The organism is Phycisphaerae bacterium, assembly GCA_019636475.1.
Classification (GTDB): domain Bacteria; phylum Planctomycetota; class Phycisphaerae; order UBA1845; family UTPLA1; genus JADJRI01.
This window is the reverse complement of record JAHBXN010000009.1, coordinates 57,672-114,222: the sequence shown is the minus strand read 5'-3', so window position 1 is coordinate 114,222 and position 56,551 is coordinate 57,672. Positions and strand designations below refer to the sequence as shown.

Here is a 56,551-nt window from a genome sequence, read left to right as displayed (position 1 = left end):
TTCGCCCGGCCGAGCTGGAACGAATCCGCCGGGGCTCCTACTTCGATTCTCCGGTCGCCGAGTCCCTTGAAGTGGTCTGACCGGGACGGGTGCAGATGGGCGAACGACTCGATATTCTCGAAGCAGACATGATACCCCTCCTTGAACGATTGTCACTGCGGACACTCGATGATTTTGTTTCAGGCGTCGTGGGGACGGTTGTCGCCGAGCGGGGATCGGCGCAGACACGGAAGATCACATTGGATGGCGCGGCAGGCGAGTGTTATCTGAAAGTCTATCGGGATCCGCGGCCGGGATGGCGTTCGATTGTCATGCGTGATCGTTGCCGTACTGAAGCGAGGAACTATTCGGTCTTGCGCGAGCGTTGCGGGGAAGTGGTGCCGCGTGTGATTGCAACGGGTCGGCGCCGGCGATCAGGCCGGCTTTGCGAGTGTTTCATTCTCACCCATGGCGTTCCGAATTCGGTTCCGCTGGACCAGTGGCTTGATCGTCTTGCGTCCGAGGGCGGCGTTGCAGCCGCGTCGAAGCGAAAATTGGCGCTGGCGAATCTGGCCGATCTGATCGCGCGGATGCACGCGGCGGGCTTCTTCCATGTTGATCTGCAATTGCGTAACGTGCTCGTGTCGGACTCGGGAGATGCGGCGCCGAGGTTTTATCTCATCGACTCGTCCCGTGGTGGACCGCGCGGCTGGCGTATCGGCCGCGAATACGGTCGATTTCGAGATCTGTCGAGCCTGCACAAGGGCGCGTCGGGTCGCGTGTCCGAGCGAGAGGAGCTGCGCTGGCTGCTGCGATATCGGGGTGCACGGCGATTGAGCGTTGCCGATCGCGCCCTGGTCACTGCGATCCTGGCGGACCGCCGCAAGAAAGATCACAAACCGGCCTGATGACAATTCGACTTGAAATTGAGCCGGCCTATCGTGACGCGCTCGCGACCGCGGGGTATCGCACATTTGACGATTTCATGAATGCGCCCGCGGGGCCGGCGGTCAGCCGCCATCGGCATCGCGAGACCGTTCCGCTGGAACTGGCGGTCAACGGACAGCGTGTCCGCTTCTATCTGAAGCGCGTGTTTTGCGTGCCGCCGTCGCATGTCATCAGGCCGATGTTGCGATTTCGAAGACCGGTGTCCCAGCCGATGCACGAGTGGGCGGTTTGTGATGAATGGCGCGCGGCCGGGCTGCCTGCGATGCAACGGGTGGCTGCTGGCGAACGCCGGCAATTCGGTGTTCCCGTGCAGGCTTTCCTTCTGGTGGAGTCATCGCCTGTTCGGACAACTTTGGAGGAGTGGATCGTTCCGGGGTTTCCTCGGCCGATGGAGTTGAACGCCGCGCATCGACAGGACCTGTTTCGCAGTCTGGGTGAACTGGTCCGCCGAATCGTGACCGCCGGCTACGACTGGCCGGACTTCGATCCGAAGCACATCTTCGCGGAGCCGGCGCACGGTTCGCAGACTGACGAGAGCGCGTGCGACTGGCGTTTTTGCCTGATCGACCTGGAGCGAGTCCGCCGGTTGCGCCCCGCGGGGGACGTTGCGGCATGGCAGCGGTCAGTGACGATGGCGACGCTTTGCACGTTGATCGATGGTGGCAGACCGATGGCACTGAATGGCGACGATCATCACACGATCTTCAAGGCGGCCGGCATCGATCCGGCTCAGGCGCCGTTGACCGACTTTCTGGTGCGGCGTCTGTTCGGCGGGCTCCCGCGGCTGCCGGACGGCTATGTGCATCCGCGCCGGGTTCACCATGCGCGGAACTGCAACATGACTGTTGACGAACGTTTCATCGATCGGATGTCGGCTGCGGCGCTGGATTCATTGGATGCCGTTTTCAGGCTCGACGCGGGACAGGCGCTTTCCAAGCCCGGCCTCGCAACGCATCGAGACCGCGTGCGGCTCTCGATGCCCGCGGCTGACGGCGCATTGCGAACGGTTTATTTGAAACGCTATCGTCATCCGCCCTTTGGCGAACAGCTTCGCCGGATTATCGAGACGCGCGGATTCAGGCGGAGTTCCGCCCGGCGCGAAGCGCGTTTCGCGCGGATTCTCCTGGGCCTGGGAATCCCGACGATGACGACCATCGCTGAGGGTCAGGAGATGCGCGGCGGCTTCGAACGTCGCAGTTTTCTCATTACGGACACGGTGCCGGGTCTTTCGCTTGAAAAACTGGCCGATAGTCTGAGGCCGGGTGGGGGTGGCCGAATCTCGCCGAAAGATCGATTTGAGATCATTCGCCAGTTGGCACTGGTCGTCAGCCGGCTGCATTTGAACAGGTTGTACCATCGTGACCTGTATCTGTGCCACGTATTCGTCGATCGCACCGGGCAAGGGGGCATCGTGCTCTATCTGATCGACCTGGCCCGAATGATTGAGCGACCCTTGATGGACGATCGGTGGGTCGTGAAGGACCTGGCGGCGATGGACTACAGCTCGCCGCCGGAAGTGGTCACTCGTGCCGACCGCGTGCGATTTCTGTATCATTACCTGACGGCGTCCGCCGTGCGGAACAGAGAATCCCGACGTGCGTTCGAGCGCCACGCGGCGTTGCGAACTGCCGTGGAGCGCCGGACGAGGCGGACGGCGCATCACGATGTTCGACGACAGGCGCGACATGCGCGTGCGTGAAGGACGGGCAGCACAGTCGCGGCCGCGAGTCGAATCGGAGCTGACGTGAAAATCGGCGTGGTCATCGAGCGAATGGAGGCATGGCGTGGCGGCGCGGAGACATCCACGCTGGAGCTTTGCCGATTGCTTCGTGAGCGCGACCATGATGTGCACGTCATTACGGCGACCAATGCGCAGTCGTCGCCTGACATTACGATCCACACGATCAACGCGCCGTCGCTGCTGGCATCCCGCCGGCCGATCGTTTTCGCAAAACGGGCCGCGGCTTATGTGCGTAAACACGGCTTTGACATCGTTCATGCGATCGCACCGATGCCGGAGGCCGACGTGTACCAGCCGCGCGGGGGCCTGCTGGTCGAGACGATGTCCCGGAACGTGTTCACGCGGCCGACGGCTTCGCGCCGTCTGCTGAAGCGCGCCCTGCTGGCGTTGAACGTGAAGCAGCGGACCATGCTCGAACTGGAGCGCCGGGTGTTTCGGGCGGGCGGGCCGTTGATCGCCTGCGTGTCCAACTACGTCGCGCGTCAGTGCGAGACGTATTACAACGTCCTGCCGCCGAGAGCGCGGGTGATATTCAACGGCGTTTGTCCCACCCTGCCCGATGATGCCGAGCGAGCGCGTCTGCGCGCGGAGGTTCGCGGCGAGCTGGGCGTTTCGGATGACACGCTGCTACTGCTCTTCCTTGCCCATAACTTCAGGCTCAAAGGTCTGTATCCGCTGATCGAGACGATGTCGCGGCTGCAGGTGGGGGGGCGGCACAACGTTCGCCTACTGGTCGTGGGACGGGACAACATCGTGCCTTTTCAACGCAGGATCGATGCCTGCGGCTTGCAGCAGTCGGTGACCTTTCTCGGACCGTCGCAGCGGGCGGCCGCACTTTTTTGCGCGAGCGATGTGTGCGTTCATCCGACCTATTACGATCCGTGCAGCCGCGTGGTGCTGGAGTCGCTGTATTTCGGCGTCCCCGCGATCACGACGGCCTTCAACGGCGCGTCGGAGGTGATTCGCGATGGATGCGAGGGATTCGTGATCCAGACGCCGGACGACACCGGGATGTGGGCGCGTCGAATCACCGATCTGATGTCGCCCGCTCTTCGTCAGCGCATGTCGGAGAGTGCGCTGCTGTTGCGGGAGCGCATTCACATGCGTCGGCATGTGTCAGAGTTGGAAGCGGTCTTTCAGGAAATTGTCAGTCAGAAACGATCGGCCGCGGCCCTGTCGTCGTGAGTCTGCAAATCGGCGTGGCCGGCGAGAGTGCGTTGTATCGTTTCGTTGTTCTTTCAGGAGTCCGTGGGATTGTTCGGGAAACTCTTCAGCCGGTTCAGGAAAAGCGCCGCTGAGGCGCCGGCCCACATCGAGTTGCCGATCGATCGCCCTACGATCGGCCTGTGCTTCAATTTTGAGCGCGGCCTGTTGTATGAGAGCGAATACCTGTTTGACGTCGGCATGCAGACCATCCTCAAGACGTTGAAGGACCTGAAAGTCCGCGCGACGTTCAACTGCCCGGCGAAACTTTGCGATGTCGCGCCGGATCATCTCGCGACGATCGCCGATGCCGGTCACGAGATTTCCGTGCTGGGATTCGCGGATGAATCGCCGAAAAGTCTGACTGACGATGCCGTGCGTCAGCTGGTGTTTTCGTGTCGCTCGGCCTTCACGAAGCGGGGCTATCGCCCGATCGGTTTTCGCGCGCCGCGATCTCATTGGGACATGCGTCTGTGCCAGGAGCTTGCGAGGCAGAATTTCAGATACAGCGCGGAGCACGACCACGCAAAGCGACCTTACCTGATCGTCAAAGGTCCGCCCGCGGTCGTGCGGATTCCGACTTACACCGACGATCGGGGCCTGCGCCGCAGCGATGAAACGCGCGACGCCGTGATCTCAAAGCACCTTCGCGTCCTGCGAAAGGCGATGCAGCAGAAACACTTCGCGTCGATCGTGTTCCATCCGTGGATTCTTGCCGAGGACATGGACCGGATGGAGCATTGGCAGACATGGGTGCGGGCGGCAGTCAACGACGGGGCCCGCGTGTGCGCATTGGAGGATGTCCTGCCGCAGCAATATCGGTGACACCTGTTCGGCATCGTGGGGTTTGTCAGGCCGCGCCGGCCATGAGCCGCATGAGATTTTCCTGCGTCGCATCCGCACGAGACAGTTCGCCCGCGATGCGCCCCCCGGTCAACACCAGGATCCGCGCGCTGAGCCGCAGCAGTTCCGGCAACTCGGAGCTGATCAGCAGTACCGCCATCCCGTTGGCTGCCAGTTCATCGATCATCGCGTGAATCTCCGCCTTCGCTCCGATGTCCACGCCGCGTGTCGGCTCATCAAGGATCAGTACGCCGCATCGCCGCGCTAGCCATCGGGCCAGCGCGATCTTCTGCTGGTTCCCGCCCGACAATCCGGCGATGGGTGAATCAATGTCCGGCGCTCTGACTCGCAGCGCTGAGAAGAAGTGAGTCGCCAGCGCGCGTTCGGCTCGGTGATTGATCAGCAGTCGGCCGCCGCCGAGGCACTCCAGCGACGGCAATGACATGTTTTGCTTGCAGGTCATCGACAACACGAGCGCTTGTCGCTTTCGGTCTTCGGGCAGAAGGCCGATGCCCGCGGAAACGGCCTGACGCGGTGAGTTGATGTCAACGGCTCGTCCGTTCAGCAAAATGCGACCGGCGCTGATCGGATCGATCCCGAAGATGGCGCGGGCGACCTCGGTGCGGCCGGCGCCCACCAGCCCCGCAAGACCGACGATCTCGCCTGCGCGCACCTCAAATGACACATCGCGAAACGCGCTGCCGGAAAGATGCTCCAGGCACAAACGGGCTTCTCCGGGCGGCTGCACGGCGTGCCGCGGGCAGTATGCGTCGAAGGGTCTGTCGATCATGTGACGCACGATATCATCGTCGCTTGTATCAGCGGTGCGCACGGTGGTGATGTATCGCCCGTCGCGAAGAATGGTGGCACGGCCGCAAAGCCGTTTGATCTCATCCATGCGGTGGGAGACGTAGAGCATGGTGGCCCCGGCGGACCGAAGGCGCTGCATCAGTTCAAATATGCGTTCGGCATCCGGCTGGGTGAGTGAGCTGGTGGGTTCGTCGAGGACGATGATTCTCGCACCGCGCCCGACAGCGGCCGCGATCTGGACGAGTTGCTCCTGTGCGGTGGATAGCCGATTCATCGGTGTCGTGGGATCGACATCGAGCCCGACCTCGGCGAGCAGTCTTTCGGTTGAGCGGTGCAGGTGTCTTCGCCGGAGCAGACCGCGACGCGCCGGAAGAGCGCCGAGAAAGAGGTTCTCCGCGATCGGCAGATTCGGGCACAACGCGAGTTCCTGATGAACGATGGCGATGCCTGCCGTTGCAGCCTCTCTTGGCGAGCGGAATCGAACCGGTCGGCCGTCAAGGAGAAGGCGGCCACCGTCGGCCGCGAGGATACCGCCGACGATCTTTCCGAGCGTGCTTTTCCCCGCACCGTTTTCGCCCATGATGGCGTGGCACTCGCCGGATTCAACGGCGAAAGAGACGCGGTCAAGCGCGGTGATGCCCGGAAATCGCTTCGTGATGTTGTCGAACTGAAGGAGCACGGGCGCCTCGGCCGTTGCGTGTTACTTCTCGAATCACATTCCGCGGAGTCTATTTGCGCAGCCATTTTCGCCAGTTCCGGGCGTACTCGTCGACATTCTCAAGCGTGACCGGCGTCAGTTGGCCGATGACACGCGTGGCGGGCGGGTCTTTTTTAAAATGCAGCTTGTCGATCAGAATCTCCACGCTCCGATATCCCCATTCGTAGACCTGCTGAGCGATCAGCGTCTGGGCGACGCCGCGGCGGACATATTCAAGTTCCTCCGGCAGCGCATCGACGGCGACAATTTTCACCCTGCCCGGCGGCCATTTCAGAAGCGAATCGGTGAACAGCGGCCATCCACCGACCATCGCCCACGCCGCGATGTCCGGTTGGACCGTCTGCACCTCCTCGACTTTGGCGGTTGCATCTTGCGGCGTCTCGGCGTGGTAATAGACATCGACGATTCGGATGTTCGGATGGTTCGCGGCCTCCTCGCGCACGCCGCGCACGCGGGCCTGAAGGTTCGGCGCTGTCTGATTGCCGGCAAGGACCGCGACCTTGCCGCCGGCCTCGCCCAGCAACTTAGCGGTCTCCTGCATGACGGTACGGCCGCACTCGACGTCGTCGATGCCGAAGTAGCAGAGCCTTTTGCTGGTCGGCGCGTCGGAGTCGAAGCACATGACGACGGTTCCACGATCGACGGCCCGATTGATTGCGAATGCCACGGTTGCGGCATCACTGCAACTGATGGCGATGCCGTCCACGCCCTGCAGTGCCAGTTGCTCGACGTATTCGGCCTGTTTCTGGGCGTCTTCCTCATTGGGCGTGCGCCAATCGATTGTGATCTTCATGCCCAGTTTTTCGCCGATCTCCACGGCCGCATCTTCCGCGCCGACACGGGCGGCCTGGAAAACCTGGTTCCCCTGGCTCTTGGCGATCAGGGCAATCTTGTAGGCGTTTTTTCGCCCGGTGGATGGGTCGCTTGTCGGTGCGGTGTTCTGTGGCTTTGAGTCGCAGGATAATACAGCGAAGGGAATCAGCCACGCGAAAAAATGGACTGGCATCTGTCTCGTATTCATCGAAGGTTCTCCCCGCTTGGTGACGTGCCGGCCTTTCATGCATTGCCGCGCGTCATGCGTCGTTCCATCATTCTTGCGCTGAAGCGGTCCAGCACCACCGCGCAGATTACCACCATGCCGATGATGATCCTGCTGTATTCCTGGTTGATCTGAAATATCACGATGGCCTTTTCGATCAGCTTGATCACCAGCGCACCGAGAAATGCGCCGAATGCGCTGCCGCGGCCGCCCGACAGGCTCGCGCCACCGACGACCGACGCGGCGATCACGTTGAGTTCATATCCAAAGCCGGTATTGGAATTTGCCGAACCATAGTCGCCCAGAAGAATCAGTGCCGCCAGGCCGCCGGTCAGTCCCGACACCGTGTAGACGCCGATCTTGACGCGCTTGACTCGGACGCCGGAATAGAGGCTGGCCAATTCGTTCCCGCCGACGGCATAGACGTGCCGCCCGGCAATGCTGTTGTTCATGAGAAACGCCGCCGCAAGGACGCACGCGATCATGATGAACGCGGGCACGGGGTACAGGCCGCCTATATTCATGCCGACAAAGCCGTGAGTGAGCGATTCGGGAAAATTGCGCAGCGTCTGGCCGCCCGTCATGACAAAGGCGATGCCGCGGTAAATCGCCATGGTGCCGAGCGTGATGATGAAGGGGTGAACGCCGAGTGCCGTGATCATGACTCCATTGGCAAGGCCGCAGACCGCGCCGGTGCCGAGGCAGATCAACACTCCGGCAGGCAGAACCCAGGCCGCCGATGCGCCTGCGGCTTCGCCCGACGGACCAACGGCCTGAAAAAACAGCCCCGCGGTGACGGCCGACAGGCAGTAAACGGATCCGATCGATAGATCGATTCCGCCTGAAATGATGACGAGCGTCGCGCCGATCGCCATGACGGCCCAATAGGCGGTCTCTTTGTAGAGCAGGTCTTGGCTGGCCAGTTGGAGAAACGTGTTAACCCGGACTCCGTCCCGCTCGACCGAACCACCGAAGGCCGCGAGCGCGACATAGAGAATAAAGACGACACACACCAGGCCGGCTTGTTGGGAACGAATCAGATTTTCAATTCGGTTCGCCGCCATGAGTGCTCTTGGTCGCCGCTGCCGGACGTTGACGCCGGCGGACGGATTGTGTCGAACAATTCGGCTCGTGTAAATGAAGTAAAACGTTTAATATGCCGGTTGTCTCTACTGCATCCGTCCATGACACGCTTCTGTTCGGAGGTCGCTCCATGCGCTCCCGGCTGCTCGCTGCGTTTGTAATGGTGATTCTACCGTGCGTCGCTGCCGCACAGGAGTCGGCTTCGCAGCCCGGCGCCGGCGCGATCGTCAACATCGGCCGCGCCCGGTTCACTGCGTTAACACCGTGCCTGATTCGATTGGAGTGGTCCGCGGACGGTCGTTTCGAGGATCGACCGTCGCTGGCATTCATCGACCGCACGCCGGCGGCCGCCTTCGAACACATCGTCGATCCTTCCGGCATGCACGTCCTGAAAACCTCAAGCGTGTCTGTTCGGTATCGCGACAACGGCAAACCCTTCGACAGGCACAATCTGTCGATCACTCAGGTGTTTGAATTCAACAAGCGACCGCACGTTTGGACGCCGGGCACGCCGGACACCGGCAACCTGCTGGGAACCTGTCGAACGCTTGATGGTGTCAATGGCGCGACGCCGCTTGAAAAGGGAATTCTCTCCCGGGACGGCTGGGCAATCGTCGATGATTCAGACAGGCCGGTCTTCGACAAGCTCGACGGCCGGCAATGGTTTGCCGAGCGCGCGGATGCAGCCGCGCTGGATTGGTACTACTTCGGCTATGGGCATGAATACAAAAAAGCGCTCGGCGATTTCACGAAGATCGCCGGGAAAATTCCACTGCCGCCGCGGTTTGTATTCGGAGCGTGGTGGTCGCGTTACTGGGCCTATCGCGATGCGGAACTGCGCGAGCTTGTTGCCGAATTTAAGGCCAATGGGGTGCCGCTCGACGTGCTCGTCATCGACATGGACTGGCACCTCGATGGATGGACCGGTTACACATGGAATTCGCAGTACTTTCCTGATCCGGAGGGCTTTCTCAAGTGGGCTCATCAGCAGGGCTTGAGGGTGACTCTGAATCTGCATCCCGCAGACGGGGTCGGCAAACATGAGAGGGCGTTCCCCGATGTCTGCAAGGCGATGGGCCTCGACCCACAAAAGATCGAGCGCGTGCTGTTCGATTGTACCGATCCGAAATACATGGACGCCTATTTCAAATATCTGCATCATCCCTTGGAGAAGATCGGCGTCGACTTCTGGTGGATGGATTGGCAGCAGGGCACACACACGAAGATCAGAAATCTCGATCCGCTGATCGCGCTGAATCATCTCCACTGGCAGGACATGGTTGACCGCGAAGGGGAAACCGGCAGGAGGCCGCTGATCTTCAGTCGGTGGGGCGGCCTGGGTAACCATCGCTATCAGATCGGCTTTTCCGGTGACACTTTCTGCAACTGGCCTTCGCTCGCATTCCAACCCTACTTCACCGCGACGGCCGGCAATGTGGGCTATGCCTATTGGAGTCACGACATCGGCGGCCACCAGCCGGGGCCGGTCGATCCGGAGCTGTATGTGCGCTGGATTCAATGGGGCGCCTTGAGTCCCATCCTCCGCACCCACACGACGAAGAATCCGCTGGCCGAGCGACGAATCTGGAAATTCCCGACCGAGTATTTTGAAGCCGCGAGAAAAGCATACCAGTTCCGCTACGAGCTGATCCCCTACATCTACGCGATGGCCCGACGGTGCCACGACACAGGCATTCCTCTCTGCCGGCCGCTTTATTATGAATGGCCGGAGATGGAGGAGTCGTACGCGTGGAAGAACCAATACATGTTTGGTGACGACCTGCTCGTATCGCCCGTTGTGGAGCCAGCCGACCCGATCAGCGGCTGCGCGATGGTTGAGGTGTGGCTTCCGCCCGGGAAATGGGTGAACTGGTTTACAGGCCGGCGGTATGAAGGCCCTGCGACCGCGCGGTTGATTGTCCCGCTTGACGAAATCCCGCTCTTCGCCCGGGCCGGAGCGAAGATTCCGCTCGGCGATCGCATGTCAAAAGGTGGCGACGACGACCCGAGGCCGATCCGCGCACGTGAATTCGACCTCAGTAGTGCGACCGCGGCGGATAAGGATGAATCCGCATACCTGTCGCTCCTGGCGGAGATTGAATCACGTCTGGGACCCGATCCGGCGCAGCCTGAGGGCGGCCTCGACACCCGGACGTGGAATCTCGTCACTCGGTTTCTTGAATCCGATGAAGACACCCGGATCAAACAACGACTGATGACTCGGCTGCTGGGCATCTACCGACGAATGAAATACACACCATCCAAAGGGCCGGACGAGCCGGATACCGTGACAGTCGAATGGGAATTGACCCGCGGTCAACTCGGCCTCGGTAACTGGACCGCGGAGGTCGCATTCTTGCAGGGCGATCGTTCTATCCAACCGCTCAAGGCCGTGTCCGGACGAACATCCGGCGGCGGCTTGTCGTCGGTCGTCTTTCCGATCGAACCCATCACGCAGACAACGGTCCTCGAAGGGCGGCTGACGCTCCGCAACAAGGCCCGCAGTCTTACACTGCCATTGACCCAGACACTTCTGCCCTCCATCGGCGCCTGGCAGATCCTCGGTCCTTTCGATGTGCCTTTCGCCAAATCCTTTGACACCCAACTCCCCCCGGACGAGAAAATCGACCTCGCCGCCGAATACGAGGGAAGGGATGGCCGAAAGATCAAGTGGCAACTCGTCGAGCGCCGGATCACCCCCGAGTCCAACCTTGCCGACGAATTCTTCATCGACTTCGACGATGTCTTCGGCGGCCGGGTGTATGAGAGTGTGGCCTATGCACTGACCTACCTCGACGCCCCCGAAGACATGGACGCCGTCCTCGCCATCGGCACCGATGATGGCGCCATCGTGCGCTTTAATGGTGAAGAAGTCCTCCGCGTAAATGTCGGCCGGCCATACACATCAAAGCAGGACCGCGTGCCGGTGAGACTGAAGAAAGGTGAAAACGAACTGTTCCTGAAAATCAACCAGGGCGGCGGCGACTGGGGTTTCTGTGTCCACGTCGAATCACCGGACGGAAACCCGCTGCCGGCAATACGTGCGACAGCGAAGCGATCCTGATTGCTCAACGGGTTTCAGACGCCGACCTGGTGCCACGGGCGACGCTTGAATCGCCAGATGGTACTAAATAAACTATTAAGCTGACCGGCGCCGGAGTGCCGAGAGTGGCTTCTTGTATCAGCACTGGATATTGAATCTGGAGTGATTCTATATGACGACGATTCGTCCATCTTCTCGTCTGCATATTTGGAGTGTTTCGGTTGTTGTGATCACGGGTGCGTATTTTGCGAACGATCTGTTTGCGGCATTCGACATCCCGGATTCCTGTCGCGCTGGAAAAGGAACATACACCGGCGCATTGTCCGGCGAGGTCACCTACTCGACATGCCTTCAGGACGGCATTGAGAAGATCAGCCTCCGATTCGCCGGAGAGTTTGCGGGCGAAGTAGGCTTTGCCGGCACTCCGGCGACGATTTATGCGAATCGCACTCCGTCGGACAGCGGGGCCATCACCATTGATAGCTCCTCTTCAAGACGACGCGCCAGAATCATTGCACAATTCGGCTCCTGCGGAATCACCGGCTCCTGGGAGATCATCGATCCCGACACCGACGAAGTCCTCTTCTCCGGAGACTTCGACGCCACAGGCACCGGGGCTGGCATCAATTGTGATCCGCAGGCAAATGCCGGCGGCAGCACCGGTGGCGGGTCCGGCGTTTGCGGCGCATTGGGTGGAAGCATGACGCTTACGGTCGTGTCAATGGCGATGACTATCTTCTGCGCCCCCCTCCGCCGACGGTTTCGGTCGCGACTATAATGCGGCCGAATGACTGAAGAATGCCCCGCTGCTTCCAGTACCTTGCCGGATCTCCCTGCCCCGCGCGAATCGCGCTGGTGGCTATCGATTCCGATGGTCAGCATGGCGCTGATCCTGCTTTACCCGGTCGGTCTCGTTGCGCTCATCCGCCGCCGCAGCCGCCGCCGCTGGACAAAAGTTCTGGCGGCATTGGCCGCGCTGCCGGTATTCGTGCTCGTGATGCTTGTCTCATTACAGCGTTACTGGGAATTCGACGGCGGCATGTCATTGGCCGGGTTCCGCCTGGATTTCTCAAAGGGCTCCGCGCAGTTTGAACGCGTCGAATCGCATCGCCGACATCAACCGTCGCCGGCAAGTGAAATGGGCGTCTCAAACTCCGGGGTGAATTCCGCCGTCGAGGCAGTCGATCTTGCCGCATTATCCTGGCCGGCGTTTCGCGGCGAATATCGTGACGGCGTTGTTCGCGACGGCACGGTGATTTCGCTGGACTGGCGGAAAGATCCGCCCAGGGAGCGATGGCGACAGCCCGTCGGTGAGGGCTATGCTTCCTTCGTGCTCGGCGGCGGCCGGCTCTACACCATCGAACAGCGCCGCGATCAGGAAGTCATCGCGTGCTACCTCGCCGACACCGGCCGCGAGTTGTGGACGCAAGGTTACGACGCCTACTTCAAAGAGCAACTCGGCGGCGACGGACCACGGGCCACCCCCACGCTCGACGCAGACCGCCTCTACGCGCTCGGCGCAGCCGGACAACTGACCTGTCTCGACATCGCCGATGGCCGAATCGTCTGGACGCGAAACATTCTGACCGGCTTCGGCGCCGAGAACCTGCAGTGGGGCATGAGCGCGTCACCCCTGATCGACGGTGAGCGACTCATCGTCACCAATTCCGGGGCCGGCGGCGGCTCCATCATGGCCTATCGGAAAGCGGATGGAACGCTGATCTGGCAATCCGAAATGGGCAAACAGGGCTACTCATCGCCGATCGTCGCAACGCTCCTCGGGCGCCCGATGGTGCTCAACTTTGCCGCGTTTGAACTCAACGGCCTCGATCCGCAGACAGGCACGCGCCTCTGGTCGTTCCCGTGGGCGACCGGAATGGGCATTACCTGCTCCCAGCCGATCGTTGTTGATGATGCACATGTGTTCATTTCTCTCGGCTATGGAATCGGCAGCGCGATGGTGGAGTTGACACAGGCCAATGGAAAAATCACCGCACGCCCGAAATGGACCAGCACACGGCTGAAGAACAAGTTCACCTCCTCCGTCATTCACGATGGTGCAATCTACGGCCTCGACGAAACGGTCATGGCGTGTCTTGATCTTGACACTGGAAAGCTCAACTGGAAGGGAGGACGCTACGGCTACGGATCCGTTCTGCTCGTCGGCGATCATCTGCTCGTTTTCGGCGAATATGGCGAACTCGCGCTGGTCCAGGCGACTCCGACGGAACACCGCGAGATCGGCCGAATCCGGATTCTCGAAGGAAAGTCGTGGAACAACGCCGCCCTCGCCGGAGGCCTGCTCTTCGCGAGAAACCACAAGGACATGGTCTGCTATGACCTTCGTCCCGCCGCACAGCGCTGAGCCAATCGCCGCGCGGGCTCACCCTTCCAACGCAGCTTCAAGCGATTCGGCCAGCCGCGCGGTCAGGGCGGCACGGCTGAACTCGCGAAACGATGCGTCCAGCTCCATCGCCGGTGCGGGACGCCCTGCCCGATAGGCGCGAATCCGCGTGATCTGCTCCGCGATCCGGTCCGCGTCGCTAATCGGCGCGAAGAACGCACGATCCGGCACGAAACGCTCTAATATCGCTCGATCGTTGCTGCCGGGTTCCTCTTCCAGACATAGAACCGGCAAGCCCGATTGCAGATACTCGAACAGCTTCGCACTGGCGCCCCAGTGGCCGACATAGGCGCCAGTCAGCAGCAACAGCGCGTCGGCCGCTTGCATCTCGCGAAGCGCCCCGTTTCTCGGCAGAAGCCCGGTCGTTTCAACGAGCCTGTTCAATCCGAGTGATGCGACATAGTCGTGCGAAAGATTGCCGACGAATCGAAAGAGAATGTTGGACAGTCGCGGGTCGTCCGCGACACGCTTGAGCGCCGCCAGAAACAGCTCCGGACGATTTCGGGCGATCACCGTCCCGACATGCGCGATCACCAGTCGATCGTCAGGGTCACGGCGCATCGGCTCCGGCGCCGCTGCCCCGCCGCGTGTCGCACCATCGCGCGAGCTCACTTCGTAGCCGTTCGGAATCACAATCACCTTCGCCCGCGGGATACCCTGTTCCTGCGCGATCGCATCCGCCATCGGTTCCGATACCGCAACGATTCGATCCGCCCGGGCGACCGCCAGGCGCTCCAGCCGCTCATGTCGTCGCCGCGCAAGCTCGAATCGGGGTTCATAGCCGCCCGGACCAAACCACCGATCGCGATAGTCCAGGACAAACTTCGCGGGGGACTCAATTCGCAACGCGGCCCATACCGTGCTCGCCGGCGGAAATGTCGCAAACACGACATCAAAGGAGATGGACCGCGCCAGTTCCGCCCCGGTTGCGGCGGCGCGCCGTGCCCAGCGCCCGAAACGATCCGGGAAGATCAACTCTCGCGCCAGACGCTTCCATTTCGGAGGTTTCACCCGCGGATCAAAGTCGCCAAAGGGTCGATCGCTTCCCCGCGGGTCTTCGACCGCGTGCAGCGTGACCCCCGGCGCGGAAACGTCGAACGCGGTATTTCGATCAGCCTCGGCTTCGGCAACCGCCGCGCCAACACCGCCCGTGCGGACAGCCGTCAATACGTGGACATCCCAGCCATGTGCCGGCAGATACTGTGCGAGACCTGCGATCCGCTCGGCTGCTGCGCCGACCTCCGGCGGAAACCAATAGGAGACAATCAGGATGCGCCGTCTTGCAACTGGCAGGGTGTCGCTCACGATTCAGCATTTAACGGTTTGTGACCCCGCGCGTCTATTGGTATCGTGATCCCCGACGCGGAATGCCCAGACTCAGCCGATTGGACAGCCATGGCGGATCTTTCCGGCCTGCATCTTGTCATTGTCCCAGCCTGGTGGCCGTCACCCGAACAGCCGTCGGCCGGCATTTTCTTTCGCGACTACGCACTGGCCTTTGCCGATTCCGGCGCGCGCGTGGGCGTCGTCTATCCGGACCTGGTCAGCCTGCGACATGTGCTTGGTCGGTCGAGCGGTGAGAGCGCGTCGCCGTCCGGTTCGGCGAAATCGCCAAGGGCGCCGCTCGTGCCGCATGTTGAACAGGAGTCTCTGCGAGACGATATCCCGGTGATTCGCATCCGAGGACTGCATACCGCGCTGGGCCAGCCGCGACTTCAGATGTGGCGCTTTCGGGCATGGCTTCGCCGCGGATTGGAGGCCTATCGAAGCCTGCATGGTAATCCGGAAATATTGCATGCGATGTGCTCGATTCCGGCGGGTTGGGCCTGCACCGCCCTTTCGGATGCCATCTCCCGGCGCGTCGTCATTACGGAGCACTTCGGTCCGTTCGCCGCCCTGATGAACCGGCGCGCCGGCGAGCCCTTCGTCCGAGAGGCCATCACGCGAAGTGCCGCCATCGTGACGGTCAGCGAGTTCAACCGCGACGAAATGGGACGCTACGGCTTGGGCCGCGAGATCGCGGTCTGCGGCAATCCCGTCGCTCGTGAGTTTCTTGAGGCGCAGCGGCCAGCGTCCGCGATTCCCGATACAACATATCGACCGCCGCGCGCACTGCGGGCGCTGTTTGTTGGTCGCCTCACCGAGGAAAAGGGCGTGCGCGAACTGGTCCACGCCGCAATTGAGGTCGGCACAACCGCGCCGATCGAGTGGCGATTTCTCGGCAGTGGGCCGCTCGGCCCGCACATTCGGAAATCATTCGAAGCGGCCGCTTTGTCCGGGCGGTCGCCTTCGGCGGCATGCGTCGACGCGCTCGCAGCGAGCATGCCGCTCACGGCGACGTGCCGCCTGCTCGGCGAGGTGTCCCGCGAGCGTGTCCGCGACGAAATGCTCAACGCGGATTTTCTTGTGATCCCCAGTCACGGTGAGACATTCGGGATGGCCGTCGCAGAGGCGCTGTGCGTCGGGTTGCCGGTCATCGTCACGCGCGGGACGGCCTGCGAGCGGTTCGTGAACGAAACCAACGGCCTGCATGTGGCGATGCGGGACGTCGACGGGTTGCGGACGGCGATCGACCGGATGGCGCGTACGATCGACAGCTACGATCGCGAACGCATCGCGGAAGCCGCGCGTGTCCGATTCGCTCCGCAGTCGGTTGCCGCATTTTATGGCACGATCTTCCGAAGGCTCGTCGAATCGCCGCCGAGTGGGCATCCCTCCGCTTGATCAATGCCCGGGTCGATCCGTCTGATCGATGCGCCTGCTTTGACATTTCGGCCTTCCGCCGTTTCGCTATCGATCCATGTGTGGAATCGCGGGAATCCTGCTGAGCGAAATGAACCCGGCCGCCCCCGGCTGGCTGACCACGATGACGCAGGCATTGCACCATCGCGGGCCGGACGACGGCGGCGCCGTCGTTTTTGGCCAGAATGGCTCTCCGGCCGTCGCCCGCGTACTGGGCGGTCCGGCTGACACGGTGGACTGGCAGTATCTACCCACAAAGCTGGGGCTGGGCGCCCGAAGACTCGCGATCGTCGACCTGACACCTGCAGGGCATCAGCCGATGTCCACGGCCGACGGCGGAACCTGGCTTGTCTTCAATGGCGAGATATACAACCACGCGGCGCTGCGCGAGGAATTAACGGCACGCGGCATGACCTTCGCCGGTCATTGCGACACCGAAGTGCTTCTGGCCGCGTACCGCGCGTGGGGGCCGGATTGCTTCAAGCGGCTCGACGGCATGTGGGCTGTCGCAATCGTCGACTGGTTCGCCGGGCGATTGGTGCTCTCGCGCGATCGCTTCGGCATCAAGCCGCTTCACCTTGCGAAGTTCGATTACGGAATCGCCTTTTCATCTGAGATTCTGCCGCTGCTGAACCTTCCCGGTGCGCGCCGCGGCGTGAACGAAGCCCGTCTGCGGGATTTTCTTTACGATGGCCGCATCGATCACACGGATCAGACGCTCTTCGATGGAGTCGGCTCCCTGCCGCCTGGTTGTTACATCGAATTGGACGTACGTGCCCGGGGGGCGATCGATGGCCGTGGGACGACTCATCGCTATTGGCGGGCGGACTACGCGGAACATCCGGGGGTCTGCGATGAGACGATCCACGCCGAGATTCGCGACACGCTATCGCAATCGGTCCGCAGCCACCTTCAAGGCGATGCCCCCATCGGCACCTGTTTGTCGGGCGGCATCGACAGCTCTTCAATTGTCTGCCTGCTTCACCGGATGCGCGCGGACCGGTCGTTGACCGACGCACCCCTGACCCAGCACGCCTTCACTGCGGCATTGCCGGGCGATGCGCTCGATGAACGGGGCTATGCCGACAGGGTCGTCGCGGCCTGTGAAGGTCTCGATTCGCACGTTGTGACTCCCTCCCCGGAGGGGTTGATCGAAGCGATGCCGTCGCTCCTGCGGCACCAGGAACAGCCGTTCGCGCTGCCGAATGTGTACATGCAATGGGAGATCATGCGCTCGGCCCGTTCCGCGGGCATCAAGGTTCTGCTCGACGGGCAAGGCGGCGATGAAATCTTCTGCGGATACGAAGGGCACATTCCGGCGTTCCTTGCGCATCTCGTCGCTCAGGGGCGCTGGTCCGATTTCTTTCGCGAAATGCGCGCTGCGAGGCGGATGCACTTCGCCGAAGGCGGGTTATGGCCGCATGTGATCGCCGCGATGCTGTCCGATCGTCGTCGGGACGATTGGCGGCGGCGAAAGCTTGCGCGGCGTCAACCGTGGCTTTCCACGGAGTTGCTGGACGTGGAGGAGCCGGAAGGAATATGCGACGAAATTGGGATCCAGGCGCCGCCTGCCGACGACCCGCCGGAGGGCACGCCCGCCGTTCTGCGGCGCGCATGGAGCATTTTTCGGCGCGAGAGCCTGCCGGCGCTGCTTCGATTCGAGGATCGCAGTTCGTCGGCATTCTCGCTTGAGGCGCGTGTGCCGTTTCTGTCGCGCGCGATGGTCGAACTGGCGATGTCCATTCCGATGGAGTCGAAGATACGCGATGGTGTGCTCAAGGCGCCCCTTCGGTCCGCCATGAGGACGATCGTGCCCGATGCCGTCCTCGACCGCACTGACAAACTGGGATTTTCGGTGCCGATCGTCTCCTGGATGCGCGGCGGCCTGCGCGCGTGGTGGAGCGATCTGGTCGCTTCTCGCAGCTTCGCCGATCGGGGCTGCTTCGATGTGAAAAAACTCAAGTTGCTCACTACCAGACTCGATGCCGGCGATTCGTTCGCCGCGCGAAGCCTCTGGCGGGCCGCACTCGTCGAGCACTGGGCGGGAATTTTTCTCGACGGCTGATCCGCTTCGGCATTTCAGGAATTCGCGATTAGAATCTGAATGTCGGCGCCGGAACATTGTCGCGGCTTGCGGCAATTTTCTGATCGTCGCATGATGTTTCGTATGCGTTCTCCAATGCAACCCTACTCACGAAAGGAGAATTTTGTGTCAACTCGCCGCGAATTTCTCAACGAAGTCACTGCACTGACAGGCCTCACCGCGGCTGCAAGCCTCGCGATGCTGCCCGATTCGCTCTTCGGCCCGGAGACGGCCGCCGCACTCCAGCCCGATGCCCGCCGTCGAATGCCGGAGCCTGCTCACTCCAGCGAGTTCACGCTGCCCCCGCTGCCCTATCCACCGGATGCGCTCGAGCCGTTCATTGATACCGAAACAATGCGGATTCATCACGGTCGACATCATGCCGCATATGTGGCCGGCCTGAACGCGGCGCTGAAGGGTCTTCGAGAAGCCCGGATGTCCAATGACTATTCAAACATCCAGCAGTTGTCACGATTGCTTGCGTTTCATGCCGGTGGTTACTACAACCACATCATTTTCTGGAACAACATGGCGCCCGCAGGCAAGGGGGACGCGCAGCCCGACAGCCCCCTGTCCCGCGCCTTGGCACGCGATTTCGGCAGTCCGGCCAAGTTCCGAGCGCACTTCAGCGCAGCCGCGGCGGCCGTCGAAGGCAACGGCTGGGCCGTGCTCGGATACCATCCGGCGCTGCGCCGCCTCCTGGTCATGACGTTGATGAACCAGCAGGACCTGGCGACGGTCGGTCTCGTTCCGTTGCTCATGTGCGACGTCTGGGAGCACGCCTACTACCTGAAGTACCAAAATCGCCGCGTTGATTACATCTCTGAATGGTGGAACGTCGTGAACTGGAGGGATGTGTCCGAGCGCTACGAGGCCGCGCTGAGCACGCGCCGCGGCGACCGTCGGTAGGATCCCGCGCCGCCGAACACATCAACGCGAATTCAGCGTCTTCCAGCTGAGCCGGGTCGGATGGCCTTGCTGGTCGAGTTTCAGGATGATCGGCCAGTCCAGTTCCGGCGCGTGCTCGCCCGCGCGCAGTTGGCGGCCGTTACACCAGTGAATCACGATCGCGCCGCCATCCGGCAATTGCCGAAGAATCGTCGCGCGAACGCCGAAGTCCTCACGCGGTTTCAGCGGCGGAACCGGCGGCCGCTTCGTCGGTACGGGCGGCATGAACAGGTCATTGAACTGAACGGGAAGATCAACTTCCCGTCGCGCTCGATAGCGCATGTAGGCCGAGATCGCGTCATCGCCGGGCCAGTTCGCCACGGCGCCGGTGTAAAACGCGCTCGATTGCCTGCGCTGGATCGCGAAATCCTCGCCGATGTTCGGCGTGATGAGCTCACCGGCGGCGCCCGCCACGCTGAAGCGGAACGGAAACGAATAGGCCGCGTCGAATTTCGCGCGGTCCGCGTCCGTCATTTTGTCGCGAATGTCCCGGCCCATGCCGACCAGCACCGGATGCCAGTTGTTGTTGATGTACCAGACGCTGCCGACCATCTGCTCGGGCCAGCCGGATTCGTCGCAATGATCGAGCATGAATTTCAATCCGCGAATCGCCCCGTCATCCGCCATCGGATCGCACGGCAAACCCAGTGCCCGCTTGATCTCGACCAGGCACAGCGACACCTTGCCGTATCGATACGGCCATGCGACGTCGCCGCGCCGCAGCCGGTCCAACTCGCGTGCGAGGACAGGCCGGAGAACGTCGCGGGCTTCGGCGTGCAGGGCGGCGACGCGGGACAGGGTGATGATGACCGGCTCGGGATTCGTCACGAACAACTGATAGTCGCGCTTGTCGGCGGACAGTGCCGACAGTTCTGCACCTGGCCACTGCCCGGCGATTCGGCGGCACGCCGCGAGCAACTCCCGCTCGAACGTCTTGTCACCCGTCAGCGCCTGATAGGTTGCGGCCCAGTGGGCGCACTGCACCGCCTGTTCCATTGTCGCGGCATTCGAAGCGTACCGCGCCGCCCACGAGACCAGCCCCGCCCGGCGATTGGCGATGAATGCCGGTGCGTCCGGGTGCTGCCGCGCGACCGCCAGCGTGTCGCGCGTATAGCGAGGGCCGATACTTGTGATTTGCCCTGCCGCGACAATCGCTTGCGTACTGACGGCGCCGATTCCCGCGATTGCGAGCATGCGGCCGAGCCGACGCATCCCGGGTCGCTGTTTGTTGGTAGGCGTAAGCTTCACTGAGGATTCTCCGGTCACATCGCAATTTAGCATCGAACCTATTCTGAAGCTTGCTCACTGAATCGGACGGCTTGGGCACACCTTGGGTTGTTAGACATTAACATTCTGTAAGAAAATGAGTTGTGAATTCATAGCGCGCGCAGGAAAATCTGGCATAAAGAAAAATGGGGATTTTTCGCGTAAGGCTAGGAAATGGCGTAGGTTACGTTCGGGCGAGATTTTGTCATAAAAGCGGATAATCGGATAAAAAACGGGGGGATTTTGTCACAAAGGCGGATTTGCGCTTTCGCCGCAAGCTGTTTGAAAAATAAGGAGTTACGCGCGGAAATGATAAAACCTGCGCGCATCCGAATGTCCGGCAAATGTCCGGACATTTGCGAAGGGCGAGGCGTTTCGGGCCGGTGCCGTGGTGACCAAGCCGGGCGGCACAAGGGGCCGCGTGGTGTGCATCGCGTTTTTCAAACCGGGCGGCGGAGCGCCGTTGAGCTACCTTGTTCGCACCGACGCGGGCGAAGAAATCTGGTCGGCTCGGTTCACGCGAAGGGCCGGGTGACTGCTTCATAGCGCGGCCTCCTCTTGAGGGATGCGGGGGGCGGCGTCGGCTTCGATCGCGGCGACGGCCGCGAGCAGGCAGTGGATGCCGACCGGGACGAGCTTGGCGTGGTAGAGCGACATCGGGGTGTCATTCGATGCGATCTCGACCCGGCTTCGAAGGATGATCGGACCGGTGTCCGCGCCTTTGTCCGGCCAGAAAATCGAGACGCCGGTGAACGTGTCGCCGGCCTTGATCGCGGCGGCGACGGCGCGCTTGCCGCGGTGCCTCGGCAAGAGCGACGGGTGAAAGCAGATCGACCCGCGCGGGCATGCGCTCAGAACGGCCTCGGAGAGCAGCCGCGAGACGTTGGCCAGGACGAGGAGTTCCGCGCCGGAGCGTCGAAGCGGATCGCCCGCGTTCAGCGCGATCAGGTCGGATGAAACCTGAGCAATGCCGAACGAGGCCGCGGCAGCGGCGAGCGGATCGGCTGTCATCTAGTTCGACGTTGACGAGACTCCAACCACCTCATGACCAAACGCAACGGCCGCGCGAAGGAAGACGGCCGCGAACCGGGACTCGCCCATGATGAAAAGTCTCATGTGCGGTCTCCGATGTATCGAAATCCAAGAACGGCTCGAAGGTGACCACCAAACGTCGGCACGTTGTGGCCGGCCGCGTGTCGGCGGCTTCCCGCCTTGCCGGCACGATCGGACTTTTCGCCGATGCGCGCCGTGGTGAGAACCCATCGTTCGTCACGGCGCAGCGCCGCGGCGAGGCCGGGGTGGCTCGTGTGGATGATGCTGGTCATCCGCTTCGCGTAGCGATTGCGGCCGCGGAAGTAACGTTCGGCCATGTGATTCAGAAACGCCATGCCGACGCCCGCGCCCTGCCATTCGGGCATGACCACCAATCGGCTGAAGCGCACGCTCTTGACGCCGCACGTTGGCGCAGCGGCGAGATGGACGATGGGCTCGCCCTCCACGTATCCGACAAAGTTCGTTGCACCTGCCATGAGCGGAAGCTTCAAGTAATGATGCGGCTCAAATAGTCGCCACATCGACCAATTCGTTTGACGGACTTCGATCGTGATTTCGGGCCGTCGCCGAAGCAACCTCCTTGCGAAGGTGCCCTTCGCGGCGTCGAAAATCCAATCGGGCTGAAGCCAGTCGGTGACATCGCCGTGGCATGTGACGGCCACGAACTGACCGGCTCGCCGCCGCCACGCCTTACCGAAAGCATGGGCCGCGACGCGGGCCACCTTGCGGTCGAGGGCGGACGTGAATTCATCCAGCCACACGCGATCGCCGGCCTCGAGCAAGAGCCGGGCGAGTTCGGCCCGGAACTTTTCACCGACCGAAAGAACGTCGAACGGCCTGAGCCAGGACGGGCAACTGCCAAGTCCGACCGCGGATAGCGCGGCGACGGCGTCATTGAACGGCACGCTCGCGCCAATCTGGTCGATGATGGGACCGCGCGTCCAGACAAATCGACTGTGTTCGCAGTCGGTGCCGAACGCCTCGCGAGCGAGCGTGCTTTTCCCTGACCCACTCGGACCGACGATGAGGCCGACGCGCCAATCTGATTCGTCGGTTGGAAGTTCGGCGCGAAGCGTGAACGTGCTGCCCTGATCGGGCGTGACGTTGAAGAGCGAGCGGACGCGGGCTGCCCGGTAGCTCGACGGAATTTTGCAGCTGCGAGAAACATCGTATGTCTTCATAGGACCAGCACCTTCGGCTCAAGGCCGCTCTTGCGCAGCCGGTTGTAAAGCCGGCGCTGGTCTCGTTCGTTCCTGCACTCGATGGCCACGGCGAACCGCGGCTGATAACGAATGCCCTTTTCATCCGCGGCGTGCGGCCGCGTAGTTTTCCCTTTCTTCACTTCTCATGCCTGCATTCTCCGGTGCCGATTTGTGGGCTGTTGGGGAAATAGCCCGGCGCGATAAATCCGGTGCTCGTAACACCGCGTGGGTTCGGCCGGTGCCGCCCCACGCGCCGGGCCTTTTCACTTCGCGGACTTTTGAACCTCCTGGATCGGTTGCTTTGACGCAATCTGCGCCGCGCGTTCAACGCCGAACCGCGCGACGAGCTCGGCGGCGATCGCAAGCCGCAAGCTGACTTTGATCGGTGAATCCTTCATGGGCCGTAGCGCACCCAACGCATAATTCATGATCGCGGCCCATGCTTTGCGGTTGGACTTTGGCAACGCTTCGATCGCGTCGAGGTGGCCGATCAGAATGTCGTAATGTTCGTGCAGTTTTTTATGGTCTCGGCCGTTGCCTCGTGCGGCTATGGCGCGAAGGCCAGACAAGTACTCGCGGATCGTGGGCGGATTATCCGTCCTCGTGCTGGCAATCGTGTTGACGTGGCGAAGCCAGCCACGGTCCGTGATGAACGCCATTGCTTTGTCATATCGCACTCGATCTGCGACGGATTGCCTCTTCTCGGCGATCTCTGCGGGGGACGGGGCGGCGTGGCCGCGGCGCTTACCGACGCGGGCGAGTTGCTTGTCGATGTTCTTGTCGACCGCGTCCTTCATCCAATCGGGGAATGCCAGGAAGCGGCCGTTGCACTTCTCCTTGATCCACGGATCGGCGGCATAGGCGCGGATCGCGACGAGCACATCTTCGGCGGACATCTTTTCGCCATCATTCAGCGGGCCGCTGATCCATTTCAGCGCGTGGACGGCGAGGAACATATTGTGCTTGGTCTTGTTGGCGCGGATGCCGAAATTGGCGAACGCCTCGTTCCAGACTTCGATGCAGCGCAGGGCGAAGTCGCACTCGGCCCTGGTCCATGAGTCGCGCAGGTGCGATGCCGAGCGGGCGGCATCGGCGGCGGCGGTTTGAAGGCCGGGGAGAGCGGGTTGTTTGGCGGTCTGGGTCAAGGTTCGCATTCCCAGTTTTCTAAATCCTCGTTCCACTCGTGTTCGTCGTCGTCGTCGAAGTCATCGTCGTCGTTGCGATCATCACAATCCGGACAGCCAAGGCACTCGACCCCGCCGTGCCAATGGCAGACGCAGAAGTCGCCGCCGCATTCGCAATGAATCACGCCGTCGCCGCCGCAGCGGTCGGGCAGGTCTTCGTAGTGCGGATTTTCGACACCGCACCAGCATGGGCCATCATCCTCGTCCAGATCGATCACCTCGCATTCGTCGCAGCCTGGACAGGGTTGATCGTCGATGGTGCCGGTGCCGTGGCAGTGGTCGGTCAGGGTTTTCTTTTCGGCGTTCATCATCTCGCTCATTTCATACAGTGAACTCGCGATGAGCCTGTCTCTGCCGGGTCGCAGTCTTTACAAGTGCAGACGTTCACGGGAACAATTCCATGATTGATTCCGCGTGCTGAATTGCAGGGACAGCCATCCGCGATCCTGGCATTGCCTTTAACCAGCGGTTTGCCACATCCACGGCATGACTCGCCGGTGGGTTCAAACATCAGTTCTTCGACACATCGAATCAATTTCGCCCGTCCATCGGCGTCTTCAGTGTGATTGCAGCCAACGGCACGCGCGACGCCTTGAATGCACGACAAAAGTTCCGCTTCGCGGCCTGACTCGGCCTGCGTGAACTGGGCCAATTCGAGAAATAGCTTGTCGATTGTCTCTGTCGTCACCTCGTCAATGCTCCTTTCAAAACGGCGCGCGTCGTTCCTCGCGCGGCTGGTTGGCGCGGTGTTGTTTGATCTTCACCTGCTTTAAGAGTTCGATGACGCGGACGGCGTCGCCGCTGGAATCGATTTTGTTCATGGGCCGGCCGTCCGTGAAATGCCGCTTCGAGAGCCAGTCGCTTAAGTCTTCCGCCTTCCAACCGAGTTCGCGGCGGAGTTCGTCGATCGTGTTCTTTTGCGGGCCGGTGGCGAAGGCGTAGACGCCCTTCGGTCGACGCGGCTTCGAGGGGCGCTCGAACGGCCGGCGATTCTCATAGTTGGGCGGCTGCTGCTTTTCGATGGCGTCGATGAGGATCGCGGCCTCGGCGATGGTCAAATCCTTGGTGGAGAATTTGCCGGTGGGCAGCATCGCGTGGACGGCGTCATTATCATGGCCCGCGCGGCGAGCGGCGGTCCAGAGCTTTTTGAGTTGTTCGGGCGTGATTAACTTCATAGCTTTCGCATGAATTCCTTCGCCTTGCTCACCTCGATTTCTAGTGCCTTAATCTTGTCACAGAGTTGCTCTTTCTCCTTCGCCCATTCAGCCTCCGTCTTGAAACGGAAGTCCTCGTTCATCTTCCGCGTTTCAGGTTCAGCGCCGGCAGCCACCATACATCGCTCGATCATGTCGGCGGCGAGCACTTTGTCGCGGACCGAGCGGCCGTAACTGGTGCCGTGGAATATCGCGGGCTCCTGTTGAAAGCAGACGATGATGACGATGTCCTTGTCGTGCTTCTCCGCGATCTCCTTCGCGACGGCGACGGGCACGGACTTGTAGCCGGGCGGCGGTTCGAATTTTTTGTTGCGTTTCAAGACTTTCCTCCATCAAACAGTTCGTCCTGGATGACCGGATTGCCGACGCCGAGCTTATCGCAGGCGGCGGCGAATGCTTCTTCATAGCCCTCGCCGACGCGGTCGTAGAGTGCTTTACGCATGGCATGGGGCAGTTTGAAATAGCACTTGCCACAGAAGGTCTGCATCCCCTTTTTCTTCCCCGCACAGGACGGGCAGACATCGGAACGGAGCGACCGCACCAGTCGGCGGGTTTCGCGCAGGGCGGCGGAGTCGGATGAATTCAGGCTCATTTACGCGCCTCCTCTTCGGTTTCGGGCATCACGTCGCTGAGCGTTCGGGCGAACTTCATGACTCGGATAAAGCGGCCGCACGGCGTCGGCTCATCGTCGTGGATGACCACGAAGAACCGGGTGCAGTGGTGGCACCAGAATTTATCGTTGTCGTCGTAGAATGAATCCGCGCCGCACTCGGGGCAGTTGAGGATCGAGATGTCCTCCGGGCCGCGATTCAGATGAAACGCATGCTCGACGCGCTTGTCGCTCCACGCCGACAGCGGCTCCTTCTTGGACCGGTCAAAGGCGCGTTCGATGCTGGTTTCCATTTCGTCGTCCGCGATGTCCGAAGCTTTGCGGAAGTCGATGACGATGGGCAGGCACGGCAAAATGCAAACATATAACGTGTTGCGATCTCGGTCCCAGAAAGCCCCGAGCCAGAGGTCGAACCATTTGAATTTCAGGGAGAGCTTCATTGGTTCTCCGGCCAGTCCATGACCAGCGATTTGCGGGTTTCGGGATTGCGGACAATGACCTCTGAATATCCAGCACGCCGCTTGCGCTGGATGCCGATGTAGGCCAGCAAGGCGCGATGCACCAAATCGCCGGCATCGACACAATCAAACTCCTTCACGGCCTTGTCGATCGTTTCCATTGCCTTCGGTGCCACGTCGAAGGCCACGCGAATCGGCGTTCGACTTTTGGCGGCGGGGTTTTCGAGAGTTGCATTCATTGCGGCTGTTCCTCCGTGCTAGCAGTTTGTCCCAGATGCCACGACGGCGGCATGGTTCGGACACAAGATTTCCCATACCCGGTTCGGGCGAACATCGTCTCGCGGATCGGCGGTCCAGCCGCCCTTGCGCAGGAATTCGAGCATGGCCGGCACATCGCCCTTTGTGGCCGACTCCGGAATGGTGACCGATGCTTCGCAACGCCCGTGGCCGCATCGCGCCATCTTGGTTTTCGGCGCGGGGGATGGCTGATAGGGTCGCCGCTGGACGCCGAGAATGTTCAGCCGCGCATCGACCGAACTGATGCAGCGCCCCAGGGCGCTGGCAATCTCATGCAGCCGCATGCCTTTATCGCGCATCGCGAGAAGGTCGGCATCATCCCGTTTTGTCCGGGCACGTCCTTTCATGGCGCAATAGTCACTCCCGTTGTTTTGGCGAAGGCGTTGTTGGCGCCGACGTGCGACTCGGTGATTCGCAGGTGCGTGGGATCGCCGTAGTAATGCAGGGTCCGAATGCCCTGCTCTTCCAATATGGCGGCAAATCCGAAGTAGCGGTAACGCGGCAGCGGCGGCATGGCCGGCTTGTCGATCGGCGTGGGCGGGCAGAAGAGATCATCCCAGTGGGCCGCGACGCCGAGCTCGTACAAGGCGCGCCAGCGCATGTAAGTGGAAATCTCGCCGGTGCCACGCCATTGACGCGGGTACCCGGTCCACAGCGCGTAGGGCTTCTCGCGGTTTTGCTCGCGATCTTCGCCGATCAGCGGGGCGCGGCCTTCCAATTGCCAGTAGAACGGAAAGAGATAAATCGCCATGAACGTTTTCCGCTCACCGGGCGTGAGGCGATGGCGCTCGTCCCAGAGCATTTGCACCAAGACCTCATTGAAAATCATGTACCAGGGCGAGCCGGAGAGGCTGAGATTCCAGCCCCATTCGTTGACCATGTTCCAGAGCATCCACCGGCCGCCCTTGTTCGCGCCGTAATCGGCGAGCGGATCGCACGGCACGCCGAGCGCCTGCTGCAAACGGACGCGGCACAGTGAGACTTTGCCGTAGTTCACATTCCATCCGTGCGTGCCGGTGCGCAGGCGCTCGAGCAGCGATTCGAGCAGCGGGCGGAGCGTGTTTCGGGCCTTGGGGCTGAGCAGCGCGATGCGGGCGAGTTTCAGGGCCTGCGGTTCGGGGTTGGTGACATAGACCTGATAGGCGTCCGGCACGGCCGGCCACGTGGTGACAATGAGCGGGCACTCGTTCAGGAGTTGCCATTCGTAGGACGCGTCGCCGGTCGCGGCCTGGTATTCGGCGGCGGCGACTGCACGGTCGATGCGATCGGCCACGCTGTAGGTGACCGTGGCCTTGCTCCAGCGGTCCAGCCAGATTTTGCGGTCGGCGATATAGCGCGCGGCAAGCGGGTGAGACGCGGCGACGCGGCACTTCTGCTGGTCAACAAAGGCTTGAATGTCGCGTCCGTCCGTCACGCCGTCGCAATTGAAGTCGGCGGCTTCGTCGCCGACGATGAGCTGGCAGGCGATATTGTCCGCTGACTCTTCGAAGGCGAAGGCGACGAGCGGAAGAAATGGGAGGATGAGCGCGGCCATTGTGGCGGCGCGATTGCGACGGTTGGGGTGTTTGGTGACTCTGCGTCTCATGGGTGGCACTCCTTTGCCTTTGAACAAATCGATTAGGAAATTGCGTCCGACGCCTGCCAGTATTCGCAAACGATGGCACGTCCAGGCGGAACCGCACACGCGACATCATCCGCCATCGCGATCGACAATCCGCGAAGCGAAGCGGCCAGCGTCTGCATCGCATCCAGCGTGGCTTGCTTTACGTCTCGCGATTTCTTTTGTGCCTTGGCCGCGCGAACGAGCGAACGCAAACGGAACTCCAACTCATCCAGTTCGGTGTCGGTGACAATGATCTGACTCATCCGTGAATCTCCTTTGCGTCTAGCCAACTGCACGGGCTTCGTATTCGCTGGCCATGTGCTTGCATGATGCCAGGCTCTTTTCGATCTTGTTCATGATCTCCTGGCTCTCGGTGCCGTGCGCAAAGAGCGTGTATCGCGTGGCCTCTCGGACCGCGTCCACGCCGATCAAAGCGCCGGGTTGCCTGCGGGTTCCGCGGACGATCTTCTCGAAAACATTGTTGCACGTGCGGAGCATGCCCGACTGCGGTGTGCAGGCGATGGCCTGAAAATACTCCTCGGCCGCTTTCGACAGCCGGACTTCGTTCGACCGGAAAATCGCCCTGATGTCTTCGAGCGAGAAGATGGGACGCTCGGTTCCACCGCTGCCGTCGATGCCGCGCGTCAAGTCCATCTGCATGCCAACGCGACTGGCAAACTGGTCATATCGCATCTTGCCCAGGCCGAGACGCATATCGCTTAGACGGGCGGTAAACTCCTGCGTGGCTAAAACAACGCAGGGAATGCCGCAGACGTCGGTGATGTCGCGGATGAGTTCGCAACAGCCGAAGTCCATGCGGTGGCCTTCGTCGATGATCAGGAGACGCCCCGAATCGCCGAGACGATCTTGCAGCGTGTCCATGTTGAGATTCATGTTGTGGCGGGGCTCGCCGCCCGATGCCGACACGACGGCACGTATCAGGCCCTGCCTTGTCGCCTTGCCGATGTCGATTCGAACGAGCAGCGACGACGGGTCATCGGCATGCAGTGCCTGCGCGCCGATCGACTTGCCGCAGCCGGCCGGGCCAAACCCAAGGGCGATGCGCGATGCGTCGAGCATGCGAATGCCGCCCGCTCCGCGCACGCGGCCGTTGGACTTGGCGTATTTCGAGAGGAAGAGAATCGTCTCAAAGACCGAGGTGGAATAAAAACCGAGCGGCCGCGATTCTCGGCGGCGGCGGTCATCATCTTCGATCCACGTGTTGAGTTGGCGAAGAACCGCGTCGGCCTCGCCCTTGTAAGTGCCGGCGAGTACCTCGCTGATCGTGTTGCTGGCACGGCCGATCGACCGCCCCACTTCTTTCTGAGTGAGTTTGTAATCGGCGATGTGGCGGGAAACGGCCTGCCTGATTTTGGCTCGCGCGGCTTCGTCGAGCTCGCTACCATCCGGCAACTTCACTTGCCTGGTCACTTTGCGGGCCTCCATGCCCATCGCCTGAACCATTTCAGGAGGTGCTACATCCATGTCACTCGCCGCTTCAGCCGGACATACCGGCTCCACCGGCTCGGCCGGCTTCTCGTTCTTCCTCATCCACGGCGGGAGCATTTAATCCTCCAGAAAATCCTCCAATGACAAGCCGCCAAAATGCCGCTCGGCGGGCGGCGGCGCTACATCGGCCTCGGCCATGTCATGCACATTGAGTTCGCGGTTGGCCGTGCCGCTTCGAACGGCCTTCGAACGCTTCTCGACTTTTTCGGGAATTGCGTCGATCGCGGCTTCCAGGTCGGGCCGGACTCGGAGTTGTGGCACGGGTGACAGCGACTGGATGCGGCGATCGCCGTGAACGGCCTCGATGCCTTCACGCTGGAGTTCGAACCGCTGCTTGGTCGTCAGCCCGTCGAAATAGTCCCGCGAGCCTCGCCGCATCTTGCGATAGGGCTTCACCGTCTCACGGTGCAATCGTGCCTGACGCTTGGCATCTTCCTCGCTGTAATCCTGCCAGCGCTCGCACTTGATCGGCGGCACCGTCGATAGCGGCATGCGGTTCAAATCGCAGACGATGACGTTGTCGCCGATGTTGTCCGGCTGATAGCGGAGAAGAACCTGCTGGCCCTGAAGCGGAATGAGCGAGGGCTCGCAGAATCCATAGATGCCGTTGCGGAATCGGATGCCATCGCGACCCACCGTGCGCGGCTCGGAGAAGAACGCAAACAAGTGATCGAGCACGGCCGGCGTTTCCGTGCGGGCTGGTCCATCCCGAAATGCCTGCATCGCTTCAAGCGGCGTCTTGCCGAATAGATCGGCAGCGCCATGGGGCCGATTGTGATAGTTGTCGAGCCATTGCTCGAACGCGGCGATGAGATCGTGAATCGTCGGGAGCCTTTCGAGGTTGGCTTTGATCCAGTCGCCGCGATCTTCGTGACGCTCGGTCGGCGAGCCACCCATGAATGAATCCCAAAATCGATCGAAGTGGGTCTTCATCACAGAAAAGAACGGCTCAACCGGTTTAGCCCAAGGCATGTAGGGCCGCGCTGTCGGTTGTACGTCGATGCCGAGTTGCTCCATGACGTAGGTGCGTCGCGGCGTTCCGGCTGGATCATCCCGGCGGCGCTTCTTCCTGCTGTTGCCGAGGGCTTTGACATAATCCTTACCCCAGTCGCATCGGGCGATCCTGGGCTTGCCATAGACCAGCACGCCGCGCTTGAAGGCTGCGAGAATGGTTCGCGAACTCCCGCGCAATGAAATCTCCCACCCCACAATCACGCGAGACCGCATGTCCATCCACACCGTGAGCGTCACGACACGCGTGGCCTTCCAGCCGCGTGAGCCGCAATAACGGATGCACACGTCCATTGTGCGTTCATCACCGACCCACTCTTCGTTGGCGGCGATCGACTCATAGTTGCGGCGGCGCTTGGGCATGTGGAGCTTGGTGCAGGCGCTGTCGCCCTTGTTGATGAAGGTCTTCAACGCGGGCGGGCGGCGGCGCTGAAGTTCAAGCTGGATGGTTCGATCAGCCGGCATCTTCCAGGCGGGATTGTCCGGATGCTTAGCCGCTTTCCCTCGGGTGAGCTCGATCGCCTCGGACGCGGAAAACTTGTTGCCGCAGTTCACGAGGTTCATGAGCATTTCCATCGCGGCTTCGCCGACCGGGCCGGCCTTGTGCCGCGCGTAAACCTTGCGGCACAGCCCTGCAATGTGCTGCTGACGATAAGCCGCTTCCCATCGGTAGAAGGTGCGGACATCCGGTGTCGTCAGGTCGGCATCGGCAAAGACGCCCCGTGCTTCAAGCGATGCGATGTAGGCGGCGCGGGCATCGGCCTCTTTCATGCCGCGAGCCTCGAAGCGGTTGAAGCCGAGCAGAATGTCCCGCTTGGCGATAGCCGCGTCGATGTAGTTCTGTGGCGTGCCATCCTTGTAGAGTTCGGCGACGAGCTCGCGGTCGACCGACAGCGCATCCAGTTCGCGGGGCAGGCGATCATCGACCAAGGGCGAGACGTGCCACTTGCCGTCTTCCATGGCCGCGAGTCCACGCGGGGCGAACTCCTCGGCGCATCGGCGGCGAAGATGCCGCTCGGCGATACCCATGATCCGGGCAGCGTCGGCGGCGGGAATGAGCCGGTAGCTTGGCGATTGCGCCTGGGCGTCGGCTTCGAGTTTTTGAATTGCTAGTGCCATTCTTCAGTGGTTCCGGGTGGCGAGTTTCGATTCTTGATCAGCACGCGATGCGCGGGCGGTCCATGATGCAGCCGGGAATAAGAGAGCCGACCGTCGCGAGTTCGATCGGGTCGGTAATCAGCCGGGTCAATATGATCGCGTTCGACTGATCCTGAATCAGTTCGAAAGTTCCGCAGTGGCTACAGGCGACATGAATGCTGCGTTGCAGGGCGATCGCCATGCCGTTGGCATCGCGGACGGCGTTCCACGCGCCGTCGATGTGATATTGATCTTGTCCGACTTTTTGCTCGCATTGCGGACAGTTCATCGTCATACCTCCATTCTTAAAAACTCCTCATGCCGGGGGCGAGGCACTGGGCCTCGCCCCCGGAAGCATGGAGGGGAAAGAAGCCTCAATAAGAATCCACCGGCCCCGATCGCGGGGCTGTCGCCAGATCGCGCAGCCTGATCTTGTGGACCGCGCCTTCAATGCGGCGAATCGCGGTCATGACGGTGGTATAGGTCAGGCGATCCGGCTGGCCGTCACGGAAGTTCTCGCCGGTGCGGTGCGCTTCAACCGCCTCGCGCACTTCTTCAATGGCACGAACGGCGAGATCGGCCAGCACGCTCACGCGGAAGTTGGGGTCGCAATTCCTTTTTGAAATATCACGGACGGCGGCGGGTAGTTCCTCCGTGGCCTTTACGCTCGGTTGGGCGGCTCCATCCGCACCCCGCGCGCCGTCCGTGGCGGGCAGCCCGGCGGGCGACGGGATTGAGTCGTCGCGCGCCGGTGAATTGATAGTTCGTAGTTGATGCGTCTCGAATTGCCGGCCGCACTCCGAGCAGCAGTGGAAGCCGAAGTGCCGTCCCTCGCTCAGTACGGTACTGGCCGACGCGCCGCATTCGCAAAAGAAGGTCCTCCCCCGAATGTGCGGACGAGGGATGGTGACTTCGTCGAGCGCGTTCATGATGACACCTTTCCGGCGTGGGCCGTGAGCGCCGCGTCGACCAGGGCGAGTCGGCGCTGGGCGGCGGCGCTGTGGCGTCTGTAGTTTTCGATGGCGATCTTGTCGGACGCGTCGATCTTGGAATCGGCGAGAACCTTGGCGATGTACTGCAGCGCTTCCGCCGCACTCTTCGTGGCATTGCAGGCTTCGGGAATGAGTTGATCGAGCGGGGGAATTCGCGCCGGCGTGGCGTTTGCCACTTTGGCAACCGTCATGGATACGGGAATCATGCCGGAGACCAGGCCGACCAGCCGCATATCGAGCGTGAGTTCGAAGGCCGCTCGAATGACCGTCGACGGCACTGTTCGCTCGCCGCTGAGGTACCGATAGATCGATTTGTCGTCATAACCCGATCGCATTGCCAGTGCCTGGACCGTAACGTTGTGCTGCGCAATCACGTCAGATAACAACGTTGAATCGAACGGCATAACGTCTAGTTCCGTGGTCATGTGTCGCGGTCCTTCGCGAAAGATTCAATCCGTTTTCGCTCGACGTGGCCCGACGCCGCCGTCAAGATGAGTTTGAAAATTGACCGGTGGCGGCTTACCTCGGCGGTGGACCGCCACCGGTCCTGGGTCATCAGCAGGACTCGCGCATTGGCGCTTCGTCCTGCTCGGTTTTTGACGGCTCACGAAGAACGCCCTCGCGGGGTTTCGCCGTCGGGCCGGCGTTCCTTAGCCGGCTATTCGTTTTCTCCGGGTGGGCGGTGCGCACTCGATGCGGGGTTCAAAGGCATCGATGGCCTGCTCAACAAAACGCTGCATGAGCATGCCGCAGGCCTTCGCCTTCCGCTTTGCGGTCGCCCGCGCCGCTTCGGAGATTTTGATTGTCTTGGTCGGGCTTATTCCCATTATTTTGTAATTTATCCCATGATTTTGGGAAGTCAAACAGAAAGTTGGGAGAAAGTAGTAAAAAAGTTGGAGCCTCCCTCTAATGCGGGAATGGACTGGGCAGACCGGCTGGAAATGCGGCTCAAAGAGAAGAACTATCAGGCCGTTTCGCGCCGACTCGGGTTCTCAAAAAATCGCCTGTATGCCATCGTGCGCGAGAAGTCGGTGCCGAACGCGATCGACGCCGTGAAGATTTGCCGCTATGTGGGCGCTAGCGTGGAGGACATCTTCGGTGAAGATGCAACCAAGGAGCTCAGTCAGGTTCGGCCTCCGACTCCGGAAGAGGCGGATCGGGCGGCACGTAAAGCCTGGGATATAACGGCGAATGAGGTTCGTCAGGAGACTGACGCTTCGAAGGCCGCGCGCAAGGAGTCATCCAAGGCGAAGGACAAAAATCGTAAAAGCGGCTGACCAGATCGGCAGCGCGAACCTGATTCGAAACGGACATCTGGTCGAGCAGCATCAGAATTTTGCGGGCGGGCGCACTGAAATTCAGGCGATAGAAGGCTTCTCGCGACGTGGATTTGGCGCGTCGTACTTGCATGGGGCCTCCGGCCGAATAAGGCTCGACGGTGTCACCCTCTGTGGAGACGCGATTCCTTGGCCCCGTCGAGCCCCTTGAGAGAGGCGGCAATCGCGGGCGGACCGAACACCCGTCCGCGAATCACAAAAGAACTATACTTCGGTTTTTGTTTGGTGTCAAATAAAACTAGGGCAGTTTTCGGAAAATGTTCGGTGCTTACCGGACCGTTGGCGGAGTTTGAATATCATGGGAATCCGGGCCGTTTTCGCGTTGATTCTCTGTATGTGTTCGGCGGGAGTTTGGTCCGACGATCCTCCTAAAAAAACGCCAGAGAGTCAAAACGTCAAAAAGTCAAAACCGAAGCCCGCCACGTCGCAGCCGGTGAAAAAGAAGAAACCGAAGCCAGGGCCGGAGCGGAAGTTCAAGGCCGCGCCACCGTATTCGTCCCTCAGGGAAATGGACGCGAGCGCGAAACGGACCATGAACAGCCGGCGATACCAGCTTTTCCGGAAGAAAAAGAGCGTCATCGACCACCTGAGATGCGGCGACTGCAAGGGCAAGGGGCGTCGGAATAACCGCGTGTTCACACCTCAGGCGGGCGATAGCGTGAGTGACGAGGAGGTTCGTGGTGTCTGTCCCGGTTGCCGCGGTGCGCGAGTGGTCCCGAGCGTGTTCGCAAATCGAGTTTTAGCCGAATACTTCGCCTTCGAGCGGGCCTTCAAACGTGACTACCTGTTCGCCGAGAAGTTGGACACGGGGCTCATGACCTGGATTCATCAACACGTCAACAACACCATCGCCCTCAAAATTCTAAACGGCGACGCCGCGCGGCGGCTCAGGGCCGGGAAGATTGCAATCGGCGACGTCTTTCTCGTCGGAATCGAAGTCTTCAAAACGCACGAAGAAAAGGGAGTTACGCTGCTTCAAGCCACTCTCGACCCGATTTTCAACAATGGCGACCGTTCAAATCTCTTCGTGATGCTCCGCGATAAGGTCAGCCAAAACACCTCTCAGAATTTTTTCATGCTCGTGATCTATGACGGTCAGACTGAATATGAGAATATTTTCGGCGACAAGCTCAAAGCTCAGGTGATGACGTGCCTTGGCTGGAAAAAGATCAGAGTTCCGGAAGAGGACTGAGGCCGAACCACGCTGAAAATGCTGGGCTATTTACTCATATTGGCGGGGATTCCGCTCACGTTACTGTTCTGCTTTCCGGGGTTGGGTTGCATGGCGGTGGGATGTCTGCTGGTCATGGCCGGGAAAAAAAGTTCTTGACACCGAAAATCGGGCGCGGGATAAAACCCTTGCGTTCCTTAGCCGGCATTCGCAGGGACGCGAATGCCAACGTCACGGACGACGGAATATCCGGCTTCTTTGGGTGCCTCCCGCGCTGGCGGGATTTTCTTTGCGCACTCGTTTTCATGCCTTGAAATCAAGTGGTTTGTCATCGGCCTGTGCCTGATTCTTGGCACTGCGTTTCTCGATTCACATCGCATTCAGACTTTCGCCGCCGCCTCGTCGGACGGGGCCATTTCCATTTTGGGCGGCGGCACATCGCCGGCCTTTGGCCAGCGCATCACCCCACCCCGTAAATCGCCCGAGCAGTTCCTCGGGGCGCGGCGATCGATTTTCTCCTCCACTTCCGACCGCCCGCATTGGGCACTTTATGAACCCATTTCGAAGCGAGGCCGATGCGCATCGGCGCTGGCCGCACGGAGTGCGCACTCTGTGCGGGCGGTCGGCGGTAGAGATTGCGTTGCCAACGTGACGGAGGCGGATCGGGGTAGATTCGAACCGGGACGTTATGCGGCCCGTGCCCCGGCCTGTGCCGTTGGCATGGCATTTTTGAAAGGAGACTCGCAATGAAAAATGAAAAAACATGGTCGATCGCGTGGTTTGTGGGATGCATTGTCGCGGGGTTGATGCTGGCCGGGACCGGCTGCGCAGGCGAGCAGGCGACGATCACCGATGCCGTGACCTCGGTCACCACGATGGCCACCAAAACGACCGACACGATTCTCGCCAAGATTCACGACGAGGGCGTGCTGGAACAGTGGGCCACGCAGATGTCGGGCAATCTGCACGACCCGTCGCTCGTGATCGAAAGCGGGCCGGTCTGGCGGACGCGCATCGGATTCGACGGGGCCAATGCCCGCATCGACGCCGAGGCGGCGGGCGACGCCACGCGGCTGCCGGCCGGTGTGCGCGAATCCATTCTGGAAGCGATGAAGGGCATGGACTCTTCCGATCCGCGATACCAGCAACTGCTGAATCTGATCGCCCAGGATCGCAAGGAAAAGACGGGCGGCGAACAAAATAAAACCCAATGATGCCGTGCTGTCGGGTGTGTGGCACCGGCAATCGGGCCGGTGCCACACCAGTTTTTGTTATTCAGATTAGACCGAGGGCGAAGAAATAGACGTGATGAGCAGCGACCCCATTGGATCGGCCGGGAAGGCGCTGGCGAGATTGACGGACCGGGTGTTTATGAGGACGCCGAAGGGGTCGACATTGCAGATGGACATCGCGAAAAAAGGCGGCGGACCGCGAATCTATTTCGCGATCTTCCACAAGGAACTTTCGGGCATCGTCTATCGCAAACCGAGCGTGCTGGAACTCGGCGCGGCCGAACTCGAAGCGGCCGGTGATGAGATCGCGGCACAACTGCGAAAGCAGGTGAGGGCATGAGCAAGTGGGAATATGAAGATTCGCCGATGCCGCCGGACGCATTTCGCATGCGGCGCGGGCAATGGCTGATCGCGGCGATTCTGGCGGCGCTGGTGATGTTGACCGCACGGCTGATCTGGATCGGGCGGGCCGGGCTGTTTGTCCTGGCATTCGCGTTTGTGACGGGCTGCACCTTTCACCTGGTGACGGTGCAGGTGACGCCGGGGGCAAAGGCCGCGCCGACATCGCAACCGGCGGCAACGACGCAGCCGGTGGCACGCAAATCGTTCATTGAAAAACTGATTGAGGATCTAGCGGACTGACATGGAATGGCGAATCCCGTTGTCACCATCACGAGCCCGACCAGCAACCCCGCTTATCAGACGGCGGAGGCCGGCATCGAACTCGGCGGAACCGTGACCGATGCGGACGGCGATATCACCGGCGTGTCATGGACCAACCAGACCACGTCGGATTCGGGTTTCTGTTTTTTCAATTCTGAATCGGGAATTTGGGGTGGCGCCGTCATACCGCTCGCGATGGGCGAGAACATCATCGAGATCGTCGCGGTCGACGCGCTGTCAAACGAGGGCTCGGACACGATCACGGTGACACGCATCGATGTCAAGCGGCCCGCGCCGCTGGCGATCGCGATTGCGGCCGCGAATCAGCGTCGACGGCGAAGGAGATAACCGACATGGATTTCAAGGCACTTGTCAAAACAAAAACGTTCTGGCTCGGCGTGCTGGCGGTTGCCGGCGGCATCATCGAAGGCGTCTTCGATGGCTGGAATCAGGCGTGGGAAAAAATCCTGCTCGGCTTCGCGATCATCACCGGCCGCCAGGCGGTGGCCAAGGTCGAACAGAAACTGTGACGATCTCGCCCGCCGAGTTCGACCGACGATTCGCCGACCATGTTCTGTCGGCGCGGCAGGCCGGCGGCAAGGTGGTGTGCAAGAGTGCCGGTTACTACGGCGAGGGACTCGAAAGCGAAGAGACGCGGGAACGAATCAAGATGGCGTGTCGGACTCAGGGTATCGGCGGGCAGTTTATCGCGATGGCGACAAGCTCGCTGACGGGACTGAGATTGTGGGAGAGGCGGGAACGCGATGGGACCGAGTGAGACGCGGGCGATGGAGATTCTGCTGGCGATGTCGCGCGGGCGATCGCTCGCGAGCCTCGTGACGGACGAGGGGTGGCAGGAGGCGGCGGCAATGCTCCTGAGTTGGCAGTTCGTCAGCGGCGAAGGAACGCTGACCGAGAAGGGGCAGGAATTCACGCGGCTTGTGAAAGACGAGGCGATGTATCGGATCAAGTATGGAACGCGGCCCGCATGACAGACCGGATGCATCGAAACTGACTGAAGTCGCGGCGCGGGTGTACGCGGCGTTGAAGGCGAAGGATGCATACGGCGCGGCGAAGCCGGTGAAACAGAGCGAGCTTGCGAAGCTCGCCGGAACAAACTCGCGGGTGCTGCAATGGGCGCAGTTGCAACTGATCGAACAGGGTGTGCCGGTCTGCTCGACATGCGGATCGCCGCCGGGCGTGTTCATCGCGACAACGCTGACGGAGTTGCAAGCCTATGGAGCCAACCTGCATTCGCGAATCGTCGGCAATGCCTGGCGGCTCAAGGGCGTGCGGAAGATGACGCGAGATTGGCTCGAACGATTGGAAGTTGAGCCAAGCGGGCAGAGGAGATTATTTGCGTGACAGGACAAGAGAGAGCCGAAATCATCGCGGGTCAAGAGGAGCTACGCGGCGACATCCGCACATTGGAGGCCAAGGTCTCCGGCTCGATCGATACGCTGACGGCGCGACTCAATGCGCACCTTGAGAAAACATCGGCGGAAACAAAAACGCTTTTCGCAAGCCGTCGCGAGCAGACCGAAAAGATTCATGCGATCGAAGTCGACTATGTCCCGCGACACCAGTTCTCGTTGCACCAGGCGGAGAATCGCGAGGACCATAAATCGTTTGCCGACCTCATCGGCAAGGCCCAATGGCGGCTGGCCATGATTTCCGGAGGTATATCGCTCGGCGCGTTTCTGGCTGGGCTGGCAGTAAAGGCGGTGTTTCCATGAGCAAGGCGGTACTGGTTGCGGATGCGCACGACGCGGTCAAAAAGGCCGTGGCGAATTGCAATGACAAGGCGAAGGCGCTACTCGGTGAAGTGAGCGCCTACACCTCGAAATCGGCGGAGAAGATTCTCGGAGCCGAACCACACCGCATGACGAAGCTGGCGATCGAGCTCATGCAATCGCACAGCGATTTGCAGGACGCAACGCACGAACTCGATGCACTGCGACGGCAGGGATAAACGACTGATGCCAAAGCGCGGGCGACCGCCCAAGAACAAATCGATGGACGATCTCGATCCGGCCATCCGGTCCGAAGTCGATGAAGCGATTCGCTCCGATGCCAATGAGTCGGCATCGTCGATCTTCCGCCGTTTTGGATTGGCCACGCGCGGCATCCTGATTGGCACGTTCATAAAATACGCGGGCAGGATACGCAAGACGGAGTGGACCGAGCCGCCCGAAATAACAACGCCGCCATCGGCAAAGGAGTTGGTGGACCAACTCATGATCGTCTCAATGCAGTCGGCCTTGTCGGGGGCGATGAAACCGACCGACGCGGCAGCGCTGATTGCGCGGATGCAGGAATATGACCGGCTGCAAATTATCCGGGACGCGGAGACGCGGGCCGCTGAGATACATGACGCGAAGATGGCCGAGCTTCGAAAGGCACAGGAGCAGGCTCTCGAAGTCACTACGAATGACGTTCGATTGACGCCCGAACAGGTGCGGGAAATTCGACTCAAGGTACTGGGAATCGCTTAATGGTTGCGGCGAACGAATACAAACCTGAACACGCGATGGAGTCGGTCATCAAGCCGTATCCATACCAGGTTCGGCTCGTCACGAATAAGGCGCGATTCATGATCATCATGTGGTCTCGTCAGTGCGGCAAGAGCATGGGCGCGGCGCTGCTGGTTAACGACGACATCCTGATGACTGAGGCCGAAGGAAAGAAAACACTCTGGACCGTCATCAGCCGGTCGCTTTCGCAAGCGCGCGAGATGGCCATCAAGATTCGTGACGTGGCCCGCGCGGTCGAAGCGGCGAAAAAAATTCTGATCGCACCCAGCATGCGCGAAGTGGTGAATGAGCTGGAGGAGCGATCATTCGAACTCGAATATCCGGGCGGCTCGCGCGTTGTTGTCGTCTCGGGCAATCCCGACTCCGCTGCCGGCTTCACGGGCAATGTGCTATGGGACGAGGCGGCGTTGACCAAGCGCAACCGCGAACTCTTCACGACGGCGTTCCCGGTCGTTTCGCGCGGCGGCTACAAGTTCATCATCATCACGACGCCGAGGCCGGGCTGGTTTCAAAAGAAATGGGAAGAGGCGATCAAACCCGACTCGATCTGGTCGACGCACCGGCTCACGATTTACGAGGCCGTCGAACAAGGTTGTCCGCAAGACCCGGCGATGTTGAAAGCAGCGCTTAATGATGACATCGCCTGGCGGCAGGAATACCTATGCGAGTTTGTCGATGACGAAATTTGCTGGCTGCCGTGGGAACTCATTCAGGGATGCACGAGCGACAAGGCTTCGAAGCGGCTGATCGATTGCGACGATGACAGCATCTTTGGCGGTTGGGACATCGCCCGGTGGCACCATCTTTCCGTGCTTACACTGCTGGCCAAGCGAGCGAACCGTTTTACCACGGTCGGCATGGTTGAAATGAAACGGATGCCGTTCGAGCAGCAGTACGATGCCGTACAGGCGGCATGCCGACACTATCCGAAATTTACTCGGCTGGTGCTCGATGCAGGCGGCATGGGCGAACCGATCGTTGACACAATGAAAAAGCGGCTCGGCAGTTCGCGCGTCGAAGGCGTGAAGTTTCAGGGGCTGAAGGAAATTCTCGCGGGCGATCTGCGCGGTCTGTTCGAAGAGCGGAATATTTTAATCCCGGACGATCACGATTTACGGCAGGACCTGCACAGCGTTCGCTGTACGACAACGGCGGCGGGCAATAAGCGATTCGAGGGAGAGGCCGGCGATTCGCATGCCGACCGGTTCTGGTCGATGGCGATGGCGATTCATGCGGGCATCACGAAGGCAGCGCCGATGCCCGTGTACGAGCCGGTGCAGCGTTGCGTGTTTGCCGATCGGGCATTGGACGATGACGACGGATGGGGGGATGACGAATGAGCGCGGCCACCGGACGCATCGCCAACGCCGCACGACCGCCGACCGCCAAGGCCACACGGCCGCAAAAGGGCGGACGCATCGTCGTGCCGACATCAACAGGTTTCGAGATTGCCGATCTGTTTCGGGGCAACCCGACGCCCGAGCGCATTGTCCGCATCCTGAAGACGGCCGTAGAGGGCGAGCCGCGCGAACAGTTCGAACTCTTCGACACGATGTGCGAAATGGACGGCCATCTTCGAAGCGTGTTCGAGACCCGCAAGATGGCGATCGGCGGACTCAATTGGGAGCTCGTGCCCGCCAATGAAATCAGCCGGCACCCGAAGATCAATGACGCCAAGGCCAAGGCAGTGCATGAATACTGCGCCGCAGTCATCGCCGAAATCGACGGCTTCGATTGCGCGCTGCAGTGCCTGCCCGATGCGATCGGGCGCGGTCTCAAAGTGGCTGAAGTCGAGTATCGCGCACAGGTGCCTGTAGCGTTGCACTGTGTGGAAGATGCGCTTTTGACCTGCGATCACATGAATCCGTCCCGGCTGCGCATCCGGCTCGAATCCGACTGGAACGGCATCGCGATCGACGAATTTCCGGAGGGCAAGTGGATCGTTCACCGGCCCGTTTCGATCGGCGGGCTTGCCGTGCGCGGAGCGCTCCTGCGACCGGCTGCGCCGCTATTCTGCATCAAGGTTTTCGCGAAGAAGGGCTGGGCGATTTACAACGAGCTCTTCGGTATGCCGATCACTGTCGCCAAGTATGGCCAGCCGGGCGACACTGAGACGCGCAAGGCGATGACGAAACTGATTCGCGACCTGGGCCTTAATCGCGGCGGACTCTTTCCTGAAGGCACAGAGATTGAATTCGTCGAAGCGGCCAATCGCGGGCAACTGCCTTATGAGCGAATCGCCAAGTACATCGACGCGGAATTCTCGAAGCTCTTTTTGGGTCAGACGCTGACCACGGAGATCGGCGAAACGGGCGGGGCCAAGGCAGCGGCGACAGTCCATAACGAAGTGCGCAAAGATCTGCTGAAGCGCGACATCTCGAACGAAGGCGAGACGATCCGGTCGCGACTCATCATCCCGATCGCACGCCAGAAGTTCGGCGACGAAGGCGTGATGCACGCGCCATACTTCCGGCGTGTCATCGAAGAGGCTCGCGACCTATTGGACATGGCGGAGCTACTGGACCGGGCGGTCAATCGGCTCGGGGCCAAGGTGCCGAAGTCGGTTGTCCAGGACGAGCTCGGCATTCGCTTGACCGATGACGAAAAACCAGGCGATGCGCTGCCGGGCGCGACCGGCGGCGATCCTTTTGGAAACGACCTGACCTTCAACAAGCGCGCGGGCCGTTCCAGCTTGACCGTGCATCGGCGCAAGTTAATCGAGATTGTGAAGCGGCGGCGAACGCCGGCAGCACGAATGAGCGCGTGGATCATGGCGGCGGTGCTGGCCACGGCCGCGCATACAAGCAATGTTATCGCGGCGGTTTCCAACTTCATCGAGAAGCGGCGAGACAGTGAGACGGCACTGGCGGACCTGCCGCAGATGTTCGACCTGCTGCCTGTTGACGAAATGCAGGCCGTCGCCGAGCAGTCCGTCCTGGCAGCGAAGATGGCCGGCATTCTGGATGCCCAGCGAAAACTCGGAATCAATCGGAGCGAACTGCGGGTACTGCTCGCGCACGCCGAGATCGACTTCAACCGCATTCCCTTTGAGCGAGCCATTGGAGCACTGCGCGATCGGATCGGGCTGGACCCGGATGAGTTTGCAGCACTGGAGCTCGAAGCACGCTCGCGGGCATCGCGCGTGGCCGGCGTTTATGACATGGGCGTTCTGGCGACGATTCACCAGGCACTGGTGAAGTCGATCGCCAACGGCGAAATATCCCGCGACTTCCGAGTGCGGCTGCCTTCGATGGCTGACGCCGCCGGATGGTCGGGTGAGAACCCATATCACGCAGACCTTGTTTGTTTCCAAAACTTCATGATGGCGCACGCGGCCGGGCGCTTCAGCGAGTATGTCGAATTCGGCGCTGCCGGCTGGATGTTTGTGTCGAACGGCGATGCGTGCCCGATCTGCCAGCCTTACGTCAACAAGGTGTTCAAACTCACCGATCGCAAGGCATTTCCACCCCTCCATTTTTGGTGCGACTGCGAGGACGAGGTTGTCTTTGAGGACGAGGTATCGACATTCGACGATTCAAAGTCGACCAAGAATGGCGCTCATGATGACGAGCTCGCCAAGGACAGGGGCTTCAAGTTTGACCCGGCACAGTATGCAAACGTTGAACCGCTGAAGATCGGCGGATTTCCGAAGGAGTTGCAGCCGGCATTTCGCAAATTCGGCGAGGGCCGCGGCTGGGAGGTTATCGAGTGAAACCGGAAACAGTAACGATCGTTGTTAGCCGAATCGCGCTCGACGCCGAACCGCCCGAGCGAATTCTGGTCTGTCCGTGGGGTGGAGTGAAGAGCACCAGCGGTGACTTCGTATGCGATAGTGAGGCGGCCGATGCCATTCTCGAGGCATTCAAGGCGCACGGCGTCGATCTGGTTGTCGACTACGAACACCAGACATTGGCTGGTGATTATTCATCGCCCTCTGGACAGGCGCCTGCAGCGGCTTGGATCAAAGCGCTGGAGATCGAGGAGGGCAAAGGCATTTGGGCGAATGTGGAGTGGACGAAAAAGGGCGCGGAAGCGGTTCGGCTCAAAGAGTATCGCTATCTCTCGCCTGTCACAATGCTTCGCAAGAGCGACCGACGCGTTGTCGGCCTGCATTCGGTGAGCCTGACCAATATACCCGCGATCGTCGGCATGGACCCAATCGCCAACTCACGGAGGCATTTTATGCGAACGGCGCATAGTGAGGACCTTTTTACAACAGTCCGGTGGTGGCTCAATCTGCCAACAGCCGCGACGGAAGGAGACATTATGTCGGAACTAGAAAAACTCCTCGCGAAGTTGCGCGAGGTGGCGGGCGTCAAGGAAGACGCAACGGCTGAGGCCACGTTCACGGCACTCAAGGCGAAGCTCGACGCAAAGGTCGGAATCTCAGCCGTAATTTGCAAGGCGGCGGGCGTGGCCGACAGCGCATCGGAAGCCGATGTCGTCGCGGCCATCAACAAGAAGGGTGAATCCAAGAGCGACGGCACCGACTGGAAGGCGCGGGCCGACCTGCTCACCGGCCAGCTTGAACAGGTGAATGCCAAGGTCAAGACCCTGCAAGAGTCGAGCACGAATCGCGATGTCGAAACGCGCATCAACAAGGCGAAGGCGGACGGCAAGATCACCGACGCCGATCTCGACGACGAGACCAGGGGGCCGGAGCTCAAGCGGATGGCGGCGGATGAAAAGCTGTGGGACACCTTTGTCGGCGTGCTGCCGGCCAAGGTGCCAGCCCCCGGCCGCGTGGTGCCGAATTCCGCGAAGCCGGCGACGGGCGGCGATCGCCTGTTGACCATCAACAAGGCGAAGGCCGAGTTCGACGCCGAGCCCGGTCTGGCCGACCTCACCACGCGCGAGGCGTATGTCGTGGACGCCCTGCGCACGGCGAAGCTCTCGACCAAACTCAGCGACGAGGAAAAGAAACTCGTCGCCTGATCATCCACCGCAACCGTATTAGACGCCAGTCTTGTTTGAGGAATTTGAGCAACAAAACCGAGCAAGGAGGCTCATCACATGGAACCCTTTATTTCTCTTGCCGCCGCGATGGTCCTGGCGGTTCTGCTTTTCCCGACGCCGATGGCGGCGCTCACAGCCAACGCGCAGCGCAACCGAATGGTCGACGAAAAAATGCGCGGCTACGGAGTCGCCGGCAGCACGCACATTTACAAGGGCGGTCTTTGCGGCCTGAATGCGGCCGGCTATCTCGTGCCCTTCACGCCGTCCACGCTGTTTGTCGGCATGGCCTACGAGGAAGTCAACAACACCGGATCGAGCGGCGACAAAACCTGCCGCATCGAGGAAGGCGACTTCATCCTGCCGATCACGTCGTTTGCGATTACCGACGTGGGCAAGGCGGTCTATGCGTCGACCGACAACGATTACACCCTCGTTCCCGCCGCCAACGCCCAGATCGGACACGCGATCGGCTTCCATTCGACCGGTTACGCCATTGTGCGACTGGAGCCGGTGATAACGATGGACAAGGGCCTCATCGTTTCGCGCTGCGAGCTCGACTGCGAAACGGGCGTCACGCCGACATCTTCAGTTCTGATTCCCGCACTCTTCAACAAGACGAGCCTGCTCGTCTTTGCCGTGTGCGGCGTTATCACCGAAGTCTTTGCGGGCGCTTCGCAGGATCAGGGCATCATCACGATTCAGGACACGGACGGCACGCCGATAAACCTGACGCTCACGCCGACCGACGCCGGCGCGGACGCGCTCAATGACATCGTGCAGGAAGGCGGCTCGTCCGCGACGGTCGTGAACGCCGCAACCGGAAACCTCGGCGCTGTTGCCGCCGCCGGCAAGGGCATCCAGGCGGCAGTCACCCAGGCCACGAGCGGCGCGGGCGCTGCCGGCAAGATGAAGGTCGTTCTCGTCGCGGTCCCGCTGTAAGCGGCGGATTGCAGTCATCAACTCACCGGCCGCACGCCGGAGCAAGAAGTGTCAACGGATTGACACGAGTCAAAACAAACGGCCGCTGGGCGGCCTGACGAAAGGAATGGACTGAACAATGAACACACTGTTGATTCTCGCGGCCGTTGCGATCTTCGCGATCCTGATGCGGCCGGCACATGGCATTACCAGCACCGGTCTTGCGACCAAGGGGCTGCGCAGCGAATTCTTCAATCGATTCGACGCGGCCAAGACACACTATCAGGACCTCGTCACGATCCTGAAGTCCACAACCAAAACCGAGGACTACCGCTGGCTCGGCTCGGTGCCCCAGATGCGGGAATGGGGAGCCGGCCGCATTGCCAAGGGGCTGCGCGTCGAGAGCTACTCGGTTGAAAACCAGAAGTATGAGGCAACACTGGAAGTCGACCGCGATGAAATCTCGGACGATCAGACCGGGCAAATCAGGATTCGCATAAATGAACTCGCACTTCGCGCTGCGACGCACAAGGACTATCTGCTCGCCCAGTTGCTCATCAACGGCGGATCGTCCGGATTCCTGAGCTATGACGGCGTGACTTACTTCAATGACGCCCACGTGTCCGGCGCGAGCGGATCGCAGGACAACAATCTCACCTTCAACGTGACGACGCCGGCCAATCCGACAACTTCGGAAATGCGCGACGCCATCATGCAGGCCGTGACCCAAATGGCTGGATTCAAGGACGATCAGGGGCTGCCGATGATGCTCGACATGAGCGGACTGGTGCTGGTCGTGCCGCCGAACCATTACTTCAACGCGATGGAGGCCGTCTCGGCCGCGATCGTCGTGAACACGACGAACGTCATCAACGGGCTTGCCCGCGTGATTTCCTTCCCGTACCTGACCGCGACCGACACGTTCTATCTGCTCAAGACCGATGGTGTCGTGCGGCCGTTCGTTCTGCAGGACCGGGAGCCGGTTGAGTTCAGGTCAATGGACAAGGACGACAGCGAGGAAGCCTTCATGCGAGAGAAGTATCTTTACGGCGTTCGCGCCCGCTATCGCATGACCTACGGCTACCCGCATTACGCCATTCGCACGGTTCTGAACTGAGCGGCTTAATGCCGCAGACGTGACACTGGATTGAGGTTTTGAACGGAGTCTTTTGGGACGCAACAAGGCCATCGAACGGAGAAAAACAATGGAAGACAAGAAAAACAAGAGCCAGCCGGCACCGGAAAAGCCGGCGGATGAAAAGGCGGCGGGCACCACGAACGCAAAGGGAACCGAGACGGCCGCCGCGCCGGCTCCAGACTCATCGCCGGCACCGGCTGTGAAGTCGCCGACCGCCCCGCCGCCTGTTTCGGACACGCCGTCCGGCGACGAGCAGGTCGCACAAAAGGCGAAGGTCGCCGGCAATGTGTACAAGCCGGGCAAGGGTCTGATCGCCGCCTCAGGGAAGTGATTCGCCATGAGCACGGCCTACGCAACGCTTGCGGAACTGAAGACGAGGCTCGGCGACGAGCTCTACGCGCAATTGTCCGACCTGTCGGGCGGGACAACCCCGTCCGACACGGTCGGCCAGGCGCGGCTGGATGACGCGCACGGCTACGTCAATGCGCGACTATCGGCCCGATACCTCACGCCGATCGACACGACCGGAAACTCGACGCTGGCTGAAATGCTTCGCGCATTTGTCTGCGCCGTTGTCGCCCATGACCTGCTCGCAATGCACGGCGACGCGATGAACAACCTGAGGCCCGGCGTCGACACCAGGCTGAGGTACTGGATCGATTTGCTGCGCGACATACAAAGCGGCAAGGCGGCGCTTCCCGGAGCCGCGCCGCTTCCGTCGCCGACTTCAGGCGGGCCAACCTCCGAGGCTTTTGGTGACGAGCGCGTCTTTACGTCCGACTCGATGAAAGGCTTCTGATGTGGCTTTGCGGACTATTATTAAGCCTGTGGGCAATCCTGTTGCAAAGTTGCAACGGGTGTTTGATCGGATTCGATCCAATGCCGTCGATGCGCGGCGATGGCTCGGGCAGATCGGGCTTTATGTTCGCCGTGAAGCGCAACGTTCCCTTCGAACGCGAACGCGGGAATGGGGGCCTTCGAGCGGACGGCTGTCCCGGTCGCTGGCGATCGCGATCGACGCCGCGAGCGTGGCTGTCGGTTCAAATCTCATCTATGCCCGCATTCAGCAGTTGGGCGGACCGGTCGAGCCGAAAGGACACAAGTATCTGGCGCTGCCTGTGCCGGCCAATCTCAGGCGGCGCGGCGTGTGGCCGCGCGATCTGCCGAGCGATTCGATGCGATTCGTGCCGAACGCGGAGATCCAGATCGGTACCAAGAAATGGATCGGCCCGGCGCTCGTGCGATCCGAGAATGTCACCGTCCCCGGCAAGACCAAAGCAGACGGAACGCCCGGCAAAGATCGCATTGTCAAACGCGCCGGTGAAGTCATGTTCGCTCTCGTTAAGCGGGTCAACATCAAGGGGCGCCCGTACCTGAAATTCGATTCGAAGGCGCAGGCGTTTGCGCTGTCGATTGCGACGAAACACTTTGGAAGGGTCTTAGGGAAGCGAACGAACAATGCCGGCCAGTAGTCCATTCTGGGCAATCGATACGCTGGTCAAAGACCAGCTTGCGAATTATGCGCCGCTCGCGGCGATGGTGCCGGGCGGACGACTTCAGGCATGGGATCGGCGGGTTGACATCCGCCGAAACCTGGAAGACGCGGTCACGGCGGGCAAGCGCATCATCATCATGCCGAACGGCACGGAGATCGACCCGCGCTATTCGAGCGGCTCGGCGCGGTTCCTGCTCCGATATGAGCTCCTGCTGTTTTCGGGAAAGATGCTGCTCGAAGACATCCGGAAAATGGAATGGTACACGTGCTGTGCGCTCATTCGGATGTGGAAAGAAATGGGACCGGAGCCGGCATCGACGCTGGACACCGGCACGGCCGAACCGCTCATTGTGGAAGCCTTTATCGTCGGGCAGGCGCAACAGGACAAGTTGCCGCTAGATCTTCCGGAGGAATGGGAAAGTGTCATGGAACTGACAGTTGTCGCGGACGGATCGACCGATGCGATCGCCGCGATTGTTTGAACCTGAAAGGATGCAAATCATGGCGAACGGAAAAAACAATGGCGCGTCAGGCGCATCGACTGAGGAACTGTCGGCGGCGATGGCCTTGCCGCCGGGCTTTGTACTGGTGCGCAAAGTGCGCGGGCCGGATGGCCAACACTCCATCGGCTGGGTGGCCAAGGGCCATATTTACACAATGTCTCTCGCGGCGGCGGCGGTGTATTGCGGCGGCGAGAGCGCGGAATTCGAGTTGGTCTTCAGCGTCGATCGAGCGGCCATCGATGCGGCTTCGAAGGAGGCGCAATCGTCGGCGGCCGCGATCGCAAAAAAGGAACAGGAACTTGCCGCGATGAAGGCAGGCAAGTAGCAGGCAAATGGGTTTCGCTGGCAGGACGCTGGCGACAACGATTAGGCACGGAGGCTGATTCATGCCACAGAAAATGACGGACATCGTTCTCTTTGGAAAAGAGACGACGCGCGGGACGAAGGCTTCGACCTTCCCGCTGCACATGCCGTTCCTCGGACAGGGCCTCGTGCCGCAGATCACGCAGCACGTCGGCGAGATTCTCTCGTCGAGCACATGGCCTTATGACACCAAACAGGTTCCGCTCGGGGCGACAGCACGGCTGACATTCACGCCGGAATTCAACATCAATACGATTCGGTCCATCCTCACGATGGTGACGAAGCGGACATCCGGCGTGCAGCCGTCCGTTTCGATCACCCACACCCGCGCGGGCGTGGGCCATGCGCAGTATCTCGGCGTTGTCGCCGCCGCACTCTCGATGGAGTATTCGCGGTCGGGCTCGCCTGATGCGAGCTCGGTCCTACAGGGTTCGATGGATTTTGAGTGTATGTCTGCGGCGGAAACGACCGGCGTCTCTGCCGGCACGCAGGCCAACGCGCGGCGATTCAAACTTCAGGCCGCGACACTCACGCTCAACAGCGTGGCCTGCACCAAGGTGCTTTCCTATCGCCGTAGCATGACGATCGAGCACGCCCTGGGCGCGCCGGATTCGAACAACGCCCGCATCTTCCTCGAAGACGGCCGGCACATGGACGAGGTGAATATCGTCGCTCAATTTAACGCGACGGACGCCGACTGGCTCGCCCTGATTCTCGCCGGCACGGAAGTGCCGCTGGTGGTAGTGCACGCCACGGGCACGGCGAACGAAACCGTGACCGAGACTTTCGGAACGGCGCAAATCGTCAATCACACGCTGAATGAGCAGGACGGCACGATCATCGTCGAGATCGCCGTAAAGCCCTATCACACAGGCGCAGCGATTCCGGATGTGATTACCTATGGCAGCTTGATTGGTGCCGACACGTTGTTACTGTAATTCAAATGACCGACGGCGTTGACCTTCCGAGGAGAACGAAAGATGAAACTGGATTTCCTGAGTGAACCGCCGCCGCTGGAATTCGGCGAAGGCGATGACAAGTTTTCGCTGATCATGAAGCGGCCGACATCGGCGGACCGGTCGGCCGTACTGGACGCCGTGAATGACAAGTCGCTGCAATCAATGCAGTATCAGTTGGAGCGGATGGTCAAGGGCTGGAAGGGCGTCGAGGACAAGAACGGCACGGCAATCGATTTCTACGAGGATGAGAACGAGACGAAGAGCCGGCTCGGAAACTTCCTCGGCGCGTTGCCGCTCGTCGCGCAGTTTGAAGTGTGCGCCGGGCTGGTCGCATTCATCGGCATTCCCCCCAAGGGCGTCGAAGACATCATCGACAATCTGAAAAAAGCGGGATGCGAAGGATCGCTAGGCGTGAAAACGGACCCTACTGCGAGCTCGGGGAAGCGTGGGAAGACAGGTGCCTCCGCGAGCTCATCCGACTCCGCGACCTAGCGGCTCTAGCGGCGCTTCCGATCGAAATGGTCGCGGCGCTTCCGGCTCGCGCACGAAGGACTCTGGCGGAACTGGCTTTTGAATCGAAGGATCGGTGGATTGTCGAAGATCGATGTGACTGAGTAACGGCACTATGGCGGCAGACCTGAATTTCAGCATGCGGATCGGCGTGGAGGACGGCACCGAGGCCGGGCTTCAATCGGCGATGACGCGCTTCAGAAAATTCCTTGGGGGTCTCGCCGGCAAGGCGTTCGCGCTTCCGCTCAACGTCGGGAAGGCCGGGCTCGGAATTCTGCGGGATGTCAACCTCGGGCTGATGCCGCTGGTGCGTGGCATCGACGGCGTTGTTGATCGCGGATCGAGGCTGGAGGTCATTCGCCGCGGCTTCCTGAACTTGACGGGTCAGTCTTCGAAGAACGCGGACGTCATGGCCCGGCAGATAGTTCGCGCGGCTTCGGGCACCATGCGCATGGCCGAAGGCATGGCACTGGCCAACCGTGCGCTGGGGTCGATGAGCTTCGATGATCTGCTCACGGCCGTCGAGTTCATTTCGAAAAAGTCGGTCGCGACCGGCAAGGACCCCGGCGAGGCGCTCAACACAGTCATCACAGGGCTCGTTCGCGGGTCGACGCTTTTCCTCGACGACTTCGGAATTCTTGTCGATGGTGCCGAGGGTGTGGCTCGATCGTTTAATGCGATTAAGGGGTCCGGCGCGTTCGAGCAGCTTGGACCGGCGGCACAGAAGGCCGAGACCATTCGCCAGGCGCTCGCGGAAATGCGAGCACAGACCAAGTCGCTCGGCGTGAGCGGCAAAGAGACATTCTTTCTATGGTCTGGTATTCAGAACTTGATCGGAGACGGCGTCGACAAGCTGGTGCTGGCGGTTGCCAAGAGCAAGGCACTCAAGGATGGACTGGCAGGATTCGCTGACATTCTCCGTGGCGTCACAAAGCACGTCGAAAAAGGTGGATCGATTGGCGAATTAATGTTCGGAAAATTCGTTCGTGATGCGAAGGGTAATGTACGAAAGGATTTGAGCGGGCGAGAGATGCGACAGGGTCCGGGCCTGCTTAATCTCGCGGGCGCTGCCGTTGTCGACCTCGGCGAAGCGCTGGGGCGCGGCATTCTGGGTGGGCTGCTCAAGGGCCTCTCGATGTTGCCAGACATCTTCTCCTATGCCTGGGATCAACTCAAGTCGCTGTTCAGGTGGGTTGTTGATGAGATTCCCCGTGCCTTGAAAACGGCATTTAACTGGCTCAAGTCCGAGTTCCTGCCGGCATGGGGCAACACGATCAAGCCGCTCACGGATGTCATTGGACAGGCACTGTACGACTTGTCGGTCAAGATGGGCGAACTCATTACAGCGATCGGGGAGATTCACAGCAAAATTGTCGAGGGGCTGGCACAGTGGTTTTCGGGCTTCATGGTCGACAAGGCCGGAAATCAAACACAACTAGGACAGATGTTCGGCGTAACCGACCCGGAGGACCCTACTTTTAAGGCGGCGAGGCAGAGGCGCGAGCAGGCCGCTGAGGAACGGCGGCGCGCATATGAAGCGGATCGCGATGCGTCGAGCACCAGCGCCGGAAAGGCCGGTGCACTCGCTGGGTTTCTCGTCAAGTCGGCGCTGGCCGGATTGAAACTATCCTTCGACGCCCTTTTGTCCGGTGAAATGGCGGCAGGAGTGAAGTCGAAAATCAGCGGCGAAAAGGCGAGAGAATCGCTTCAGTCGCGTGCCGGCGGTGCTCCAGGAACGATGCAGGGGATGCTCGCCGGATCGCTCTTTGCGGCTACGGTGGCTGCAGGATCGAAGGCCGGCCGAACGCTATGGGACTTGTTCGGCGACAATGCAAAGTCGCTCCTCTCCGGCGGCGTACTAGGCGGCAACACCCGGATCAGTGGGGCCATCGGCGGATTCATCAATCAGTTCAGCGAGCCGGCGAAGGTGCTCAAGGTTCGCCCCGCGTCTCGGCCAGGCGATCTCGAATTCACCGATGCCAAGCGTGACGAGTTTCACCGTCGCCAGCGAAAAATCGAGGAAGAAAAAAGGGCCGTCGAGCGAGGCGATCGCGGCGTCCGACAAGAAGCCCGGCGGCGCGCGGCGGAGGAAACGGAGCGGCTGCGCCGCGAAGGCTATCGCATCACGCCGCGCGATCGACGCAGAATATTCGATCGTCACTTGCGCGACGTGAAAGGCGAGCGAACGCAAGGACTAGATGAAGAGGCCGATCGCATTCGGAAGATTCTGGAGGAGGATGCGCGTATTCGGGCCAACCGCAATCGGCAACGTCGCAACCTTCGCGGCGGCATAAGTTCGAATCCGGCTGCTCCCGCGAATGCGGGCGCGGACCCGCAGAAAGCGGTTGTGACTGAGAGTCCGAAACTGGAGGAGCTCATCGCCTCGCTGGTGAGCATCGGCAATTCCCTGCTCAAGTCGCTGGGCATGGGCGAAGAGGCGATTGCCGGCGTCGGCGGCGCTAAGGCGTAGTAACACGGAGTGCTTTGTGCGTGGCACAGGTTTTGTTATTCAACGGACAGCAGGTTGGCGATGTGTTCCTTCGCGTCGAGCCGGGCAGCCACCTCATCACGCCGCCAGTGCGCCGCGCGGGCCTTTTTCAGTCACGGGCCGACGTCAACTCGGAGAGCCGCAACCTACTCTGGTCCAAGTTCTTTTATCTGACAGCGCGGGCGAACGACAACATCGCCCTCAATGCGGCCATCGACGCGATTCAGGATTTGCAGGGGTTGGTCGGCGACATCGTTGTCATCGACGGCGTTGTCGAGCGCATGGTGTGCCTGCAATGGACCATCGACGAGGTGTCGAAGCCGCCGCTGCCGTCGGGATTCGGTGGACGCTTTTGCGAGGAACTCATCATCACGGCTGTCGGTCCAAGCCAGCCAGTCTATCCGCCATGATCGGAGTGTGACCTTGGCCTACAGCCTGATCATCAATGGATCGATCGTGCTCGGTGACGCGCCGGCAGGCGCATTGCCGATTCCGGTGTCGTTGGTCACATTCGAGCGAAATTACGACGATCCGGCCGAACTCGTCATTCGCGTGGATGGCACCTGGCGCGGCGCGCCATGGGCCTGCGATACGCCGGCGCGGCTGGAGCGCGATGGCACGATTGTCTTCGAGGGGCTTATCTATCTGCCGATTCCGGTGGCGACACAGCAGGACTTCCCGGCGGTGAAACTTTCGATTCTTGATCGGTCGCACGCGCTGCGCTTCGACCCGGCCGTTAACAATGACGGCTTCCCGGAGATCAACCTGGCGACGGGAACGCTTTCGTCGGTCATTGCCTCGTTTTTCGCGATGACGAATGTCGCCGCGATCATGTCGGCCAAGGGCGTGTCGACCAGCGCCGACTTCGTCGCTGGGGCGGACACAGTGCAATGTTTGCCGGTGTCGCTGGGCGGCGAGTCGATCGATGAGGCCGTGCGGAAGATCGCGGCATCGGCACCGGGCGTGCGCGTGTTCCTGGCACCGCCGGCCTCGGCGGGCGATGCGCCGAGATACCGGTTCGTGCGGCTGTACCAGACGAACGCCTACGACTTGACGATCGACACGACGCGCGTGGAGCAACTCTCCTTAACGCCGTCGCTCGATGGGCGCGGCGGTGCTGTTCGGACCCTCGGCGGAAAGACGCAGGCTGGCGCCGATGTGGAAGTGCTGGAAGATGTGCCGCTGATTCCAGCGTGGGCTGTGGTCAACCCACCCGACCCCGATCCTGATTACCTCGCGCCGGGACGAGATGCAACCAACGAATCGAACTGGACGCTGAAGGATGCCTTCGATCGCACAAAAGAAACCGGGGAATATGCCAACGAATTCATGGCCGCGGTTTATCGCCGATTCACCTGGGAGCGTAATGACCTGACCGAGGACATGATTCGTGTAGCACACGTCGAGCGAGTGCATGACGACAACCCGGATGCGAGCCGATGGGTCGCCCGGCCCATTGAGTCGATCGACATCGCCAACAGGGTTCTCTGGCTGAAGAACCCGGCCATCGCGACGCGCCTTGTGCGCAACCCGCACGCCTACAGATATTATAGCCATCGCGGCCGCTCCGTGGCGATGGCCGCGAAACTCCGCGTTCGCACGGAAGGGACGGCCGCCACGCCGATTTACATTGCCTCGCACCGTGTTCCGGAAACCGGCTTTCAGGGACGTGCCTTTCAAATGGCACCGATACGCTGTGCAAACGAGCTCATCATCAAGGTGCCTGCCGGCGTCAACGTCGAACAGTATTGCATCGCCGCGCACGCCGCCCTATCCGAGCCGACCATTCTTGGCGAGGTGCCGCTGGACGGCGATCTCCCCGCCGAGCTCTTCACACTGGCGCGACGAATCAATCTTCGCACGGCCAGTCACGGATCGACCGGCTTTGAGGATTTGGGCGCGCCGCTTCTTGGTGTGTCGTTGGCTTTCGATCCGGCCGTTCGGTCTTCGCTCAAGTTCAATCGCGACGATTCGCAGCAGCTTCCGGAGGGCGGGGAATGAACGTATTCTACCTCATCCGCGATCGCTTCGCCGATCTTTTTCGGCATCGAGATTTTGCAGGAAAGCAGTTTAAGAAGCTCAAAGACGACATCAACAGCCTGCGATCGGATATTGCCGCGCTGCGCATTCAGCCGGATGGGCCGCTCGACGCGATGCTCCAGAATGTGCATCACCTCGTGCCGCTCATCATCACCGAGCACGTCGTCTGCGGAGAGGACGCGACCGGCTATCCGGACGAGGCGACGGTGCCAATCGAGTATTTTCGGGCGCGGCGGATGGAGATGGACCCAGCGCCATTCTCAGGCGTGGCCTTCAACAAATGGCGCAAAGACCCGGATGATGACACCGACGATTACTTCGTCATGAATGTGCCAGGCGAGACCGGGCTTTTCGTCGGCTGCCGAATCTGGGCGATCCTGAGCCACGAGGCTGTCATCTACGGCGAAGAGAACGAGATTCAGTACCAGGGGGCCATCTTCATTCCCGTCGCCGGCGAGCACCGCGGATTCTGGGCCTACATCAACAGCGCCGCCATCGACGGCGATCCGCAGGAGGCGTGGAAGTACTACCAGTGGCATCAGCTTGGCACCGGCTTATCGCACGCCGACAGCCATTACAGCGGCAAGGTATTCGCGGCGGATGGTGCGATTCCAGAATTCACGCTGCCCACGGCGCTGCAACTCGAATCGATTTCTTATGACGCGACGTTCACAGCCGGCTACCAGGAGATTCCCGGCGATACGCCGATCTTTGTGCGATGGGTCGGTGGCGGCTGGACCGGGCTCGTAATCAACGGCAAGCCCTATCACGGCTTCGTGTTCAATCACTTCACGCTGCCGGTCAGCGATGATGAGTGTGTATAGACAATGTCGATCATTGTTCCGACATCCACGGGTAAGCTCAGGCGCACGGCGGCAGGGAAGATGCGCGCTGGCTGCTGTTGCGGACCGCCCTGCGAGCACTGCGGCGATGCGCCGACGCCTGAGACCTTGAGCCTTGAATTCAGCGGTGTGACGGTGGCCGCGTGCACCTACGCGCCGTTTCCGTCATTCCCGCCGAAGATCTGTCACTACAACGAAGTCGATGACTCGCTCGACATGACGGTCATCGTTCAGCGATGCCCAGGCTGCGATGGCGAGGACTTCGTTCCATGCTGTTGGATC

Annotated in this window: 65 protein-coding genes (2 of these 65 only partly in view); 41 read left to right on the top strand and 24 right to left on the bottom strand. The window is 60.9% G+C overall.

Annotation, left to right across the window (positions count from 1 at the left end):
• From KF841_14450 to KF841_14430, 5 genes are all read left to right on the top strand, one after another.
• Window positions 1-80, top strand: partial view of a hypothetical protein gene (locus tag KF841_14450; protein MBX3396559.1) — the 3' end only. The gene continues 796 nt to the left of window position 1, outside the view; only the last 80 of its 876 coding nucleotides appear in the window; its start codon lies beyond the left edge, outside the window; its stop codon occupies window positions 78-80.
• A gap of 15 nt (window positions 81-95) precedes the next feature.
• Window positions 96-887 (top strand): hypothetical protein, encoded by a 792-nt coding sequence (locus tag KF841_14445; protein MBX3396558.1) that lies wholly within the window; start codon window positions 96-98, stop codon window positions 885-887.
• Window positions 887-2,626, top strand: a complete 1,740-nt coding sequence (locus KF841_14440; protein MBX3396557.1) for a hypothetical protein — start codon at window positions 887-889, stop codon at window positions 2,624-2,626. Before KF841_14445 ends, KF841_14440 begins: the two co-directional genes overlap by 1 nt.
• Window positions 2,627-2,671: 45 nt before the next feature.
• A complete protein-coding gene (locus KF841_14435) occupies window positions 2,672-3,853 on the top strand; it encodes a glycosyltransferase family 4 protein (protein MBX3396556.1) in 1,182 nt (393 codons plus the stop codon).
• Window positions 3,854-3,922: 69 nt separating this feature from the next.
• Window positions 3,923-4,696, top strand: a complete 774-nt coding sequence (locus KF841_14430) for a polysaccharide deacetylase family protein (protein MBX3396555.1) — start codon at window positions 3,923-3,925, stop codon at window positions 4,694-4,696.
• 25 nt (window positions 4,697-4,721) lie between these two features.
• Here KF841_14430 and KF841_14425 read toward each other — a convergent pair whose 3' ends face one another.
• Genes KF841_14425 through KF841_14415 form a run of 3 tightly spaced genes read right to left on the bottom strand, consistent with a single transcriptional unit; the run spans window position 4,722 to window position 8,345 of the window.
• A complete protein-coding gene (locus KF841_14425; protein ID MBX3396554.1) occupies window positions 4,722-6,203 on the bottom strand; it encodes a sugar ABC transporter ATP-binding protein in 1,482 nt (493 codons plus the stop codon).
• 49 nt (window positions 6,204-6,252) lie between these two features.
• Window positions 6,253-7,248 (bottom strand): substrate-binding domain-containing protein, encoded by a 996-nt coding sequence (locus tag KF841_14420; GenBank protein MBX3396553.1) that lies wholly within the window; start codon window positions 7,246-7,248, stop codon window positions 6,253-6,255.
• Between the two features lie 50 nt (window positions 7,249-7,298).
• On the bottom strand, window positions 7,299-8,345 hold the full coding sequence (locus KF841_14415; protein ID MBX3396552.1) for an ABC transporter permease: 1,047 nt from the start codon (window positions 8,343-8,345) through the stop codon (window positions 7,299-7,301).
• 149 nt (window positions 8,346-8,494) lie between these two features.
• On the opposite strand from KF841_14415, the gene KF841_14410 reads away from it, so the two are divergent.
• The 3 genes from KF841_14410 to KF841_14400 all read left to right on the top strand — a co-directional run bounded on the left by KF841_14410 (window position 8,495) and on the right by KF841_14400 (window position 13,772).
• Complete coding sequence (locus KF841_14410; GenBank protein MBX3396551.1) at window positions 8,495-11,428, top strand: hypothetical protein; 2,934 nt, start codon at window positions 8,495-8,497, stop codon at window positions 11,426-11,428.
• A gap of 151 nt (window positions 11,429-11,579) precedes the next feature.
• Complete coding sequence (locus KF841_14405) at window positions 11,580-12,185, top strand: hypothetical protein (protein MBX3396550.1); 606 nt, start codon at window positions 11,580-11,582, stop codon at window positions 12,183-12,185.
• 9 nt (window positions 12,186-12,194) lie between these two features.
• Window positions 12,195-13,772, top strand: coding sequence for a PQQ-like beta-propeller repeat protein (locus KF841_14400; protein MBX3396549.1), 1,578 nt, complete (start codon window positions 12,195-12,197; stop codon window positions 13,770-13,772).
• An 18-nt stretch (window positions 13,773-13,790) separates the two neighbouring features.
• On the opposite strand, the gene KF841_14395 is transcribed toward KF841_14400, so the two are convergent.
• A complete protein-coding gene (locus KF841_14395) occupies window positions 13,791-15,116 on the bottom strand; it encodes a glycosyltransferase (GenBank protein ID MBX3396548.1) in 1,326 nt (441 codons plus the stop codon).
• 90 nt (window positions 15,117-15,206) lie between these two features.
• Between KF841_14395 and KF841_14390 the strand changes: the two genes are divergently transcribed.
• The 3 genes from KF841_14390 to KF841_14380 all read left to right on the top strand — a co-directional run bounded on the left by KF841_14390 (window position 15,207) and on the right by KF841_14380 (window position 19,545).
• The gene (locus KF841_14390; protein MBX3396547.1) at window positions 15,207-16,535 is read left to right on the top strand and encodes a glycosyltransferase; all 1,329 of its coding nucleotides are present in this window, start codon (window positions 15,207-15,209) and stop codon (window positions 16,533-16,535) included.
• Window positions 16,536-16,611: 76 nt separating this feature from the next.
• On the top strand, window positions 16,612-18,618 hold the full coding sequence (gene asnB, locus KF841_14385; protein MBX3396546.1) for an asparagine synthase (glutamine-hydrolyzing): 2,007 nt from the start codon (window positions 16,612-16,614) through the stop codon (window positions 18,616-18,618).
• A gap of 282 nt (window positions 18,619-18,900) precedes the next feature.
• The gene (locus tag KF841_14380) at window positions 18,901-19,545 is read left to right on the top strand and encodes a superoxide dismutase (GenBank protein ID MBX3396545.1); all 645 of its coding nucleotides are present in this window, start codon (window positions 18,901-18,903) and stop codon (window positions 19,543-19,545) included.
• Between the two features lie 21 nt (window positions 19,546-19,566).
• Here KF841_14380 and KF841_14375 read toward each other — a convergent pair whose 3' ends face one another.
• From KF841_14375 to KF841_14280, 20 genes are all read right to left on the bottom strand, one after another.
• On the bottom strand, window positions 19,567-20,832 hold the full coding sequence (locus KF841_14375; protein MBX3396544.1) for a hypothetical protein: 1,266 nt from the start codon (window positions 20,830-20,832) through the stop codon (window positions 19,567-19,569).
• Window positions 20,833-21,055: 223 nt separating this feature from the next.
• Window positions 21,056-21,394: a hypothetical protein gene (locus KF841_14370; protein ID MBX3396543.1), complete on the bottom strand. Its 339-nt coding sequence runs from the start codon at window positions 21,392-21,394 to the stop codon at window positions 21,056-21,058.
• Window positions 21,391-21,861 (bottom strand): hypothetical protein, encoded by a 471-nt coding sequence (locus KF841_14365; GenBank protein MBX3396542.1) that lies wholly within the window; start codon window positions 21,859-21,861, stop codon window positions 21,391-21,393. Before KF841_14365 ends, KF841_14370 begins: the two co-directional genes overlap by 4 nt.
• A gap of 101 nt (window positions 21,862-21,962) precedes the next feature.
• A complete protein-coding gene (locus tag KF841_14360; GenBank protein ID MBX3396541.1) occupies window positions 21,963-23,084 on the bottom strand; it encodes an ABC transporter ATP-binding protein in 1,122 nt (373 codons plus the stop codon).
• Complete coding sequence (locus KF841_14355; protein MBX3396540.1) at window positions 23,081-23,245, bottom strand: hypothetical protein; 165 nt, start codon at window positions 23,243-23,245, stop codon at window positions 23,081-23,083. Before KF841_14355 ends, KF841_14360 begins: the two co-directional genes overlap by 4 nt.
• 123 nt (window positions 23,246-23,368) lie before the next feature.
• Window positions 23,369-24,259 carry a hypothetical protein gene (locus KF841_14350; GenBank protein MBX3396539.1) on the bottom strand — a complete coding sequence of 297 codons (891 nt, stop codon included), beginning with the start codon at window positions 24,257-24,259 and terminating at the stop codon, window positions 23,369-23,371.
• Window positions 24,247-24,600 (bottom strand): hypothetical protein, encoded by a 354-nt coding sequence (locus tag KF841_14345; protein ID MBX3396538.1) that lies wholly within the window; start codon window positions 24,598-24,600, stop codon window positions 24,247-24,249. The genes KF841_14350 and KF841_14345 overlap by 13 nt, the downstream gene beginning before the upstream one ends.
• 393 nt (window positions 24,601-24,993) lie before the next feature.
• Window positions 24,994-25,464 carry a hypothetical protein gene (locus KF841_14340; protein MBX3396537.1) on the bottom strand — a complete coding sequence of 157 codons (471 nt, stop codon included), beginning with the start codon at window positions 25,462-25,464 and terminating at the stop codon, window positions 24,994-24,996.
• Window positions 25,461-25,823, bottom strand: a complete 363-nt coding sequence (locus KF841_14335; GenBank protein MBX3396536.1) for a hypothetical protein — start codon at window positions 25,821-25,823, stop codon at window positions 25,461-25,463. The genes KF841_14340 and KF841_14335 overlap by 4 nt, the downstream gene beginning before the upstream one ends.
• On the bottom strand, window positions 25,820-26,095 hold the full coding sequence (locus KF841_14330; GenBank protein ID MBX3396535.1) for a hypothetical protein: 276 nt from the start codon (window positions 26,093-26,095) through the stop codon (window positions 25,820-25,822). Before KF841_14330 ends, KF841_14335 begins: the two co-directional genes overlap by 4 nt.
• Complete coding sequence (locus KF841_14325) at window positions 26,092-26,553, bottom strand: hypothetical protein (GenBank protein ID MBX3396534.1); 462 nt, start codon at window positions 26,551-26,553, stop codon at window positions 26,092-26,094. Before KF841_14325 ends, KF841_14330 begins: the two co-directional genes overlap by 4 nt.
• Window positions 26,550-26,810: a hypothetical protein gene (locus KF841_14320; protein ID MBX3396533.1), complete on the bottom strand. Its 261-nt coding sequence runs from the start codon at window positions 26,808-26,810 to the stop codon at window positions 26,550-26,552. The genes KF841_14325 and KF841_14320 overlap by 4 nt, the downstream gene beginning before the upstream one ends.
• A gap of 18 nt (window positions 26,811-26,828) precedes the next feature.
• Window positions 26,829-27,215: a hypothetical protein gene (locus tag KF841_14315; protein MBX3396532.1), complete on the bottom strand. Its 387-nt coding sequence runs from the start codon at window positions 27,213-27,215 to the stop codon at window positions 26,829-26,831.
• Window positions 27,212-28,402, bottom strand: a complete 1,191-nt coding sequence (locus KF841_14310) for a hypothetical protein (protein MBX3396531.1) — start codon at window positions 28,400-28,402, stop codon at window positions 27,212-27,214. Before KF841_14310 ends, KF841_14315 begins: the two co-directional genes overlap by 4 nt.
• Window positions 28,403-28,485: 83 nt before the next feature.
• Window positions 28,486-28,734 carry a hypothetical protein gene (locus KF841_14305; protein MBX3396530.1) on the bottom strand — a complete coding sequence of 83 codons (249 nt, stop codon included), beginning with the start codon at window positions 28,732-28,734 and terminating at the stop codon, window positions 28,486-28,488.
• Between the two features lie 19 nt (window positions 28,735-28,753).
• Window positions 28,754-30,037, bottom strand: a complete 1,284-nt coding sequence (locus KF841_14300; protein ID MBX3396529.1) for an ATP-binding protein — start codon at window positions 30,035-30,037, stop codon at window positions 28,754-28,756.
• A complete protein-coding gene (locus tag KF841_14295; protein ID MBX3396528.1) occupies window positions 30,038-32,110 on the bottom strand; it encodes a transposase in 2,073 nt (690 codons plus the stop codon).
• A 37-nt stretch (window positions 32,111-32,147) separates the two neighbouring features.
• Window positions 32,148-32,417, bottom strand: coding sequence for a hypothetical protein (locus KF841_14290; protein MBX3396527.1), 270 nt, complete (start codon window positions 32,415-32,417; stop codon window positions 32,148-32,150).
• An 85-nt stretch (window positions 32,418-32,502) separates the two neighbouring features.
• Window positions 32,503-33,057 carry a hypothetical protein gene (locus tag KF841_14285; protein MBX3396526.1) on the bottom strand — a complete coding sequence of 185 codons (555 nt, stop codon included), beginning with the start codon at window positions 33,055-33,057 and terminating at the stop codon, window positions 32,503-32,505.
• Window positions 33,054-33,545 (bottom strand): hypothetical protein, encoded by a 492-nt coding sequence (locus tag KF841_14280; protein MBX3396525.1) that lies wholly within the window; start codon window positions 33,543-33,545, stop codon window positions 33,054-33,056. The genes KF841_14285 and KF841_14280 overlap by 4 nt, the downstream gene beginning before the upstream one ends.
• 66 nt (window positions 33,546-33,611) lie before the next feature.
• Between KF841_14280 and KF841_14275 the strand changes: the two genes are divergently transcribed.
• The 30 genes from KF841_14275 to KF841_14130 all read left to right on the top strand — a co-directional run.
• Entirely contained in the window at window positions 33,612-34,397 is a 786-nt protein-coding gene (locus KF841_14275; GenBank protein MBX3396524.1) for a hypothetical protein, read from the top strand.
• 592 nt (window positions 34,398-34,989) lie between these two features.
• Window positions 34,990-35,649 carry a hypothetical protein gene (locus KF841_14270; protein ID MBX3396523.1) on the top strand — a complete coding sequence of 220 codons (660 nt, stop codon included), beginning with the start codon at window positions 34,990-34,992 and terminating at the stop codon, window positions 35,647-35,649.
• A gap of 785 nt (window positions 35,650-36,434) precedes the next feature.
• Window positions 36,435-36,842 (top strand): hypothetical protein, encoded by a 408-nt coding sequence (locus tag KF841_14265; protein MBX3396522.1) that lies wholly within the window; start codon window positions 36,435-36,437, stop codon window positions 36,840-36,842.
• Between the two features lie 94 nt (window positions 36,843-36,936).
• Window positions 36,937-37,200 (top strand): hypothetical protein, encoded by a 264-nt coding sequence (locus tag KF841_14260; protein ID MBX3396521.1) that lies wholly within the window; start codon window positions 36,937-36,939, stop codon window positions 37,198-37,200.
• The gene (locus KF841_14255) at window positions 37,197-37,502 is read left to right on the top strand and encodes a hypothetical protein (protein ID MBX3396520.1); all 306 of its coding nucleotides are present in this window, start codon (window positions 37,197-37,199) and stop codon (window positions 37,500-37,502) included. Before KF841_14260 ends, KF841_14255 begins: the two co-directional genes overlap by 4 nt.
• A gap of 6 nt (window positions 37,503-37,508) precedes the next feature.
• A complete protein-coding gene (locus tag KF841_14250; protein ID MBX3396519.1) occupies window positions 37,509-37,871 on the top strand; it encodes a hypothetical protein in 363 nt (120 codons plus the stop codon).
• A 5-nt stretch (window positions 37,872-37,876) separates the two neighbouring features.
• Window positions 37,877-38,053 carry a hypothetical protein gene (locus tag KF841_14245; GenBank protein ID MBX3396518.1) on the top strand — a complete coding sequence of 59 codons (177 nt, stop codon included), beginning with the start codon at window positions 37,877-37,879 and terminating at the stop codon, window positions 38,051-38,053.
• Window positions 38,050-38,301, top strand: a complete 252-nt coding sequence (locus tag KF841_14240) for a hypothetical protein (GenBank protein MBX3396517.1) — start codon at window positions 38,050-38,052, stop codon at window positions 38,299-38,301. Before KF841_14245 ends, KF841_14240 begins: the two co-directional genes overlap by 4 nt.
• On the top strand, window positions 38,288-38,515 hold the full coding sequence (locus KF841_14235; protein ID MBX3396516.1) for a hypothetical protein: 228 nt from the start codon (window positions 38,288-38,290) through the stop codon (window positions 38,513-38,515). Before KF841_14240 ends, KF841_14235 begins: the two co-directional genes overlap by 14 nt.
• Window positions 38,496-38,888 (top strand): hypothetical protein, encoded by a 393-nt coding sequence (locus KF841_14230; GenBank protein ID MBX3396515.1) that lies wholly within the window; start codon window positions 38,496-38,498, stop codon window positions 38,886-38,888. The genes KF841_14235 and KF841_14230 overlap by 20 nt, the downstream gene beginning before the upstream one ends.
• The gene (locus tag KF841_14225) at window positions 38,885-39,259 is read left to right on the top strand and encodes a hypothetical protein (GenBank protein MBX3396514.1); all 375 of its coding nucleotides are present in this window, start codon (window positions 38,885-38,887) and stop codon (window positions 39,257-39,259) included. Before KF841_14230 ends, KF841_14225 begins: the two co-directional genes overlap by 4 nt.
• Entirely contained in the window at window positions 39,256-39,495 is a 240-nt protein-coding gene (locus KF841_14220) for a hypothetical protein (protein ID MBX3396513.1), read from the top strand. The genes KF841_14225 and KF841_14220 overlap by 4 nt, the downstream gene beginning before the upstream one ends.
• A gap of 7 nt (window positions 39,496-39,502) precedes the next feature.
• On the top strand, window positions 39,503-40,018 hold the full coding sequence (locus KF841_14215; GenBank protein MBX3396512.1) for a hypothetical protein: 516 nt from the start codon (window positions 39,503-39,505) through the stop codon (window positions 40,016-40,018).
• A complete protein-coding gene (locus tag KF841_14210; GenBank protein ID MBX3396511.1) occupies window positions 40,018-41,397 on the top strand; it encodes a terminase family protein in 1,380 nt (459 codons plus the stop codon). The genes KF841_14215 and KF841_14210 overlap by 1 nt, the downstream gene beginning before the upstream one ends.
• The gene (locus KF841_14205) at window positions 41,394-43,769 is read left to right on the top strand and encodes a DUF935 family protein (protein MBX3396510.1); all 2,376 of its coding nucleotides are present in this window, start codon (window positions 41,394-41,396) and stop codon (window positions 43,767-43,769) included. The genes KF841_14210 and KF841_14205 overlap by 4 nt, the downstream gene beginning before the upstream one ends.
• Window positions 43,766-44,992 (top strand): hypothetical protein, encoded by a 1,227-nt coding sequence (locus KF841_14200; protein ID MBX3396509.1) that lies wholly within the window; start codon window positions 43,766-43,768, stop codon window positions 44,990-44,992. Before KF841_14205 ends, KF841_14200 begins: the two co-directional genes overlap by 4 nt.
• A 78-nt stretch (window positions 44,993-45,070) precedes the next feature.
• Window positions 45,071-45,952: a hypothetical protein gene (locus tag KF841_14195; GenBank protein ID MBX3396508.1), complete on the top strand. Its 882-nt coding sequence runs from the start codon at window positions 45,071-45,073 to the stop codon at window positions 45,950-45,952.
• Window positions 45,953-46,070: 118 nt separating this feature from the next.
• Window positions 46,071-47,048: a Mu-like prophage major head subunit gpT family protein gene (locus KF841_14190; protein ID MBX3396507.1), complete on the top strand. Its 978-nt coding sequence runs from the start codon at window positions 46,071-46,073 to the stop codon at window positions 47,046-47,048.
• Between the two features lie 88 nt (window positions 47,049-47,136).
• Complete coding sequence (locus KF841_14185; GenBank protein ID MBX3396506.1) at window positions 47,137-47,400, top strand: hypothetical protein; 264 nt, start codon at window positions 47,137-47,139, stop codon at window positions 47,398-47,400.
• A gap of 6 nt (window positions 47,401-47,406) precedes the next feature.
• Window positions 47,407-47,868, top strand: coding sequence for a DUF1320 family protein (locus KF841_14180; GenBank protein MBX3396505.1), 462 nt, complete (start codon window positions 47,407-47,409; stop codon window positions 47,866-47,868).
• Between the two features lie 7 nt (window positions 47,869-47,875).
• Window positions 47,876-48,541 carry a hypothetical protein gene (locus tag KF841_14175; GenBank protein MBX3396504.1) on the top strand — a complete coding sequence of 222 codons (666 nt, stop codon included), beginning with the start codon at window positions 47,876-47,878 and terminating at the stop codon, window positions 48,539-48,541.
• Complete coding sequence (locus KF841_14170; protein ID MBX3396503.1) at window positions 48,528-49,046, top strand: hypothetical protein; 519 nt, start codon at window positions 48,528-48,530, stop codon at window positions 49,044-49,046. Before KF841_14175 ends, KF841_14170 begins: the two co-directional genes overlap by 14 nt.
• A 19-nt stretch (window positions 49,047-49,065) precedes the next feature.
• On the top strand, window positions 49,066-49,392 hold the full coding sequence (locus KF841_14165; protein ID MBX3396502.1) for a hypothetical protein: 327 nt from the start codon (window positions 49,066-49,068) through the stop codon (window positions 49,390-49,392).
• A gap of 61 nt (window positions 49,393-49,453) precedes the next feature.
• Entirely contained in the window at window positions 49,454-50,368 is a 915-nt protein-coding gene (locus tag KF841_14160; protein ID MBX3396501.1) for a hypothetical protein, read from the top strand.
• A 42-nt stretch (window positions 50,369-50,410) separates the two neighbouring features.
• Window positions 50,411-50,881, top strand: a complete 471-nt coding sequence (locus KF841_14155) for a hypothetical protein (GenBank protein MBX3396500.1) — start codon at window positions 50,411-50,413, stop codon at window positions 50,879-50,881.
• A gap of 133 nt (window positions 50,882-51,014) precedes the next feature.
• Entirely contained in the window at window positions 51,015-53,369 is a 2,355-nt protein-coding gene (locus tag KF841_14150) for a hypothetical protein (protein ID MBX3396499.1), read from the top strand.
• A 20-nt stretch (window positions 53,370-53,389) separates the two neighbouring features.
• Window positions 53,390-53,797 (top strand): hypothetical protein, encoded by a 408-nt coding sequence (locus KF841_14145; GenBank protein ID MBX3396498.1) that lies wholly within the window; start codon window positions 53,390-53,392, stop codon window positions 53,795-53,797.
• Window positions 53,798-53,810: 13 nt separating this feature from the next.
• On the top strand, window positions 53,811-55,388 hold the full coding sequence (locus KF841_14140) for a hypothetical protein (protein ID MBX3396497.1): 1,578 nt from the start codon (window positions 53,811-53,813) through the stop codon (window positions 55,386-55,388).
• Window positions 55,385-56,251 carry a hypothetical protein gene (locus tag KF841_14135; protein MBX3396496.1) on the top strand — a complete coding sequence of 289 codons (867 nt, stop codon included), beginning with the start codon at window positions 55,385-55,387 and terminating at the stop codon, window positions 56,249-56,251. The genes KF841_14140 and KF841_14135 overlap by 4 nt, the downstream gene beginning before the upstream one ends.
• A 3-nt stretch (window positions 56,252-56,254) precedes the next feature.
• Window positions 56,255-56,551 carry the beginning of a hypothetical protein gene (locus tag KF841_14130; GenBank protein MBX3396495.1) on the top strand. It continues 348 nt past the right edge of the window, so 297 of the gene's 645 nt are visible here — the first part of the coding sequence; the start codon lies at window positions 56,255-56,257; its stop codon lies beyond the right edge, outside the window.

Coding starts and splice junctions, on each gene's coding strand:
- KF841_14445 (MBX3396558.1), top strand. CDS start 96: ATGGGCGAACGACTCGATATTCTCGAAGCAGACATGATACCCCTCCTT.
- KF841_14440 (MBX3396557.1), top strand. CDS start 887: ATGACAATTCGACTTGAAATTGAGCCGGCCTATCGTGACGCGCTCGCG.
- KF841_14420 (MBX3396553.1), bottom strand. CDS start 7,248: ATGCCAGTCCATTTTTTCGCGTGGCTGATTCCCTTCGCTGTATTATCC.
- KF841_14415 (MBX3396552.1), bottom strand. CDS start 8,345: ATGGCGGCGAACCGAATTGAAAATCTGATTCGTTCCCAACAAGCCGGC.
- KF841_14410 (MBX3396551.1), top strand. CDS start 8,495: ATGCGCTCCCGGCTGCTCGCTGCGTTTGTAATGGTGATTCTACCGTGC.
- KF841_14405 (MBX3396550.1), top strand. CDS start 11,580: ATGACGACGATTCGTCCATCTTCTCGTCTGCATATTTGGAGTGTTTCG.
- KF841_14400 (MBX3396549.1), top strand. CDS start 12,195: ATGACTGAAGAATGCCCCGCTGCTTCCAGTACCTTGCCGGATCTCCCT.
- KF841_14390 (MBX3396547.1), top strand. CDS start 15,207: ATGGCGGATCTTTCCGGCCTGCATCTTGTCATTGTCCCAGCCTGGTGG.
- asnB (MBX3396546.1), top strand. CDS start 16,612: ATGTGTGGAATCGCGGGAATCCTGCTGAGCGAAATGAACCCGGCCGCC.
- KF841_14380 (MBX3396545.1), top strand. CDS start 18,901: ATGCCGGAGCCTGCTCACTCCAGCGAGTTCACGCTGCCCCCGCTGCCC.
- KF841_14370 (MBX3396543.1), bottom strand. CDS start 21,394: ATGAAGCAGTCACCCGGCCCTTCGCGTGAACCGAGCCGACCAGATTTC.
- KF841_14365 (MBX3396542.1), bottom strand. CDS start 21,861: ATGACAGCCGATCCGCTCGCCGCTGCCGCGGCCTCGTTCGGCATTGCT.
- KF841_14360 (MBX3396541.1), bottom strand. CDS start 23,084: ATGAAGACATACGATGTTTCTCGCAGCTGCAAAATTCCGTCGAGCTAC.
- KF841_14350 (MBX3396539.1), bottom strand. CDS start 24,259: ATGCGAACCTTGACCCAGACCGCCAAACAACCCGCTCTCCCCGGCCTT.
- KF841_14345 (MBX3396538.1), bottom strand. CDS start 24,600: ATGATGAACGCCGAAAAGAAAACCCTGACCGACCACTGCCACGGCACC.
- KF841_14340 (MBX3396537.1), bottom strand. CDS start 25,464: ATGAAGTTAATCACGCCCGAACAACTCAAAAAGCTCTGGACCGCCGCT.
- KF841_14330 (MBX3396535.1), bottom strand. CDS start 26,095: ATGAGCCTGAATTCATCCGACTCCGCCGCCCTGCGCGAAACCCGCCGA.
- KF841_14325 (MBX3396534.1), bottom strand. CDS start 26,553: ATGAAGCTCTCCCTGAAATTCAAATGGTTCGACCTCTGGCTCGGGGCT.
- KF841_14320 (MBX3396533.1), bottom strand. CDS start 26,810: ATGAATGCAACTCTCGAAAACCCCGCCGCCAAAAGTCGAACGCCGATT.
- KF841_14315 (MBX3396532.1), bottom strand. CDS start 27,215: ATGAAAGGACGTGCCCGGACAAAACGGGATGATGCCGACCTTCTCGCG.
- KF841_14310 (MBX3396531.1), bottom strand. CDS start 28,402: ATGGCCGCGCTCATCCTCCCATTTCTTCCGCTCGTCGCCTTCGCCTTC.
- KF841_14305 (MBX3396530.1), bottom strand. CDS start 28,734: ATGAGTCAGATCATTGTCACCGACACCGAACTGGATGAGTTGGAGTTC.
- KF841_14300 (MBX3396529.1), bottom strand. CDS start 30,037: ATGCTCCCGCCGTGGATGAGGAAGAACGAGAAGCCGGCCGAGCCGGTG.
- KF841_14295 (MBX3396528.1), bottom strand. CDS start 32,110: ATGGCACTAGCAATTCAAAAACTCGAAGCCGACGCCCAGGCGCAATCG.
- KF841_14290 (MBX3396527.1), bottom strand. CDS start 32,417: ATGAACTGTCCGCAATGCGAGCAAAAAGTCGGACAAGATCAATATCAC.
- KF841_14285 (MBX3396526.1), bottom strand. CDS start 33,057: ATGAACGCGCTCGACGAAGTCACCATCCCTCGTCCGCACATTCGGGGG.
- KF841_14280 (MBX3396525.1), bottom strand. CDS start 33,545: ATGACCACGGAACTAGACGTTATGCCGTTCGATTCAACGTTGTTATCT.
- KF841_14275 (MBX3396524.1), top strand. CDS start 33,612: ATGAGTTTGAAAATTGACCGGTGGCGGCTTACCTCGGCGGTGGACCGC.
- KF841_14270 (MBX3396523.1), top strand. CDS start 34,990: ATGAACAGCCGGCGATACCAGCTTTTCCGGAAGAAAAAGAGCGTCATC.
- KF841_14265 (MBX3396522.1), top strand. CDS start 36,435: ATGCTGGCCGGGACCGGCTGCGCAGGCGAGCAGGCGACGATCACCGAT.
- KF841_14260 (MBX3396521.1), top strand. CDS start 36,937: ATGAGCAGCGACCCCATTGGATCGGCCGGGAAGGCGCTGGCGAGATTG.
- KF841_14255 (MBX3396520.1), top strand. CDS start 37,197: ATGAGCAAGTGGGAATATGAAGATTCGCCGATGCCGCCGGACGCATTT.
- KF841_14250 (MBX3396519.1), top strand. CDS start 37,509: ATGGCGAATCCCGTTGTCACCATCACGAGCCCGACCAGCAACCCCGCT.
- KF841_14245 (MBX3396518.1), top strand. CDS start 37,877: ATGGATTTCAAGGCACTTGTCAAAACAAAAACGTTCTGGCTCGGCGTG.
- KF841_14235 (MBX3396516.1), top strand. CDS start 38,288: ATGGGACCGAGTGAGACGCGGGCGATGGAGATTCTGCTGGCGATGTCG.
- KF841_14230 (MBX3396515.1), top strand. CDS start 38,496: ATGGAACGCGGCCCGCATGACAGACCGGATGCATCGAAACTGACTGAA.
- KF841_14220 (MBX3396513.1), top strand. CDS start 39,256: ATGAGCAAGGCGGTACTGGTTGCGGATGCGCACGACGCGGTCAAAAAG.
- KF841_14215 (MBX3396512.1), top strand. CDS start 39,503: ATGCCAAAGCGCGGGCGACCGCCCAAGAACAAATCGATGGACGATCTC.
- KF841_14210 (MBX3396511.1), top strand. CDS start 40,018: ATGGTTGCGGCGAACGAATACAAACCTGAACACGCGATGGAGTCGGTC.
- KF841_14205 (MBX3396510.1), top strand. CDS start 41,394: ATGAGCGCGGCCACCGGACGCATCGCCAACGCCGCACGACCGCCGACC.
- KF841_14195 (MBX3396508.1), top strand. CDS start 45,071: ATGGAACCCTTTATTTCTCTTGCCGCCGCGATGGTCCTGGCGGTTCTG.
- KF841_14190 (MBX3396507.1), top strand. CDS start 46,071: ATGAACACACTGTTGATTCTCGCGGCCGTTGCGATCTTCGCGATCCTG.
- KF841_14185 (MBX3396506.1), top strand. CDS start 47,137: ATGGAAGACAAGAAAAACAAGAGCCAGCCGGCACCGGAAAAGCCGGCG.
- KF841_14180 (MBX3396505.1), top strand. CDS start 47,407: ATGAGCACGGCCTACGCAACGCTTGCGGAACTGAAGACGAGGCTCGGC.
- KF841_14170 (MBX3396503.1), top strand. CDS start 48,528: ATGCCGGCCAGTAGTCCATTCTGGGCAATCGATACGCTGGTCAAAGAC.
- KF841_14165 (MBX3396502.1), top strand. CDS start 49,066: ATGGCGAACGGAAAAAACAATGGCGCGTCAGGCGCATCGACTGAGGAA.
- KF841_14160 (MBX3396501.1), top strand. CDS start 49,454: ATGCCACAGAAAATGACGGACATCGTTCTCTTTGGAAAAGAGACGACG.
- KF841_14155 (MBX3396500.1), top strand. CDS start 50,411: ATGAAACTGGATTTCCTGAGTGAACCGCCGCCGCTGGAATTCGGCGAA.
- KF841_14150 (MBX3396499.1), top strand. CDS start 51,015: ATGGCGGCAGACCTGAATTTCAGCATGCGGATCGGCGTGGAGGACGGC.
- KF841_14135 (MBX3396496.1), top strand. CDS start 55,385: ATGAACGTATTCTACCTCATCCGCGATCGCTTCGCCGATCTTTTTCGG.